This window comes from Streptomyces sp. MUM 2J (assembly GCF_022414535.1).
Lineage (GTDB): Bacteria > Actinomycetota > Actinomycetes > Streptomycetales > Streptomycetaceae > Streptomyces.
Window position 1 is genome coordinate 57,672 of record NZ_JADWYM010000019.1, and the last position, 56,821, is coordinate 114,492.

Here is a 56,821-nt window from a genome sequence, read left to right on the forward strand (position 1 = left end):
ACCGGCCTGGTCAACCTGCTGACCGCCACCCTGCTCGCGGGCGGACTGCCCGCACCCGACCTGGCCGGCCTGCCCTCGCTGCCGGGCCTTCCGGAGGCACCGTCCCTTCCGGAGGCACCGTCCCTTCCGGAGGCACCGCCTCTTCCGGAGGCACCGAGCCTGCCGGAGGCGCCGGCCCTTCCGGCGACGGTGCCCTCGCTGCCGACCGGTGAAGATCTTCCCGCCGCCTGATCCCGGCCGGGCGGGCGTTCAGGGCTCTCATACGAGAAGGGGAAACGCCGACGGGTCACACCCTTCGTTCGGGTGGGCTTTCCGTGCCCGTGCAGAAATTTCTGCGCACGGGGTTTCCGCACCCGGCGTGGATCGTTGGTCAGGGCGTCAGAATTTGCTGAGGCGACCTCGGTCGCCGAAGAAAGGAACCCGATGAAGTCCCTGAAGGCTGCCGCCGTCGTTGCCGGGTCCGTCGCGCTCGCGGGTGCCGCCGCGCCCGCGTTCGCGTACAACACCGCCGACCTGACGCCCACCAGCCTCAACGGCGCCGTGAACTCGCTCACCAAGGGCCCCATCGACGTCATGCCGCTGCAGCACCAGTCGGACGCGCTCGACACCGAGAACAAGGACTCCGTGCTGAACACCGTCAAGGGCGCCACCGGCGCCCTCAACCAGCACCAGCAGCTGCTGGGCGGGCTGCCGCTGCAGGGCTGAGCAGCAGATCGGCGGCAGGGCCGGTTCCGCGGACGGCGGGACCGGCCCTCGGCGTGCTGCCCGGGCGTACCCGGCGGTGTCGCCCGGGAGACCGGGGTGTCACGCCCGGGGAGCCCGCCGTCCCGTCGCCGTCACTGGCCTGTTCGAGACCCGTCCCTCGTTCGTGTGGACAGCCCCCCGTACGTCGTCCGGTCGGGTGAGCGCGTGCGGAGCGGTCCGCCGGTCCGCCGATAGGGTCGCGCGGTGACCTCAACCTCAAGCGAAACCCGCCCCTTCAACGTCGCCGACCTGGGCACCCTGGTCGTGATGCCGTGGAGCGGCGAGGCTCCCGACGGTGCCGACATGCCCTACCTGCTGGCCTACTCCCTCGGTGACGCCGAGGGGGGCGGGGCGGCCACGACCGCCGCCGTGGAGCGGCTGCTCGGCGACACCGGCCTGCCCGTGGGCGGCGATCTCGTCGACGGCTCCGCCAAGCCCAGCCTGCCGGTGACCCTGCTCGTCGAGGCCGGTTCGGCCGTCGTCACCATGCCCAACCTCAACGCCCAGTGCACGCCGCCGCCCGAGTGGCTCGCGGCCGTCGAGGAACGCGGATACGCCTACCTGGTGTTCACCTCCCGCCCGTGGCCCGACGCCGAGCCCGGCAAGCCGGTCACCCCGGAGGCGCTGAGCGCGTTCGCGGGCGCCGAGGAGACACTGACCGCCGCCGCGCACGTCGTCCTCCCCGCGCGCAGCCTGCGCGGCTGATGGCCGATCCCGCGGCAGGGCCCCCGCGGAAGGATCCGCGGACCGCGGGTGGCGGCCGGGCGTCGGCCCTGCTGCTGGTGCTCACCGGCGCGGCCGGGCTGGTGGCGTCCTGGGCCATCACCATCGACGAGTTCAAGCTGCTGGAGGAACCGGGGTTCACCCCGGGCTGCAGTCTGAACCCGGTGGTCTCCTGCGGCAGCGTGATGAAGAGCGACCAGGCCTCGGTGTTCGGGTTCCCCAACCCGATGCTGGGCCTGGTGGCCTACGGCATCGTCGTGTGCGTCGGCATGAGCCTGACGGCCGGTGCCGTCTTCCCCCGCTGGTACTGGCTGGCCTTCTGGGCCGGCTGCCTGTTCGGGGTGGGCTTCGTCTCCTGGCTCCAGTTCGAGTCGCTGTACCGGATCAACGCGCTGTGCCTGTGGTGCTGCCTGGCCTGGGCCGGCACCATCGTGCTCTTCTGGCACGTCACCTCCGTGAACGTACGGCACGGATTCCTGCCGGCGCCGGCCTGGGCGCGGACGTTCTTCGAAGAGTTCACCTGGCTGCCGTCCGTGCTGCACGTCGGTGTCGTCGGGATGCTCGTCCTGACCCGCTGGTGGGACTTCTGGACCGGCTGACGGGACGGTCCGACGTCCGGGTACCGCCTTCCGGATCCCCCTTGGCCCTCGCGCGCGACCGCGTACCGTCCGCCCCCTTGGACCGCCTCACTCCCGCGCGCGACCGCCGGCCGCCCGCCCTCGTGTGCCGCCGCACCCCGCGGACCGGCACATCGGATCGGCGCTGCCGCCGCGGACCGGTGCGGGCACGGTGACGACCAGGTCCGGCGGGCGTCAGGACTCCGGCGGGCGCCGGGACGTCCGCGCGTGTGCGCATGCCGGTCCTTTCACACGGGCGGGCATACGAGCCGACAAATGACTACTGGGGCACTCGGGGGAATTGTGCGCTGGGGCTGTTTTCCGGCTCGTTACTCGGTACGCACGCCAAGCTGCCGAACCTGCGAAAGGTCCCGTACCCGAGATGAAGTCGACCACCCGAGGAACCCTCGCCGCCGCGATCACGTGCGTGGCCGCGGCGGCCGGTGCCGCCGCCTGTGCGACGCCCGCCGTCGCGGCCGGCACGGTGCCCGTGCCCGTCCCGTTGGAAGGCGTCGAGCAGTCCCTCAACATGGAGCTGCCGAAGCTGGGAGGCGAGTTGCCCCTGCCGACGCCGGGCGCGCCCGAGGGGCCCCGCTACGTCGAGGGCCGCCTCGTACCCGAGCGGGCCCTGCCGCAGCTCCCGATCGGCGCCGGGCTGCCCGGCGCCGATCTGCGCGCGCCCCTGCCGCACGCCCTCGGGGACGACTTCGACCACGTCGCCCTCGACGCCCCCGCCTCCGGCCTGCGCACCCTCGGCCCGGGCCTCACCGCGGACCTCCCCCTCACCCCGCCCGACGCCGACGCCTTCGGTCTGCCCGGGGCGAAGCTGCCCCAGGCCGGCGTCGTCACGCCGGTGCTCCAGGCGGTGCCGGGCGCCGATCTGGGGCTGGGCCCCGGCCTGTAGCCGCGGCGAAACGGCGACCGGCGAAGGCCGCGGATCCCGGTGGGAACACCACCGCCGGGGTCCGCGGCCCCGTGCGTGGACGGCCGTCCGGGCGGGCTGTGGTGACCACCGGTGCCGCCGGGCGGTTACGGCTACGAGCAACCCGAGAACCGGACAGGAGCACAGCATGGTCTTTGGCGTCGGTGCAGTGGCGGTGGGGACGGAGCCGGCCACGGCGAAAGCGGCCAGACCCGGGTCGCGCGGCGGAACCCGGCGGGAGGTGCTGCGCGGTCTGCTCGCCCCGGCCTTCGCCCTCGCGCTCGCCCCCGTCGTCGCGGCCTCCCGCCCGCCGCGCGCCCCGGACGGCGGCGCGGACGGAGCCTTCGACGAGACCTACCACGGCCGCCGGATCCAGGGCGTCCCCGTCCCCGGCACACGCGCCGTCGACCCCGAACGCTGGCGGGTCACCGTCGACGGACGCCCGCTGCACCTGATGCGGCGGGCCGACGGCAGCTGGCTGAGCGTCGTCGACCACTACGGCTCGTACCCGACCCCGCTCGCGGCGGCCCGCGCCGCCGTCGACGCGCTCGGCCCCCACGAGCAACTGCGCGAGCACGGCATCGGGCACGGCACCGCACCGGCCGCCGGGCACGGCCGGCACCACCACACGGGGGGAGAGCATGACGTACACGCGTAAGGACGTCAGTACGCTGACCGCGACCGAGAAGCGGCGGTTCGTCACGGCGATGCTGGAGGTCAAACGGCGCGGCGAGTACGACGCGTTCGTACGGATGCACATCGACTACTACATCGCCGACGGCGAGGACGGACTGCGGGCGGGCCACATGACCCCGTCCTTCCTGCCCTGGCACCGCAGGTTCCTGCTGGAGCTGGAGGGGGCGCTGCGCCGGGTCGACGACTCGGTGACCCTCCCCTACTGGGACTGGACCCGCGACCGCAGGACCACCGGGGCGCCCTGGACGGACGACCTGCTCGGCGGCAACGGACGCCGCTCGGACCAGCAGGTGACGACCGGCCCGTTCGCCTACGCCGAGGGCAACTGGACGATCAAGGAGGGCGTGACCGACGGGAGGTTCCTCACCCGGGACCTGGGCCGCGCCCGCCATCCGATCGAGCTGCCGACGCCGCGCGAGCTCCAGTGGGCGCTGGACGACGGTGTCTACGACGCCGCGCCCTGGGACTCCACGGCCACCGAGGGATTCCGCAACAAGCTGGAGGGTTGGGGCACCGGGCGGGGCAGCGCCTCCTGGCACAACCACAACCGGGTGCACCGCTGGGTCGGTGGCGCGATGCTCGGCGGAGCCTCCGTCAACGACCCCGTCTTCTGGCTCCACCACGCCTTCGTCGACCTTCAGTGGACGCGCTGGCAGCGCCTCCACCGCGGAGCCCACTACCTGCCCGAGCAGCCGCCGGGCCTCGGCGACCTGCAGCGCGGTCGGATCGTGGCCCGGCACGAGAAGCTGCCGCCGTGGGACGTGACGCCGCAGTCGCTGGAGGACGTCGGCCGGATCTACCGCTACGCGTGACCCCGTCCGGCGGGTCCGGCCACGGGGGAGAGCCCCGGCGCTCGAGGTGCCGGGGCTCTCGCGTGGATGCTGTGCTACGACGTCAGTAGCCGTAGCCGCCGTGGCCGTGGCCGCTCTCGTTGACGCAGGTGTTGCCGAACGCCGGGTTCAGCAGGCCGACCACGTCGACGGTGTTGCCGCAGAGGTTGACCGGGATGTGAACCGGAACCTGCACGACGTTGCCCGACAGCACGCCGGGCGAGCCGATGGCCTCACCCTGGGCGCCCGCGTCCGCCAGGGCCATGCCGGCCCCGCTGAGCACCACGGCGCCCGTGCCGAGCGTGACGGCGGCTGCCTTCGCGATGCGAGACATCAGGTTCTCCTTATGACTAGGGGGAGCGCGGCGGCAGGTTGCGCCGCCGCACTTCCCGTTCAACGCCGGCACACGGGGCGGGTCACGGCGACGACGCCTGGATCACCCTTTCTGAACAGGGGAGCGAGCGGACGGGGCCCCGCGGGGAGCGGCGGAACGCCTTTGAGACACGAAGTGGGGCACGAAGCAGGGGGACCGGGCGCACCACGGCGGTTCCGGGGTTCCCCGGTTCGTCAGTTCGACGGCTGATGGCCTGCCGGCTTCCCGGTTCGTCAGTCGAGGTGCCCGAAGATCCCGGCCAGGAGCACACCTGCGGCGAGGAAGACGACGGTCAGCGTGGCCATGGCGGCCTTCTGCTCCCGGGTCACCTCACTCTCCGTCATGTCCATTCCACCGTCGGCCGGGGCTGCCGCGGCCGACTCCTCGTGCACTGCCTCGCCGCCCTGCCCCAGGACCCGCACCGTTCCCATCCCGTGCTTCAGGTGGTTGGCCACCAGCCAGACGTTCACGGGATAGGCGAAGGCGAGACCGGCCAGGACGGCGAGGGAGAACGTGGCCCAGAAGCGGACGTCGGAGGCGTCGCCGGCGCCCGGCACATGACTCCGGATGATCACGAGTACGGCCACCATGGCGCCCATCACGCAGTTCATCGACAGCCACTCCGCGAACACGGTGGAGCGCACCGCCCGGAGGTAGCTTCCACCGAGCATGTCCCGCATGAACAGGGCCTGGAAGACGAGCAGGCCGAAGCCGAACCCCACGACGTACTCGGTCAGGCTGTCGCCCCACGGCGGAAGACCGATGTCCGACACGATCACCGCTGCCGCCATGATGCCGGTGGCGTCACCGGCCACGCAGTGGATGGTGGATCCGAGGGCCTGCTTCCACAGCGGTGCCACGAACCGTTCGTGGGCCCCCGGCCTCGGTTCCTTGCACGACAGCACGTAGAGCGCGGCGCCGATCGGGCCGATGTACAGGGTCACCAGCACCCAGCCCCACTTCATCACGGTCAGCTCGGGGTTCTTGGTGAACGCGTCGTACGCGACGTAGACGGCGGACAGCACGACCAGGAGGAACCAGACGTACATCAGCGCCTCGGCCGTGGTCCCGCTGATACCGCTACTGGCCACATGCATGTGTTCCGCCCTTGACCGCCCGCTCGATGCCCGGGATGCGGCGCTCAGCGTTCCCTGTCACGCGTTCGGCGCCCGCGATCCGCGTCGTGTGCTCCGCGCCGCGTGCCCCGTGCGCTGCCTTGCGCCTTCAGCGCGCTGTGTCCCGTGTGCTGTGCTCCGCCTTCCGCACGCACCATGGTGCGCCTGAGACGGCCCGCGCGCCGGACCGACGCACCCGCCGCGGCTCCGGGGCGCCCACACTCACCCCGGTGGCCGCGTCGACACGCCGACCGGCGGAACCGGACCGCGGGGCCGCGGGGACGTGCGGGACGCGATCACCACGAGCGGCTGCCGGGCACGCGAGGACTGCGGACGGGCGCGCCCGCGGACCCGCGGACGGTGGGAACCGTGGCGTCCCCGCGGGCCGGCGGCGGCGTCCGGCCGTCTCAGCTGTCCCAGACAGGCGCGCGGACCTGCTGGTCCTCGGCGAGCGCGCAGCGGATGCCGTTGACGGCTTCGTGGCCGGAGAGGCCCCAGCCGACGACACCGGGACCGGTGCGGCTGAGTTCGATGACCCGCTCCCGCTCGGGCCCCGTACCGACGTCGACGTCGCAGAGCAGGACCGGGGCCCAGGAGCGCCCGTTGAGGCAGGAGCCCAGGGCGACGAGGGGGAGCGCGGCGGCGACGACCAGACTGAGGACGAGGGACACGGTGCCGGACGCCGTCCGCGGACCGTCGCCGCGGCGGAGTTCGGCGAGTTCTCTGCCCACCCGAAGGACGTAGGCGATCAGGGCCGTGGCGAGCCCCCAGGCCCACCCGTGCCAGGCTCCGACGATGACTCCGAAGGCCAGCGGGACGGCCAGGGCCAGGGCCAGGACCACCAGCCAGCCGGTCGCGGGACCACCGGCTGCCGGGGCCCTGCGGAACCGGAAGGGAACCAGCCGGCAGACGACGATCGCCAGCACCGAGGCGAGCAGCGCGTCGGTCAGGACCATCCCGCTCAAGGCGTCCGACCAGCTCCTGATACCGGCGGTCAGGAACACCTCGCTGGCTGCCGAGCTGCTGCCGAGCGTCCATGCCACCTTCAGCACGGGAAAGGCCAGCACGACCGCGCCGAGCACGGTGCGGTTCGCCTGCCGTTCTCGTTCGTCGTCGCGACTCTTCGTGCGGGCATGGTCGAACCAGGTCGTCATTGGCCTAATGTTCCTGCCGGCGGCCCGCCGAACCCGAAGGCCCGGACTCTTCCACCCGGACGCCGCAGTCCCGGCCGGTGCCCGGTGGCCCGGTGACCGCCGGCGGCGTCACGCCGCCGGTGCACACGCACCACGGCCTGCCGGCCGGCGACACCCCCCGGGGCTGGGCGACCGAGGAGTGTGCCGCTCCGGGGGTGCCCGGTCGCGCGGGGCGTCGCCTACTTGACGGCGCCGGTCCAGTGCGGGTCCTCGCCCACGTACGCGCTGTCGTCCTCCATGAAGGCGTCGAGTCGGCTCATGGTGAAGACGATCCGGTCGGCGTCCTTCCTGGCGATCGCGTACTCGGAGGTGAACCTGCCGCTGTGGGCCGGCGCGAGACGTCCCGTCATCTGCTTGGAGTCGACCTCGACGTAGAGGAACTCGGTCTCACCACCGCTCGTGGCGCCCTTGGCGTCGTAGCCCAGGTTGTCGAGGTCGTACGGCTTGTCGGTGCCGTTCGTGACGGTCCACGCCACGCGGAAGGCCGTCTTGTCGGCGGCCGGCTTCTCGTCGTACTCCCCGTACCTGGTGATCCGGCTGATCCCCGTGACCTGTACCTTCAGGCCGTCCTGATAGGCGAAGGCGTCTCCGACGGCCAGCTCGGTGTCCGGCTTCGCAGCGGTGGGGGAGGCGCTGCCGCTGCTGCACCGGCCGCCCGAGCCGGGCCCGCAATCGGCCGTCTGCGAAGGGGCCTTGCTCCCTGTGGTCGTCGTGCCCTCCGCCGAGCCCTGCCCGCTGCCGCCGCCGCACGCGGTGAGCAGCGCGGCGAGCGCGGTGACGGTGACGAGCGCTGTTCTGCCATGCATGATCCCCCCAAGAACGTTACTCGGACCGGCCATTGTGACCTCGGTCCGGCGAGGGGTGCATGCAACCTGCGGGCTTCGTGTCCCAGATGTGACCCGAACCGGCCCGGCCGCCTTGGAGCGGGCGCACGGTCGCGGCCGTCACCGAAACGAAGCCCCTATCTCCCGCCCCCGTTTGTCGGGTGCGGCCGCCAGTCGACGGATGCCGCCTGCTGCGGGCAGACGATTTCCGGCCCAGTGACGGGCACCCCCTCTCCACTCCGTTCGGCACCCGGGGACCGGCACCAGGGCCGTGCACCTGCCCGAGGGGCGCGGCGGACGCGACTGCTTCGCGGAATGATCACGGTGCCCGTCCCGGAGGTGGAGACGGCCGCGGCAGGATGGCCCAGCGGCGAGGTTCCCGCCACATGCGCCCGTGCGTGCGGGGGAGCGGCCCGTACGAGGCTGCGTCCGGGACCCTCCGACGGGACACTTCCGGCCGCAGTGGCGCGCGCTCAGGGGTTCGCCCGGTCCGCCGGAGCGCTCATGGACCACTGCTTGAATCCCGGGGGCGGCACGGGGTGACTTCCCGGTCCTGGTGTCGACACGGGGACGGTGGAGGCGTACCGCCCTCGGCGCTTGCCGGACGCGCACGGACCGGGCGGTCACGCGGCCCTCTCCGTGATCCACCCGACCCATACATGCAGGTCAGAGGCTCAGAGCTGATGGCGAACCGCGAAGTCGCCCGCTGACCGATGACCTTGCCGGGAGCCATCCGCTCCCGAGGCCAGTCTGCTTGATGCCCGTACGGGGTGCAGCAGTCCGGGAAGCTGTGCGCGGTTCCGTCGTGTGTGTGTTCTGCCTCACGGGTTCAGGTAGTGGAATCCGGGCCGTGGGTGCATGAGGAAGTCGTGGTGGGAGATGTTCCACGCGTAGGCCCCGGCGAGCGAGAACGCCATCCGGTCGCCCGCCCGCAGCCCCGCTGCCGGGACGCGTCGCGCCAGCACGTCCTTGGGGGTGCACAGCTGGCCGGTGACGGTGATGTGCTGCTGCCGGGCCGCGGGGCGGGGCCAGGGGTGCGACCAGGTGTCCACGGGCAGTACGGTGCACGGCTGGTCGTGGCCCTTGGTGGCCGGGGTGCGCAGGTGGTGGGTGCCGCCGCGGACGATGGCGAACTGCTCGCCGTGGCTGTGCTTGACGTCCAGTACCTCGGTTGCGTACCAGCCGCAGTACGCGGTCAGTGCCCGGCCCGGTTCGATCCGCAGCGTCAGGTCCGGATGCGCGTCGGCCAGGCGCTGCAGGCCCGTGCCGTAGGCGGCCCAGTCGAAGCGGTGCTCCGGCTTGGTGTAGTCCACCGTCATGCCGCCGCCGACGTTCACTTCGGCGAGCGTGACTCCGTGCCGGGCGGCGAGCTGAACGGACCAGGTCACGATGGACTCGGCGACCGCGATCTGCTCGGGGGCCTGCAGCCCGCTGGCCAGGTGGGCGTGGACGCCGTGCAGCTCCAGCTGCGGATGCGTGCCGTCGGTGAGCGGGCGGATGAGGTCGTCGGCCTGGGCCGGGTCGGTGCCGAAGGGTGTGGGGCGGCCGCCCATCGCCAGGGAGCTGCCCCGGAGGGAGCGTGCGGACAGCGGGAGGTTGAAGCGGAGCAGGACGCCGACCGGGCCCCGTGGTGCTGTGCTCCGCGCGAGCTCCGCCAGCATGTGCAGTTCGTGGGTGCTTTCGACGTGGAAACGCTGGACGCCCAGCTCCAGCGCGGTCGTGATCTCCGCCGGGGTCTTGCCGGGGCCGCCGAAGGCCAGCGTGCGGCCGGGCACCGCTGTGGCGACGTGGACGAGTTCGCCGCCCGAAGAGACCTCGTAGCCGTCCACGTACGGGCTGAGGGCGGCGAGGATCTCCGGCTCGGGGTTGGCCTTGGCGGCGTAGTACAGCTCGACGCGTCCGGGCAGGGCGGCCCGTACGGCGGCGGCGTGCTCGCGCAGTGCGGCCAGGTCGTAGAGGTAGGCGGGCAGTTCGTGGGACGGCAGGGACAGGGCGCGCTCGCGCACGGCGGCGGTGGGCGGGGTCATCGGAGGCGCCAGGGGGCGTCGGCGCGGACGGCGCCGGTCAGCACGTCCTCGGCGAGCGGTGAGGGCAGGCGGACGTAGCCGGCCTCGCGGTCGGCCTTGCGCTTCCAGCGGGTGAGCAGGTTGGCCTTGGCGGGCAGCGGCACCCCGGCGAGCAGGGCGGCCAGTCGGGGCGGGCAGCCGTGCCGGTCCGCGTGCGTCTGGAGCGTGTCGCGTACCCGGCCCCACAGGTCGGCCTCGGTGTGCGGGTGCAGGTCGGCGAGGGCGGCGAGCATCTCGGCGACGTGGTTGACCAGCAGGCAGTAGACGACGCGGTCCCAGCCCCGCTGGGCGTCGTACGTCATGGGGGCGGCGACCTCGGGCGGCAGCGCGGCGAGGGCGTCGGTGTGGTGTTCGGGGACCAGCTTGGTGCCTTCCAGGTCGCGGAGGAGGACCTGGGCGGGCATGCCGTCGGCGTCGACGCAGACGAGGACGTTCTGCAGATGGGGTTCGAGGACCAGCCCGTGGTCGAAGTAGGCGGCGAGGACTGGTGGGAGCAGCAGTTGCAGGTAGGCCGTCCACCAGTCGAGTGCCTGCTGCGGGCCCGCGCTGGCGAGCAGGCGGGAGATGTGCCCGGGGCCGGAGGGGTATTCGTCGGCGACGGCGGCTGTGAGCAGCGGGGTGGTGCCGGGTAGCAGCCGTTGGGACAGGCCCTCGCGGACGATCACGCCGAAGCCTTCCAGCAGGGCGTGGTCCGGGCGGCGGTCGGGGCCGGGGAGGGCGAGGCTGCGGTAGGCGGGCTCGCGCAGCATGGCGGTGCCCGGGAAGCGGGCGGCGAGGTCGGCCAGGACCGGTTCCAGGACGCGGGTGAGGGCGACGGCGCCGGACAGCTCGTAGCTGGCGTTCTTGCGAAGGCAGTTGGTGATGCGGACGTTCAGGCTGAACTTCAGGAACGTCTCTCCGTCGTAGAGGGTGCGGACGGAGGCGGTGGCGGCGAAGGGCGTGGCGCCGGGGCCGAGGTCGAGGATGTCGCCCCGGTCGAGGGCCTCTCGGAGTGCCGGATGGTCGCGCAGCAGCTCGTACTGCCAGGGGTGGGCGGGCAGCAGCCGGTAGCCGTCGGGCATCGCCGGGTGGAGCGCGTCCAAGGGGTCGGTGGCACCTGGTGCGGCGGTCTCCTCGATGATCAGGTGGTCGCGGACGGCGAGGTGACGCAGGGGGAAGCGGGCCGCGGTCTCGGGTGCGTACGCCGCCCAGGAGGCGGGGGCGCCGGTGCGGGCCTTGGGGGTGGGGTGGAAGCGGTGGCCGAGCATGAGGGACTGCTCGGAGGCCAGGTAGGTGGCGAGCGGGTCGCCGTCGGTCTCCTGGCGGGTCTCGCGGGCGGCGAGTGCTGCGGCCACGCCCTGGTGGCTGGAGGTGATCTGGCCCAGGAACTCCTCGTTGCGCACGCCCGTGCGCAGGCACAGTTCGGCGCGGGTGTACTCGGCCAGCGTCCGCCAGTCGACCTCCGCCCAGCCGTCGTTGCGCCGCTCCGTCACCCCTCCGGTGAAGCGGTGGGCGCCGAGCAGGGAGGTGCGGCGCAGGGCGACGCGCAGCAGTACACCGCGGCGGGGCAGGCGGAGCAGCAGGTGGCCGTCTGTGACGGCGGTCTGGTGCTCGGGGCCGGAGACCTCGCGCAGCAGGCAGTTGAGGAGGGTGTGGGCGACGGCCTCGTCGGCGGTGGGCGGTGCGGCCGGGGCAGTCGGAGCGGTGTGGGCCGGGGTGGTGGCGGTGGTCAGTGACATCAACGGCTCCAGCGGGTGCGGAGAGCGGGAGTGACGAGGGCGGGGGCGGTGATCGCGAGCACGGTGACCAGCGCGGCGGCGGTGCCGGTCAGCACGGGCGCGGTGGGCCCGGACCAGCTGTTGCCGGCCGCTGCGGCCGCGCCGGCGGCGGCCGCGCCGGCCTTGGAGAAGAACTCCAGCGAGCCGAACATTCCGCCGGGCGCGCGCCCCTTGGCGCAGTCGGCGGCGAGGATCGACAGGCAGACCAGGCCGAGCGTGAGGCCCGCGCCGAGAGCCAGGCGTACGGCGATCAGGGCCGGGAGCGAGCCGGCCACTCCGTGGCCGGCCAGGCCGAGTGCGATGCAGGTGAAGCCGAGCGTGATCCCGAGTCGGGGGCGGTTGCGGAAGGCGGCGTGCACCGCCATGGCCGTCACCAGGTAGCACAGGTGGGGCAGGGCGAACAGGACGCCGGAGGCGGCCGGGGAGATTCCCGGTATTCGGTCCTCGATGAGCGCGATCAGATACGGGAAGGAGATGACGGTGGAGAAGACGAAGACGAACTCCAGGGCGTAGAGCGTTGGCAACCGCACGTCAGGAGCACCGCCCCGCGCCGCGGCCTCCGACGCGGTTGGCCCGCCCGCAGCGATGGCCGTGCTCGCGCTGAGCTCGTGCCCGCTTGCGGCCTCCGCCAGGGGTGCCGGAGCGCCGGACGCCGCGCCGGGGCCCGGGCGGCGACCAGGGGCCGCAGACTCGCCGTCCTGGACGTGATCCACGCCGGATGCCTGCTCAAAGACGCGCTGCTCGGGTGTCCGGGGCGGCGCCGGGCGGGGTCGGCCGGGTTCCGGAAGGGCGCACAGCATCGCGGCGGCTGCCAGGGGCAGTACGGCGAGCAGCGCGTACTGGCGGTGCGGGGACAGCCAGGGTGCGAGGGAGCCGACGACGATCGGGGCGAAGACCAGGGCCGCACGGGCGCTGCCCTGCATCAGCGTCAGGGCCTTGGACAGGGCCGGGCCTTCCAGCGCGGCGCCGAGGTAGCCGTTCGAGGCGGCGAAGGTGCCGCCGAGCACGCCCTGCAGTGCCAGTGCGGCGGTGAACGCGGCCAGGGAGTCGGCCCATCCGGCGAGCAGGAAGGAGAGGGCCAGGCCGAGCTGGGCGCGCAGCAGCAGTCTCTTGCGTCCGAAGCGGTCGGCGAGGCGGCCCCACAAGGGTGCACCGAGGGCACTGAACACCGTGGGGACCACGTACAGCACACCGGCCCAGTGGGCGGTGCGGTCGCCCAGTTCCGGCAGGATCTCGGTCAGGTAGGGCGGCAGGCCCAGGGCGGCGAAGGACGCCACGAAGTAGCAGCCGGCCACGGCGTGCAGGTGGCGGCGACCGAATGCGGGTTGGGGGGTGTCCTGGGCGGGGCCCAGCAGGGCGTCGGCAGCGGCGGGCGCGCTCATCGGGGCCCTCCCGCGCGCAGCAGGTAGTTGGGGCCGGTGGTGTAGTGCTTGTTGATGTCGGCTGCGCCCGAACGCTCCTTGGTGAGCAGGGTGCCTGCGGTGACCATCGCCTTGATCGGCAGCTGCGGCGCGTCCAGGACCTGGCTGCGCAGGATCGCGCCGGGTTCGCCGGGCCCGGTGCCGAGCCGCTCGACGGCCTCGGCGAGCCGGTCGCGGACGAGCCCCAGCAGCGTCTCCAGCGGCGCGCGGCCGTGCCGGGCGAGCCCGAAGGCGTAGGCGCCCGCGCACAGGTGGACGGTGATGGTGGTGAACACGTCAGTCACCGGCCGGTCGCTCCGGTTGAAGATGCGGGCGTCGTCGAAGTCGGACGGGTCGGGGGCGTCGGCTCCCAGCCGCGTGCGCAGCCGGGCGAGGTTGATGCGCGGCCCGTCATTGTCCTTCAGCAGCAGCCTCAGGCGCGTACCGGCCGGGTGAGGGTCCAGTACGAGGGAGATGTTCTGCTGGTGGGACTCCAGGGCGATGCCGTAGCCGAAGAGGGTGGTCTGCAGGTCGAAGAGCGCCGTCAGGAAGGCGTCGAGCAGGGCGAGGGGGTCACCGCCGTAGAACCGGTCGGCGAGATGGTCGATCACGAGCCCGCCGCCGGGTGCCGGGCTCAACAGCGCGGCCAAGGGGGTGACGACACAGTTGTCCAGGCCGGCCGGGTAGCGGCGGCACAGCACGGCGAGGAGTTCGTGACCGGCGTGGGCGTAGACGGACTCGTCAGCGAGCAGGACATTCTGCCCCAGCCGCGGCTCGCGGGCGAGCACCGTCTGCAGTAGACGCTGGCCCGCGGCGCCGTCGACCAGCGTTCCGGGCTTGATGGTGCGCCGGTTGCGCCGGCCCAGGGTGGCGGTGGGGAGCGGCAGTTTGAGGTGCAGGCCCGGGTCGGCGACCAGCGCCACGGTCCGCATCGACAGCGTCGGTACGGCCTCCAGGCGGGCACGGTCGGCGAGGACCGCCTCGCCGTGCAAACCGGTGGCACCAAGCGCCTCACGCAGCGGGGAACCGAGGGACAGCGGGTGGACGGGAAGGACGAGGTGGCTGTCCTCAAGCCGCGGAAGGCCCAGGTCCCGGGGCGTGGGCCAGCACGGGGGAAGAGCCGTGGTGCCGCCGGGGACGGTGACCGCGTGGCGCGGCAGGGCGATCCAGCGCAGCATGAAGCGTGAGTGGAACTCGGGTGCGTACGCCCGTAGTTGGTCTTCACCGAGGCCGGAGCGGCCGCGTGCGGTGGGGTAGACGGGGTGGTCGTGGCGGGCGGCGAGGGTGTCCAGGGCCAGGCTGCCGGTCAGGCCGGTCCAGCCGGCCGGACCGGGACCGTGGCGGGCGGTGAGGAGTTCGGCTGTCTCCTCCTGCGACGTGGCGTGCAGCCGCATGGTGGCCAGCGTCTGGCGGCACTCCTCGCGGAAGACGGCGAAGCCGTCGCGGCCGGCGGGCTCGGCGAGTTCACTCAGCGCGGCGAGGACATCCTCGAGTGTGGTCAGCCCGGCCGGCTCGCCGCCGCCCGTTTCCCGCAGCAGCAGCGGCAGCCTGGCCGCGTACTCACATTGGAACCCGTCGGCGACAACCGGCAGCAACAACGCAGCGTCGGCGGAGCCCGGCCCTGTCCGGCCCGACGTGCTGCCATCCGCAGAGGAGGCACGGGCGGGCACCACCAGTCGCAACCACAGCCCGTCCGGCCGCTCCACGGGCGTACTGCGGGTGCGCAGTCCCACCACGTCCTCCCGTAGCAGCGCGCTGAGCACGCGCAGCAGCAATTCCTGCGCCGGGTCGCGGTCCGCGGCCAGTGCTTGCGGGGCCTGCTGGGACGGTCGGGGACCGGGGAGGTGGCGGGCCGTGATGTCGGTCGTCGTCACGGCGTGATCTCCCAGCGCTGTGTGGCGAGGAATCCGGCCACGGCCCGGTCCACGGCTTGTCGGTCGGTGCCGGTGGCCCGCAGCACGCCGAGGTAGTCGCGGTTGGTGTGGTACAGCTCGTGCCGTTCGCCGACGGAACGCAGTGGACGGTACGTCAGTTTCACGCCGTCGACGGTCAGCTCGGCCGGAGCCGGGGCGGCGGCCAGGGTTCCGGCGCGTTCGGCGCAGGGGTATTCAAGGCGGGCTGCGCCGTCGCGGCTGGCGCCCAGGTCTGCGGGCAGCGGCTCGCCCAGATGGACGCGCAGGATGTGCTCGAACAGCGGGATGTCGAGCAGCTGGGCCAGCAGCAGGTCGCACTGGTCGCCGATGGCCCGGTAGTTGACCTCGATGATCCGGGCCCGGCCCTCGTGGACGACGAACTCGGTGTGGCAGGCGCCGAAACCCACACCCAGCGCGTCGAGTTGGGTCAGGACCCCGGCGACGACGTCCTCGGGGTGGGCCGGGACGAAGGTGAGCCGCTCCTCGATGAAGTACGGGGGCGGGGACAGCTCGGTGTGGAAGCCGCCCAGCACGTGCCGCAGACGGCCGTCGCCGAGGGTCTCCAGGGTGTACAGCTCGCCGGACAGGTACTCCTCGACGACCAGCGCCGCCTGCGGGCGGCGGGCCCGGATCTCCTTGGCGTGCACCACGAGTTCCTCGGGCTCGGTGGCCAGGACCACGTCCTCGCTGGCCACGCCTTCCCGGGGTTTGATGACGCACGGGTATGGGACGTCCAGTGAGGCGAGCGTCGCCGGGTCCTGGCCCGGGGCGAGCTCGGTGGACCAGGCGGTGTCGGCGCCGGTGGCGGCCAGGTGGCGGCGCATCTCGGCCTTGTCCTTGGCGCGCAGCGTCGCCCGCCAGTCCTTGGCGGGCAGGCCGAAGTAGGCGGCGGCCAGCGCGGCCTGGGTCTGCAGGTGGTCGCTGTTGGTGAAGACGGCGTGGGGGGTGTGGTGGGTGGAGATCCGTGTGATGACGGCGCAGAAGTCGCGCACGTCGCACTCCAGCACCTCGATCTGTGGGTACGTGCGCCGGTGGGCCTCGGCCTGGTCGGTCAGGACGGTGACGGTGAGGCCGAGCCGGGCGGCGGCGGGCAGGAAGCCTTCGGTGACCGAGTCGGTGGGGTTGAGGGCAAGCAGGTACAGCCGCATCGTGTGTCACTGTCTCCGGTCGGGTGCGGGTACGGCGGTGGGGGTGCGGGTCCGGCGCAGGTACGGCCGTGGGTTCTGGGGGCGGACCGGCGTGCGGTCCACCCCCGGCACCCGGGTCAGGTCACTGCTGGGGCAGCTCGACGCCGGTGGCCCTGGCCACGTCGGCGAGCATGTGCTCGGCGGCCTGGACGCCGATGCCGGACATCCAGGTCTCGTCCGGGACCTCGAAGACCTTGCCGTCCTTGACGGCCTTCAGGTCCTTCCACACCGGGTTGGAGGTGACGTCCTTCTTCTGCGTCCTGTTCGGGTCGTCGGCGACGGTGACGAAGATCAGGTCGGCGTCGGCCTGGTCGATCTGCTCGGGGCTGACATCCTTCATCGTCACCGCCGGGTCGTTGGAGACCTGCGACGTCGGGCGCTCAAGGCCGATGTCGTTCAGCACCACGCCGCTGTAGGCGTTGGACTGGTACAGGCGGGTGGGGCCGGCCACGAAGCGGACGACGGACGCGGTGGGCATCTTCCCGTCGTACTTCTTCTTGATCACTTCACCGAGGGCCTTGGCCCGCGTCTCGTAGTTGTTCAGCGCAGCTGCGGCCTGCTTCTCCAGGCCGAGGGCCTTGGCGTGGAGCGCCAGGTTCTCCTTCCAGGGGCCGCCGGTGGTCTCGGTGAAGACGGTCGGGGCGATGGCGGACAGCTTGTCGTAGACCTTCTCGTGGCGGACCTTGGAGGACAGGATCAGGTCGGGCCTGAGAGAGGCGATCTTCTCGAGGTTCGGCTCCAGCAGCGGACCGACGTCGGTCACTCCTTCGACCTTGTCCTTCAGGTAGTTGGGGAAGCCGCCCTCGGTCTTCATGTGCGGGGAGACCGCGCCGACCGGCTTGATGCCGAGCATCGTGACGTCGTCCAGCTCGCCGGTGTCGAGCACGACCACACGCTTCGGCTCGGCAGGGATCTTGACATCGCCCATCGCGGTCTTGAGGGTGCGGGGGAAGGCTCCGGCTGCGGCGCCCGCCTTCGCGGTGTCGTCCTTGGCGGACGTGTTCTCGCTGTTCCCGCTGCCGCAGGCGGCGAGGGCGGCGGTGCCCAGGACGACGGCGAGCGGCGCGGCGATGAGCCGGCCGATTCCGCGCAGGGGTGTTCTGATGGCCATGAGGGTTCGTCTTCCTTGCCGTGTACGGGGGGTGAGCGGATCGGGGTCAGTGATCCGGTCGCCTGACGGCGACACCCTGCGTGCGTGAAAGTCGGTGTGTGGTCGTCCGGCGGATGTCGTGTCGTCCTGGCGCGCTCCGAGCCCGTGGGTCAGGCGGACACGGCGGAGTGCCGTATTGCGCTGCCCTTGGGGATGACCAGCGGGGTGCCGGTCTCCGGGTCGGGGATCACCCGGCAGTCCACGTCGAACACGGACTTGACCAGCTCCGCGTCGAGCACCGCGGCCGGGGCTCCGGCCGCGGCCAGTCGTCCGTCCTTGAGGACCACGAGGTGGTCCGCGTAGCGGGCGGCCTGTCCGAGGTCGTGCAGCACCATCACCACGGTGCGGTCGGCCTCGGCGTGCAGGGCGGCGACCAGGTCGAGCACGTCGAGCTGGTGCCGCAGATCCAGGAAAGTCGTGGGCTCGTCCAGCAGGAGCAGGTCGGTGTCCTGCGCCAACGCCAGGGCGATCCAGGCGCGTTGGCGCTGGCCGCCGGAGAGCCGGTCGACGGGCGTCTCGCGCAGGGCCGCGGTGCCGGTGCGCTCCAGGGCCTCCTCCACCGCCTTCTGGTCGGCGGCGGACCAGGGGGCGAGCAGCCGCTGATGGGGGTAGCGGCCAAGCCGTACGAGGGCCTCGACGGTGATCGCCTCGGGGGTGACCGGCTGCTGCGGCAGCAGGCCCATGCGGCGGGCCAGCACACGGGCCGACATGCGGTGGATGTCGGCGCCGTCCAGGGTGATGGTGCCGCGGGCCGGGGCGAGCAGCCGGGTCAGTCCTCTGAGCAGCGTGGACTTGCCGCAGGCGTTGGGGCCGACGATGGCGGTGACCGCGCCGCCGGGGAGCACCAGGTCGAGCCCGCTGACCACGTCCCTCTCGCCGTAGCGCAGGTCGAGGCCGGTGGCGGCCAGTTCGTTCGGCTGCTGGGAGGTCATGCGGAACTCCTGTTGACGGGTGCGGACTGACGGAACATCAGCACCAGGAGCCAGGGGGCGCCGACGGTGGCGGTGACCACGCCGACCGGCAGACCCTCCACGGGGAGCAGGTGCTGCACCACCAGGTCGGAGGCGAGCAGCAGCACCGAGCCGGTCAGGCCGGTCAGCGCCAGCGTTCCGGGGCTGGGCGGGCCGGCCAGGAACTGCACCACGTGCGGCACGGCGAGCGCCACGAAGGCGACCGGGCCGGTGAGCGCGGCGGCCAGGGAGGCCAGCGCGATGGTGGTGAGGAGGAGGTGGAGACGGGCGGCCGCGACCCGCACTCCGAGCGGGCCCGCCGTGTCGTCGCCCAGGTCCAGGACGGCCAGTCGGCGGTACTGGAGGAACACGGCGGCCAGCGCCACCACGGTCGCGGCGGCGGCGCCCCACACCTCGGTCCAGGTTCGGCCGTAGAGGGAGCCGGTGGTCCACTGCAGCGCCGCCCCGGCCAGCTCGGCGGGGAAGCGTACGACCATGAGGTTCACGGCGGCGGCCAGCCCCGCCTGAACCGCCAGGCCCACTAGGACCAGGCGGGTGACGGCCAGGCCGGAACGCCAGGCGAACACCCCCAGCAGCACGGCGGCGAGCAGGCCGCCGCCCAGCGCGCCCACCGGGATGAGCGACTGCGAGGCTCCCACGGCCAGCAGGGACACCGAACCGAAGGACGCACCGCCGGTGATACCCACGACATCGGGGGAAGCCAGCGGGTTGCGGAACAGCCGCTGCAGCACGGCGCCGGACACGGCCAGACCGGCCCCGGCGACGATCGCCGCCGCCAGCCTCGGCGCCCGGAACTGCTGCACGACGAGGACGTCACCCGCATCGCCCAGCCCGACCAGGGCGCGCAGCGCGACCGACGGGGACATCGACATCTCACCCGTGGTCAGGGAGACCGCGGCGAGGAAGCAGAGCAGGGCGACACAGCAGCAGGCGATCAGCGCGGTACGACGCTGCCGTACCGATGCGCCCGTGTGCGGGACGGAGGCGGCCTGCAGGGTCCTGGTCATCGCGCCACCTTCCGGGTCAGCAGCGCCAGCAGCGGGGCGCCGAGGAAGGCGGTGACGATGCCCACCTCCAGTTCGGACGGGCGCACGACAAGCCGTCCGAGGACGTCGGCGGCGAGCAGCAGCAGCGGCCCAGCGATCAGGCATCCGGGCACCAGCAGCCGGTGGTCGCCGCCGAGCAGCGGGCGGACCAGGTGCGGCGCGGCCAGACCGATGAAGGCCAAGGGGCCGGCCACTGCGACCGCCGAACCGGCCAGCAGCACCACCGCGACCGTCCCGGCCAGCCGGATCCGGGTCACCGGCACCCCGAGCGCCTGCGCTGCGTCGTCGCCGAGCGCGAGGGCGTTGAGCGCGGGAGAGACGGCCAGCGCCAGGACCGCACCGATCACCAGCGTCGGCAGCATCGGATACAGCACGCCCAGCGGGCGTTCCGCCAGCGAGCCGGCCAGCCAGAAGCGGGCCTCGTCCAGCGTGCGCCGGCTGGCCAGCATCACCGCCGACGTCCAGGACATGAGGACCAGTTGCAGCACCGTGCCGCCGAGCGCCAGCCGTACCGGGTCCAGCTCGCCCGCCCGGCGGGCCAGGGCCTGCGCGAACAGCGCGGCGCCGGCCGCCCCGGCGAAGGCGAACCACACGTACTCGACGGGACGGGTGAGGTGTAGCGCGTAGACGGCGGTGACCACGGCGAAGCCAGCACCGGCGTTGATGCCCAGCGTCGTCGGCGAGGCGAGCGGATTACGTGTGATCCCCTGGACCACCGCACCCGCCACACCGAGCGCGGCGCCGACGGCGAGCCCGACCACGGTACGCGGCAGCCGCAGCCCCGTCACGACAATGGCGTCACGCCCGTGGGCGTCGCCGAACAGGGCGTCGGCCACCGTGGACAGCGGCACCGAGCGCGCGCCCAGGGCCAGGCTCACAGCGGCACACAGCACCAGGGCGGCGATCCCCGACACAAAAGGGGCGACCCGGCGGGCTGACGAAGGGGGCACGCCGGTGGATGCGGCCCGTTCAGAGATGGACACGGGGCGTTAGTTTAGGTAAGGCATACCTAAGTTTGTCAAGGCGGGCCGTCCTGTGACACGCGCCTCCCCCGATCGTCGACGGTCCACCTCGTAGGTAAGGTGAGGCTTACCTTTTCTCAGCGCCCTGTCTCATGCGTGAGGAGTGCCCATGACCATCGCCCCGGAGGTGCTGCCTGCCGACCCCGCGGCCACCGCCCCCGGTCTGCTCGCCGACGCCTACCGGCACCTCGCCGCATGCTGCGAGGCGCTCGACGTGCACGTCGCCGAGGCCGGACCGGCGACCGGTCACTCCCTGCGACCGGCTGGGCCCTGGGTCGACGCGGCAGAGCTGGCGCGGAACCCCGATGCCCTCGGCGCATTCGTCGATGCCGAGGCCACTCGCCTCCAGCGCCGCTTCCGCCGCGCCCCGCGCAGGGACACAGCCGCCTCCCGCGCGCTGCACGACTACGCGTGGTCCGTCAGCTTGCTGATGAGCGGCCCCTGGTACCTGCACCGGCGCGTGGCGCGGATCCACCCGCACGACATCCGGGTGAACCCGGCGACCGGCGCATTCGAGATCACCCCCGGACCCGGCTTCCTCTGCCTCCCCGGCGACCCGGCGGCAGCCCGCCTTCCCGGCGTCCGGACGCTCCCCCACGAACAGGCCCTGCACGCCGAACTCCGCGCCGCAGTCGCCGACCACATGCGGCCCCTCCTCGCCGCCATCGGCCCCCACATCCGGCGCGGCCAGCGCGCCCTGTGGGGCATGGTCGCCGACGACCTGCTCTCTGGCATCTGGCACCTCGGCCGCCTACTCGGCCAGGAGGAACAGGCCGTACAGGCCGCCACCGATCTCCTCCCCCGCGCCATCCCGCCCTTCCCTGGAGGAGCCGACTTCCGGCACCTTCCCGGCAGCAACGGCCGCTCCCACACCACCCGCACCCGCCTCGGCTGCTGCCTGTACTACACCATCCGCCCCGGCGAGGCGTGCCTGACCTGTCCCCGCACCTGCGACGCAGAACGCGTCCAGCGACTGGAGTCCTGAGCCAGCGAACCGCACACGCCAGGCACCGCCGTGCGACCGAACCTTCGCAGGCACTCCGCCGGGCGGGGTGGAGGCACATGGCGAACGCGGCCAAGCAGGCGTGTGCCGTGTTCATCGCCGTCGAGCGCCAAGGCTTCAGTGGTGCCTTCCAGCGCATCGTCCAGCGGCGTCGTCCCTTGCCGGTCGGGTCCAGGCTCATCATCGCCATGCAGACGCACTTCAACGCGGCGGCTTCCGAGGGGAAGCGACCGCGGGCCCGAACGGCCTTGCGGATGCCGCCGACGCCTGTGGAGGGGTAGGGCGTGCCTATGGCCGGAGTGTGGGTCCAGCGGCTCTGACCTGGGCTTTGGTGTCCCAGGCGGCGGCATGGTGGTGGCGCCCCCGGCAGGACTCGAACCTGCGGCCAAGCGCTTAGAAGGCGCCTGCTCTATCCACTGAGCTACGGGGGCCTGGTGTGGTGGCCTCTGTCAAGGTGCCCGGGTGCGGGCCGGTCCGTGACGTCGCCGGGGACAAGGATAGGGCTCCCGGATCCTTGCCCCTGCCGCTTCGCCTCCGTGGCTCGATGAGGTTCGGTGAAGCGGTCCTGATAATCGCAGGCAGGTACGAATCGTGCATCGCTTTTGACGGCGAGCGCCACCGGTGTTGTGCACTCGTTATGCCTGGGCTGTACCCATGTCCCAGTCGTCCCTTCCGTCCCTTGTGTTCAGTCGGCGCGCAGGCATGCCCATATGCTTCAGAATTCCCCTGAAATTGGGCATTCTTCGCATGTGGTGACCTTGGACGTACGGCCTCAGCTGCTCGACGCACTCTCCGCGCTGCGCGACCGTGTCGCGGCCGCACGCTTCCCGCTGCCCCTGGCAGGGGCCCCACGCGCGCGTGCCAACCGCGATGAACTGCTCGCCCAGCTCGACGACTACTTGGTGCCCCGTCTGCGCCAGCCCGAAGCACCCCTGCTGGCGGTGGTGGGCGGCTCGACCGGCGCCGGTAAGTCGACGCTCGTCAACTCGCTGGTGGGGCGGCGGGTCAGCGAGGCGGGTGTGCTGCGCCCGACGACCCGCACCCCGGTCCTGGTCTGCCACCCCGAGGACCAGCACTGGTTCAGCGGGATGCGCGTACTGCCCGACCTCACACGCGTGTGGACGCCTCATCAGGACGTGGGCGACGACCTGCTGCTGCCCGACGAGCACCCCGTGCGCGTCCTGCGCATCGAGACCGCCGACACCCTGCCGCCGGGTCTCGCCCTCCTCGACGCGCCCGACGTCGACTCCCTCCTCGCCGAGAACCGTGTCCTGGCCGCCGAACTCATCTGCGCCGCCGACATCTGGGTGATGGTCACCACGGCCGCCCGCTACGCCGACGCGGTGCCCTGGCATCTGCTGCGCACCGCCAAGGAGTACGACGCCACGCTCGTGACCGTCCTGGACCGCGTGCCCCACCAGGTCGTCGCCGAGGTGTCCCGGCAGTACGGGGCGCTGCTCACCAAGGCAGGACTGGGCGACGTACCCCGGTTCACGGTGCCCGAACTGCCGGAATCCGCCTGGGGCGGCGGACTGCTTCCGGCCACCGCCGTCGCCCCGCTGCGAGCCTGGCTCGTCCACCACACGCAGGACCCCGGAGCGCGCCAGCACGCCATGGGGCGCACCGTGTACGGAATCCTCGACTCCCTCAAGTCGCGCATGCCCGAGCTCGCCGGCGCCACGGCGCAGCAGTACGCGGCGGCGCTCCGGCTCACCGCCGCCGTCGACGGGGCGTACGACAGCGAGCACGCGCGCGTCAGAGGGCGGTTGCAGGCGGGTGCCGCCCTTGCCGGTGACGCGCTCAAGCGCTGGCGGGCCTACCCCCTCGACTGCACTGCGGGCGAACTCCTCGACGCCCTGGTGGAGAGCCTCTCCTCACTGCTGCTGTGCGCCGTCACCGCCGCCGACGAGCGGATCGACGACGCCTGGCGTCGCGAACCGGCGGCGGACGCCGACGGCCTGGCCGACCCCGACGCCACCCCGGAGAACACCGAGCACCGGATCGGGCTCGCCGTACGACGGTGGCGGCGCGAGCTGGAGGAGTACGCCGAGGAGGAGGTACGCGGGCTGGAGCGCGGCGCCGTACCCGACCCCGAGCTGATCGCGGCGCTCGTCGCCACCGCCCTGCTGGGCGGGCGCCGCGCGCGCTCCGCGGGCGAGGGCCTCGCGGAGCGGCTCGGGGCGCACGGCGCACTGCGACTGCGCGACCGGGGCGGGCGCCTGCTCGCCGAGCACGTGGACGGGGTCCTGCACGCCGAGCGGGAGCGGCGTCTGGCGCCGCTCGACGGGCTCGACGTCCACGCCGAGCCCCAGGCCGAACTGATCGCCGCGCTGTCCCTGCTGCAGAAGGAGAGATGACCGGTGACCGCCGTCACTGATCAGGACCACACGGAGCACGCCGATCACCCCGGGGAGGGGACCGTGCAGGACGACCGCAGCGTTTCGCAGGACCGCCGGCGCCCCGGCGACCGCGGCCTCCCCGAGGGCGGCGACGCGGGCGGCGCCCCCGGAGCCGCCGACGCGGAGGAGGGCCCGGCCGCGGCCCCCGGCCATGGCGGGCGCGCACAGGAACAGGAGTCCGGCTCGGAGCGAGCGGAGGCAGGAGGGTCCACGCAGCCGGAGCCGGGCGGGGCGCCCGGCGGGCGCCCCGGGAAGCCCGAGGAACGGGGCGAGGGCGCGCCGCGGGCTGCGGAGCGCGCTGTGGAGCGCAGGGCTCGGGAGGCGCGGGGCGCGGAGCCCGGGACGGCGTCCGGGACTGACGTACGCGCGCGTGCCGGCGACGACGGACGCGCGCGGGGCCGTGAGGACCTGCCTGCACGCGGAGGGAACGACGTACGTGCACATGGAGGGAACGACGTGCGTGCACGTGGCGGGGAGGCCGCTCCGGCCGGGGACGACGGCCCGCACGCCCGCGACGGCTCCTCGCCCGCCTGGGACGACGGGCTGATCGCGCGGCGGGTGAACGAGACCGGGGGTGCGGCGGAGCCCTCCGCCGTCCTCGAACCCCGGACCGGCGGCAGCGGCGGGCCCCGTGGGGCGGCTCCGCTGGCGTACGACGGACATCTGCGGTCGCGGCTGGACGCCCTTCGGGAGTTGGTGGGGCTCTCCCGCGCACGCCTGGACAGCCGGACTCTCGCCGAGGCGGGACGCGTGCTGGACGAGGCGGCGGCGCGGCGCAAGCTCTCCGGGCAGCACACCGTCGTCGCCATCGCGGGCGCGTCCGGCAGCGGCAAGTCGCAGCTGTTCAACACGCTCGCCGGGGTGGCCATCTCGGAGACCGGGGTGCGGCGACCGACCACCGCCGCCCCCATCGCCTGCAGCTGGAGCGACGGCGGGGCGAGCCTGATCGAGCGCCTCGGCATCCCGCCCCGGTTGCGGCGGCGGCCGGTGCAGAGCCCGGAGCCGGAGGAACAACTGCGCGGGCTGGTCCTGGTGGACCTGCCCGACCACGACTCCGCCGCCCTGCAGCACCGCGAGCAGGTGGACCGCGTCCTGCGCCTCGTCGACGCCGTCATCTGGGTCGTCGACCCGGAGAAGTACGCCGACGCCGTTCTCCACGAGCGCTACCTGCGGCCCATGGCGGGCCATGCCGAGGTGATGTTCGTCGTCCTCAACCAGACCGACCGGCTGCCCGGCGAGGCGGCCGACCTGGTCCTCGACGACCTGCGGCGGCTGCTGGACGAGGACGGCATCGCGCTGGGCGAGCACGGCGAACCCGGTGCCACCGTGCTCGCCCTGTCCGCGCTCACCGGGGACGGTGTGGGGGAGCTGCGCGAGGCGCTCGGCCAGTTCGTCGGGGAGCGCGGGGCCGCGGCCCGCCGGATCTCGGCGGACGTGGACGCCGCCGCGGGCGGACTGCGGCCCGTCTACGCCGCCGGGCGGTGTACGGGGCTCAGCGAGGAGGCGCGTGAGGAGTTCTCCGCGCGGCTGGCCGACGCCGTCGGCGCCACCGCGGCGGGCGAGGCGGCCGAACGGGCCTGGCTCCGCAACGCCAACCGGGCCTGCGGGACGCCCTGGTTGCGGCTGTGGCGCTGGTTCCAGGACCGGGGCGAGCCCCCCACGGGACGTCTGCCGCTGCGCGCACAGGCCGACGCCGAGGCCACCGCGCGGCAACGGGTGGAGCAGGCGGTGCGCACGGTGGCCGAGCAGGCGTCGGCCGGACTCCCCGCGGCGTGGGCCCAGGCCGTGCGCGAGGCCGCGGTACGCGGCGCGCAGGGGCTGCCCGAAGCGCTGGACGAGCTGGCGGCACGTGCCGGGACGCTGTCTCCGAGCCGGCCACCGCGGCCGGGCTGGTGGCCCGCGGCGGTGCTGGTGCAGGCGTCCATGACGCTGCTTCAGGTCGTCGGGGGGCTGTGGCTGGTGGGGCAGATCATCGGGGTGATGGCGCCGAACCTGGGCGTGCCGGTGCTGCTGATGGTGGCGGGCATCGTGGGGGGCCCGCTCGTGGAGTGGAGCTGCCGGATGGCCGCCCGCGGCCCCGCCCGGCGGTACGGTCAGGAAGCCGAACGCAGACTCAGGGAGTCCGCTGCCGGATGCGGCCGGGCGCGGGTGCTGGACCCGGTCGCGGCGGAGCTGCTGCGGTACCGGGAGGTGCGCGAGCAGTACGCGCGGGTCACGGGTGTGGGCGCGGTGGCGCGCTGAGCGGGTGCCGGTGGTGAGCACGGGCACGGGCGAGCGGTGCATCGGCGATCGGCTGGTGCACCGGGCTCGGGCGGGGGCGGGCCGCCGGCGGAGCACCGGGGGTGGACTACCAGTGTGAGGCGGGCATGGGCCGTGTGCCCCGAGTGGGCCCGCCCGCGCGGGCCGTACACCGGCGGGTGGTCCCGGTCCGGGGGCGCGCCGTCCGGGTGGGCTCCGCCCTGGTGGTGCCCGTCGGAACGGACTTCGGCCAGGTGGGGTGACGGACAGGTCCGAAGGGCACCGCTGACTCGTCCGGGTGGCGGCGATGTCCACAGCCCGTGGGTGGTCCACAGCGCTCGGCGGGCCCGGCCCGGTAGGGGCAGTCTGGCTTGCACAGCGGTCGCGACGGACGCGATCGCCGCGGAAGCGGTGCGGCGCGTCGAACGCCCGCCACCGCGCCGGACGCAGCCGCGCGGGACGGGCCCGGCGGCGTGTCCGCCCGGCCGGCACGCCGGGCGGAAGGGGGTGTTCACGATGAACGAGACGGTCATCTGCGCGGTGGGCAACGTGGCGACGTCGCCGGTCTACCGGGAGGCGGCCGCGGGGCCGTCGGCCCGGTTCCGACTCGCGGTGACGTCCCGCTACTGGGACCGGGAGAAGAGCGCCTGGACCGACGGGCACACCAACTTCTTCACCGTCTGGGCCAACCGGCAGCTCGCCGTGAACGCCGCGGCATCGCTGTCGGTCGGCGAACCGGTCATGGTGCAGGGGCGGTTGAAGGTGCGCACGGACGTGCACGACGGACAGAGCCGGACCTCCGCCGACATCGACGCGGTCGCGATCGGACACGATCTCTCCCGCGGCACCTCGGTCTTCCGCCGGACGGGGCGCCCCGAGGCGACCGTCCCGCCGAACCGTCCGGAACCCAACTGGGAAACACCAGCGGTCACTTCGGAGCCTGCGGCCCAGCGGGGAGAAACGACTTCCGCGGTGACGTAATGCCGGCTCTCGCACCGATCCGGACCGAGATGCGGCTTGTCGTCGACTATGCCCCCGAACAAGCTGGTGGATTTGTCGATAAGGCCTGCTCACAGCCGGTATCGGTGATAACGATTCCGAGTCGGATCAGTTGTGTGACGAGATGACAGGGGGGAGGGGGCCGTTGCCTCCCTAGGATGCCGGGCAGAGCCGTCGAGGCTCCTGATTCTGCTGGTGGGACCGCGTACCCCCACGTCAACGGGTCCTGCTCGGAGGGGAATTCCGTGTTTTCTGCGTTCGGCCGCGTCGCCGCCACGGCGCTGGTGTCCGGGCTCGTCACCGCAGGGCTGCTGACCGCGGCCGGACCGGCAGCCGCCGGTGGGGCGGCGCAGCCCCGGGGCGGGGCGAGTGCCACCATCGGAGGCCTGAAGACCTACGGCGCCGCCGTGATCCACGACGCCGGCGGTGACCAGCAGGTCCCGGCGGGCCTGTTCGAGATGTCCGTCGACGGCGGCGGCACCCTGCAGACGTACTGCGTTGACCTGCATACGCCGACGCAGCGTGACGCCAAGTACCACGAGACACCCTGGAGCGGGACCTCGCTGGCCGCCAACAAGGACGCCGGGCGGATCCGCTGGATCCTCCAGCACTCCTACCCGCAGGTGAACGACCTCGCGGCCCTCGCCGAGCGGGCAGGCATCGGCAGCGGCCTCACCGAGCAGGACGCCGCGGCCGGCACCCAGGTCGCCATCTGGCGCTACTCCGACGGCGCCGACGGCGCCGACGTCGACGCCGTCGATCCGCAGGCCGAGAAACTCGCCGACTACCTGCAGAAGAGCGCGCGGAACCTTCCGGAACCGAAGGCGTCGCTCACCCTCGACCCGCCCGCGGTGTCCGGACACCCCGGCGACCTGCTCGGCCCGGTCACGGTGCACACCGACGCGGCGATCGCGACGGTGGTGCCGCCCTCGGACGCCGCCATGAGCGGTGTGCGGATCGTCGGTCAGGACGGCAAGCCGATCACCATGGCGAAGGAGGGAAGCCACCTCTTCTTCCAGGTCCCCGAGGACGCCGACGACGGCTCCGCGGAGCTGACGGTGCAGGCCTCGACCACTGTCCCCGTCGGCCGCGCCTTCACCGCCGAGGGCCGCAGCCAGACGCAGATCCTGGCCGGCTCCAGCGAGTCGACCGTCGCCGCGACGGCGACCGCCGGCTGGGCGCGACAGGGCGCGATACCGGCCCTGTCCGCAGCCCGGAACTGCACCGGGGGCGGGGTGGACATCACCGCGGCCAACGCCGGTGACGAGCCCTTCACCTTCGAACTGATGGGCGTGGAGCACACGACCCCCGCGGGAGCATCGCGCACGGTGACGATCCCGCTGCTGGAGGACCAGGCCTACGACTTCACCATCAGCGGACCCGGCGGTCTCGCGAAGCGGTTCACCGGCGTACTGGACTGCAAGACCCAGGGCGGCGGCTCCGACATCACCACCCAGACCCTGAGCGAGCCCAGTCCGGCCGTCGTGGGCGGCGGCGCACCCCACACCGACCTCGCCGCGACCGGCGGCTCCGGTGCGACCCCGCTCATCGTCGGCACCGCCCTCGCCATGGTCGTCCTCGGCGGCGGATCCCTGCTGCTGACCCGCCGGAAGACCCCTCCGACGCACGGGGAGTGAAGCACGCCCTCCGCCGCGGTCCGCGCCACTCGACGCGGGACGACGGGGTCGTAGCCCGACGTCGGCCGGTGCGGCGGAGGCGGCACGGCTGATTCCCCGGGTCGTCCCCGGCGGGCGCCTCCGGGCTGCCCGATGCCCCCCCCGGGGCCGCGGCGGCGACCGGCAGTGACGGCTGGGTCGCTGCCGGCAGTGGCGAATCCCCTGGTCAGAGAGCCCCGGCGAGACGCGTTTCCGCCCAGGGGTGGCGGTACGGCAAGATGGGGTGTATCTGCCCACTGCCAGATTTCAAGCTGCCGGACGGTTTCTCTTGGCTGAGTTCATTTACACCATGCGCAAGGCGCGCAAGGCGCACGGCGACAAGGTGATCCTCGACGACGTCACCCTGAGCTTCTATCCGGGTGCCAAGATCGGCGTCGTCGGCCCGAACGGTGCCGGTAAGTCGACCGTGCTGAAGATCATGGCGGGGCTGGAGCAGCCGTCGAACGGCGACGCGTTCCTGTCGCCCGGGTACAGCGTCGGCATCCTGCTGCAGGAACCCCCGCTGAACGAGGAGAAGACGGTCCTGGAGAACGTCCAGGACGGCGTCGCCGAGATCAAGGGCAAGCTCGACCGCTTCAACGAGATCGCCGAGCTGATGGCGACCGACTACTCCGACGCGCTGCTGGAGGAGATGGGCAAGCTCCAGGAGGAGCTGGACCACGCCAACGCGTGGGACCTCGACGCCCAGCTGGAGCAGGCCATGGACGCGCTGGGCTGCCCGCCCGGCGACTGGGCGGTCACCAACCTCTCCGGTGGTGAGAAGCGCCGCGTCGCGCTGTGCAAGCTGCTGCTGGAGCAGCCCGACCTGCTGCTGCTGGACGAGCCCACCAACCACCTCGACGCCGAGTCGGTGAACTGGCTGGAGCAGCACCTGGCCAAGTACCCGGGCACCGTCGTGGCCATCACCCACGACCGGTACTTCCTCGACAACGTCGCCGAGTGGATCCTGGAGCTGGACCGCGGGCGTGCCTACCCCTACCAGGGCAACTACTCCACCTACCTGGAGACCAAGCAGGCCCGTCTGAAGGTCGAGGGCCAGAAGGACGCCAAGCGCCAGAAGCGTCTCAAGGAGGAGCTGGACTGGGTCCGCTCCAACGCCAAGGGCCGGCAGGCCAAGTCCAAGGCGCGTCTGGCCCGCTACGAGGAGATGGCGGCCGAGGCCGAGAAGATGCGGAAGCTGGACTTCGAGGAGATCCAGATCCCGCCGGGCCCCCGCCTGGGCAACGTGGTCGTCGAGGTCGACCAGCTCAACAAGGCCTTCGGCGAGAAGGTCCTCGTCGAGAACCTCAGCTTCACGCTGCCGCGCAACGGCATCGTCGGCGTCATCGGCCCGAACGGCGCCGGCAAGACCACCCTGTTCAAGATGATCCAGGGCTTCGAGACCCCGGACTCCGGCGACATCAAGGTCGGCGAGACCGTCAAGATCTCGTACGTCGACCAGGGCCGCGCCAACATCGACCCGAAGAAGACGTTGTGGGAGGTCGTCTCCGACGGCCTGGACTACATCAACGTCGGCCAGGTCGAGATGCCGTCCCGCGCCTACGTCTCCGCCTTCGGCTTCAAGGGCCCGGACCAGCAGAAGCCCGCGGGGATCCTCTCCGGCGGCGAGCGCAACCGTCTGAACCTGGCGCTGACCCTCAAGCAGGGCGGCAACCTGCTGCTGCTCGACGAGCCGACCAACGACCTCGATGTCGAGACCCTCTCCAGCCTGGAGAACGCCCTGCTGGAGTTCCCGGGCTGCGCCGTGGTCGTCTCCCACGACCGGTGGTTCCTGGACCGCGTGGCCACGCACATCCTCGCCTACGAGGGCGACTCGAAGTGGTTCTGGTTCGAGGGGAACTTCGAGTCGTACGAGAAGAACAAGATCGAGCGCCTCGGTCCGGACGCCGCGCGTCCGCACCGGGCCACCTACAAGAAGCTGACCCGGGGCTGATCGATCTTGCGGCACATCTACCGCTGCCCGCTGCGCTGGGCGGACATGGACGCGTACGGTCACGTCAACAACGTGGTCTTCCTCCGCTACCTGGAAGAGGCCCGTATCGACTTCCTGTTCCGTCCGGACAAGGACTTCCAGCAGGGTTCGGTGGTGGCGCGCCACGAGATCGACTACAAGCGGCAGCTCGTCCACCGGCACGCTCCGGTGGACATCGAGCTGTGGGTCACCGAGATCAGGGCGGCGTCCTTCACCCTCACCTACGAGGTGAAGGACGGCGACGAGGTCTACGTGCGGGCCTCGACGGTCATCGTGCCGTTCGACTTCGCCGCACAGCGACCCCGCCGGATCACCGCCGAGGAGCGCGCGTTCCTCCAGGAGTACACGGACGGCGCGGACGACGGCAGCGGCGAGTCCCGTGAGGGCGAGGCCGTCGCCGCATGACGGTGCTCCATCTCGCCGACGAGACGGAGGCGGCGGACCTCGCCGCCTTCCTCTCCCGGCTGCTCCACTACGACCGTGGAGCGGCGGTACGCCTGCAGGCCGCCGGGACGGCGCTCGCCGTGTTCGGCCGGCCGCCCTCCTTCGAGGTGCTGGCGATCCGCACGGTACGGCTGGCGAAGCCGTACGAGAAGGGTCTCGACGTCACTCTGGACGTCACCGTGTCCGCGGGCGAGCTGCTGGACTCCGTCGACGAGACGGCGGCCACGGCGGCCGTCCCCGGCGCGGTCACCGGACCGCCGTGGACGGGAGTGCTCCCTCCGCGTGGCGGCTGGCGGCCCGAACCAGGCCTCCCCGGTCCCGCGGCGTTGCACGCCCTGGTCGGGGCGTCCGTCGCCGAGTTCCGCGCCCGCACCCGGGATCTGGCGTCCGAGCGGCGGACGCGGACCGCGCTGGACGGCATCGGGCGGGACATCTGGTCCCGCCCGGTCGGGGAGACCCGGCTGCCGGTGCGGGCCGTCCACGCCGCGCAGTCGCTGGGTTTCCTGCGGCCCGCGCGGGAGCCCGGTGCCGGTGAGCCGGGGCTGTTCTCGTCGGGGCCGTGGCTGCGGCTGCGGACACCGTACGGGTCGATCGCCGTGCGGACGGGCGGACCCGGACTGGGGGCGCTCGGCATCAGCGTGCGCTGACGTCCCGGCTGTCGGCCGCGCGACCTCGGTTCCCCGGCGGGCCGGTGCTCACGCGACGGTCACGGGGCGGTCATCCGGGGGCGTTCACCATCGAGGCCGCCGCGTACGTCAGGTAGCGCCACAGCGTCTGCTCGTGCTCCTCGGACAGACCCAGCTCGTCCACGGCGACCCGCATGTGCCTCAGCCACGCGTCGTGCGCGGCCCGGTCGACGGTGAAGGGGGCGTGGCGCATGCGCAGCCGGGGGTGGCCGCGGTTCTCGCTGTAGGTGGTGGGGCCGCCCCAGTACTGGATGAGGAACAGGGTCAGCCGCTCCTCGGCCGGGCCCAGGTCCTCCTCCGGGTACATCGGCCGCAGGACCGGGTCCTCGGCGACGCCCTCGTAGAAACGGTGGACGAGCCGGCGGAAGGTCTCCTCCCCGCCGACCTGCTCGTAGAAGGTCTGCTCCTGAAGCGTGCCGCGCCGAATCTCATTCACGCCCCCCATGCTCTCAGACGCGTGGACCGAGGACCTGAGACCTAGGGCCCGCAGGCCGCCGGGAGCCCGTCCGGCCGGGCCACTCGCCGCACGGCCCGGCGCGCAGCACAGTGGAGAGATGGGCGCGGACGCTCCCGGTACGGAGCCGGACGACATCGCCGCCGCCGCGCGGGCGGCGCTGGTGCACGAGATCGAGGCGAGCGGGGCCCTCGCCGCCGATGCGGTGTGGAAGGAGGCGTTCGCCGCGGTCCCGCGGCACCTGTTCGTGCCGTACTACTACGTCGGCGTCCCCGGCGGATACGAACGCCGCTGGGGCGGGCATCCCGACCCGGCCGCCCGGGAGCGCTGGATCCGCGGCGCCTACGACGACGCCCCGCTGGCCACCCGGCTGCGCGACGGCGAACTGCTGTCCTCCAGCAGCCAGCCGTCCCTGATGGCGGCGATGCTGGCCGAGCTGCGGGTCGAGGAGGGCGACCGGGTCCTGGAGATCGGCACCGGCACCGGCTACAACGCCGCGCTGCTGGCACACCGCCTCGGCGATGCCGCCGTCACCACCGTCGACATCGACCCGGAGATCACCGAGTCGGCCCGCCGGCACCTGGACGCCGCGGGCTTCCGCCCGTCGGTCGTCACCGGTGACGGGGCGCGGGGGGTGCCCGAGCGCGCCCCCTACGACCGCATCATCGCCACCTGTGCCCTGGCGTCGATCCCGGGCGCATGGCTCGCCCAGTGCCGGCCCGGGGGCCGGATCCTGATGCCGTTCGCGACCGGGGTGGTCGTGCTGACCGTGCGGCACGCCGGGGGAGCCGGCGGCCGGTTCCTGGCCACACCCGCCTTCTTCGTGCCGCTGCGCGGCGAGGGCGTGCCCCGGCGGGAGCCGCCACGTCTGGCGGGACTGCCGAGCAGGGCGCGGGAGAGCGACCTGTTCCGTTTCCTGCTGGCACTGACCCGGGGCAGCGTCGACCCGGACGAGGCGCACGCCCTGTGGGAGCGCGAGGGCATGCCCCCACGCGACCGGTACGGCCTGACCGTCGCCGGCGGGCGCGCGTGGGCGTGGCTGGACGACCCGGAGGGACCGTACGTGTGGCCTCTGCCGGGTGTGCCGGTTCAGCCGGGGCTCAGCCGCGGCGGACGGTGATCGTCGTCCAGGCGCCGACGTGTACCTGGTCGCCGTCCTGGAGCGGTACCGGAACGAAGGGCTGAATGGGCTCCTCGCCGCCGTTGACCGTCGTGCCGTTCGTGGAGTTCTGGTCGACGACCGCCCAGTTGCCGTCCGGCTGCTGTACCAGCACCGCGTGCTGGTGCGAGACCCCCGGGTCCTCCGGCGGCACCGACAGGTCGATGTCGGGCGTCTCGCCGGTGGAGTGCCGCCGGCGGCCGATGGTGACCTGGTTGCCGGTGAGGGCGCGCTGCTGCTCCGGTGAGTACGCGGGCAGGTTCAACCCCGCGGCCTCGGGGCCGGAACGCTGCATCATCGCCATGAAGTACTCGCGGTCCGGGCCGACGGTCGCCGTCCACGTCGCCGGTTGCGGCGGCTGTCCCTGCTGCGGGAACGCCGGACCGGGCGCGGGCGGAGCCTGGGTGGCCCCGGGCTGCGGATAGCCGTAACCGCCGGGTCCGCCGGAGGTGTGCGACGGCGGGCTGATCACCCAGTCGTCCTCACCGCCGCCGAAGGCCGGTCCGGACGGGCCCGGGCGCCCGGACTCCCGGGGGAAGCCGGACGGGGACGGGGGAGCGGACGGTCCGTTCATGCCGCCGGGACCGGAGGGTCCCGGCGGCATGAACGCCTGAGGCGCGCCCGAGGTCGCCTGCGGACCGGCGGGCGGCGTCGGCCCCGGGGGCGGTGGAACCGGCCGCGAGGGGTCGGCACCGAAGGACGGGGGCCCGGAGGGGCCGCCCTGCCCGCCGGGACCCGGGTGACCGCCCTGGCCTGCGTGGCCGCCCTGGCCCGGGTGACTGCCCTGACCCGGGTGGCCACCCGGGCTGCCGAAGCCGCCGGGGCCCGCAGCGGCGCCCTGGGTGCCCTGGGCGCCCGGACGGCCGGACCCACCGAAGGCGGGCGGGCCGGAGGGGCCGTTCGGGCCGCCGGGACCGCCCGCACCCGGGAACGCACCGGGACCGCCTGGGCCGCCGGGGCCACCCGCAGTCGCCTGGCCGCCCCCGCCGCCGGGACCCGCCTGGCCGCCCGGGCCCGGCGTGCCGGCCCGTCCCGACGGCTCGGCGCCGAACGGGCTGGGCGGGATCGGCTCGGCAGGGCGGTTGACCTGTGAGGGACGGGAGCTCTGGTAGTCGAAGGCGTCACCGGCGCCGTAGGACGGGCCGTGCCCCTGCGGACCGGCCCCCTGCGGGAACCGCGGATCGGGCGCGGGCGCCGACGGGCGCGGGGCGGCCGGGGTGTAGGAGGTCGCCGTGTTGGTCAGGAAGTTCCACCGGCACTCCTCGCAGAAGGGCGCACCGCCCTCGCGGGGCGTGCGGCACTGCGGGCAGAGCTCGGGCTCGTGCTGCGAAGCGGCGGACGGCCGGCCACCGGCACCGGGGGCCGGCGGCGGGAAGCCGTAGCCACCGCCGGCCGTGGGCGGCGGCGGGGGCGGCGGAGGCACGGCACCGGCCATGCGGTGACCGCAGACCTCGCACCAGTCGTCGGAACCCGACTGGTGTCCGTTCGGGCAGGTCGGCATGTCGGCGCGTCCTTCCTCGTTCCTTCTCAGATCACTTCTTTACACGAACTGTCTTTGTGGACCGGGTCTCAAGGGTCATCTCGTCGGCCTCGGCGACCTTCGTCTTCAGTCGCACAGTACCTGTCGCTGCGTCGACCACGTCCACCACCTTCGCAAGCAGTTTCGCAGTATCGGCGTTCCCCGAGGCACCCGCGAGCTGGACCGCCCGGCCCAGTTTGGCCGTCGCCCCGTCGATATCGCCCGCTTTGCGAAGGTCGAGGCCCTGCTGGATGGCCCGGGCCAGCTCGGCCTGGCCGGTGTAGTGGGCGACCTGGGGGTTGATCGACGTCGATGCGGCCACGTCGTCGGTCCACACGGCCCGCACCAGGCCCTGGGCTCCCAAGTTCTGTACGGTGCCGTCGGGTTGGGGGACGACCAGCGAGACCCTGGCGGCGAGCATCTCCTGGCCGAGATCGGCCGGGGGGACCTGGACGCAGACGTGGTAGTCGCGGGATTCATCCCCCCAGGAGCCGGTGGGGTAGTCCCCGGCGCGCGGCCCCGCCTCGGTGCGCCGCTCGGTCAAGTCCTCGACGGAGGGCGCGACTTGCTTGACGAAGCGCACCACCGCGCCGACCGGCGTCCACAGCCGCAGGGCGACGTCCGCGACCTCCTTGCCCATCGCCGTCTCCATCATCTGCGTGAAATCCGCGGTGAGAGCGGCCGGGTCGGCGACGATGTCGGCGGTGCCGAGGAGCGCGGAGGCGATCCCTGTGACTTCTTTCACTTCCCAGTCCGTGCCCACGCCCCGCGCATCGCAGGTGAAGCGCCCGGCGCAGGCGTCGAGGGCGGCCTTCAGGTCCTGCGGCGACTCGTGCTCGTTGCGGCCGTCGGTGAGCAGGATGCCGTGCCGGATGGCGACGTCCGCCGACGACAGCAGGCGGTCGGCGAGCCGCAGCCAGGTCCCGATCGCCGTGCCGCCCCCCGCGCCGAGCCGGCGCAGTGCCTGTTTGGCCTGTCCGCGGGTGGTTGCGTCGGCGACGGCGAGGTGTCCGTCCCCGGGATAGACCTCCCTGGCCACGTGCGTGCCGCCGATCACCGCGAAGTGCACGCCGTCGCGCAGCGTGCCGATCGCTGCGGCCGTGGCGTCACGGGCGTTGCGCATCTTGTCCGGCGGGTAGTCCATCGACCCGGAGCAGTCGACCATGATCGCCACCGCCGCGGACGGGCCCTGCCCGGTGGAGTAGAGGTGGGGTGCCGTGACCGCGCTGCCGATCGTGCCGCCGCCGGTCGCCGTCACGGTGACGACGGCGTCGACCTGGTGGCCGCCCTCCGGCAGGTACTCGTTCTGGTACACGTCGACCGAGAACTGTGGCACGTCGGGCTTCGAGAAGTTGGCCATGCCTGATCGATCCCCCTTGAGCGCCCCACCCCCGTGAGGCGACGACTTGTTGCGGACCGGTCCCCTCCGGTCCGCGTGAGGCTGTCCCGTGACGGAGGTGTCCTCGCGGTGAGAGGCCTCCCCGTCGCCGGGCCTCAGGCCGATCCTGCCCCCTGCGTGGGCGCGGGGAACGGCACGACGGCCACTGTTACGTTGTCGTGGCCCCCGCCGTCCAGGGCGTGCCCGACCAGGACCTGCGCGCTGTGCAGGGGGCGCACGCCCGCGTCGGGGGGGAGCACGGCGGCCATCTGGTCGGCCGTCTCCGCGTAGTTCCACAGCCCGTCCGTGCACACCAGCACCACCCCGGGCCGGTCCGGCTTGAACGAGGCGGTGTGCGGCTCCAGTTCGTAGGCGTCCGCGCCGAGCCAGCCGGTGATCGCGTGGGCGCGCTCGTCGGCGTACGCCTGGGCTTCGCTCATCAGGCCCGCGGCGACCATCTGCGCCGCCCAGGAGTCGTCCTCGGTGAGCCGGGCTGCGAGGGCGCCGGGGTCGGCGGGCACCCAGTAGGCGCGGCTGTCGCCGACCCAGCCCACGACGAGCAGCCCGGAGGCCACCACCGCGCCGACGATCGTGCAGGCGGGCGCGTTCAGGTGCGGAGCGTGCTCACGGGCCGTGGCGGGCTCCTCCGCCAGGGAGTCGACGGCGCGGGAGGCGGCGACGATCGCGTCGTGCATCGCCTGCTGGGGGTGGGTGCCCTGCTCCAGCCCGGCCAGCAGCGACTCGCTCGCGGTCCGGGCCGCCGCCAGTGAGGCGTCGTCGGGGCGGGTCGCGGAGGACACACCGTCGCAGACGATCGCCAGGGACACCGGGGTGCCGTCGGGCAGCGCGGTGTGGCCGACGGCGAAGGCGTCCTCGTTGCGGTGGTGGCGCAGGCCGCGGTCGCTGACGGCGGCGACCGGGCCCGACTCCTGCTCCATGTGGTCGCGTTCGCGCGGCTGGGCGTGCCCGCAGTTCTCGCAGTACCCGTCGGTGTCCACCCGGCCGGCCCGGCAGGCCACGCACACCTTCGGCTCCGCCACGGACCCGCCGTCGGCCGCCTCCGCGGCCATCCGCGGATCGGGCGCCTGGAGCGGGTACTCCTCCGGCTCCGGCGACCGGTCGAAGCGCACGCCGGGGCCCGACGCGCCGGGCCGGCCCGCCCCGGCCACCGGGACCGCCGGCGGCTGCGCCGGCAGGTCGCCCCCGCCCGAGTCGGTGCCCCGCAGGTCCGTCGGCAGGTGGACGGCCGGCGGAGTGTCGGCGCTGCCCGGCTGGGCGGCGTGCGGCCAGGCGGCCGAACCGGCGGGCTGCTGCTGCGCCGAGCCGTTCATGGCGATCGTCGGATGGTCGGGCGGCGGCGCGGACACGGCGGACAGGTCGTATCCGCACGCACCGCAGAAACGGTCACCCGATTCGAGCGGTTCCGCACAGCTCGGGCACTGCGGCACGGTGGCCTGCTGGGGCATCTGCGACATCAACTACACCCATGTCCGGGGGCGGTAACGGTTGGCACGTTCCACCAGGTCGATCCTCTCCTCGCCGCCGGGCGCCAGCCTGGCCAGCATGCGGTACGAGCGCTCCAAACCGAAGCGCAGGCCCCGTTCGTCCAGCTCGCTGCCGAGCAGCAGGCGCCGGGCGGCGGGCGGGCCGGCCCAGCCACCGGAGAGTATCCAGTCCAGCGCGCTGCCGAGGACCTCGGTGGCCAACTGCTCGCGCCGCGTGGGATCCAGACCGTACGTGTCCAGCGCCTCGACCTGTGCCGCGGCGGCTCCCACGTCCTCCAGGAACGGCATGTCGGCGGCGGGCGCCGCGCGGTGCCGCAGCCGGGCCCGGACGGCCGCCACCCGCGCCGCCGTGTAGTGGATGGACGACCCCGGCACCGACTCCAGCGTCCGTACGGCACCTCGCCGGTCCCCGGTCGCGAGCTGGACCCGGGCCAGGCCGAACGCGGCGCCCACACAGCTCGGATCGGTCGACCACACCAGCCGGTAGTACTCGGCGGCGTTGTCCTGCTGGCCCAGGACCTCCGCGCACAGCGCGAGTGCCAGCTTGGGCGCGGTCTCCCCGGGAAAGGCGTCGTAGACCGCGTCGAAGGCGAGCGCGGCGCCCTCGTGGTCGCCGGTGACCAGCGCGGTCACACCCCGGTACCAGACCACCCGCCAGTCGTCGGGATGGTCGCTCTCCAGTGCCTCCAGCACCTGCACCGCGCCGGCCGTCTCCCCCGTCTCCAGGGACGCCCTCAGCTCGCGCAGCCGCAGCTCCGGTGAGCGGGTGGGCGCCGCGTGCAGCGCGGCGATCAGTTCCGCGGACGCGGAGGCCATCAGCCCCGCCAGGAACCCGGCGTTGGGGTCGGAGGGATCCACCCGGGGCACCGGCAGGGCGAGCGCGGCGGCGGCGACGGCGACGGGCCTGACGCTGCCGCCGCCGGCATCGGCGGCGTACGGCTGCGGGGCCGGGTGCCCGGTGAGGGCTGCGGTGCCGTGCGGGGGCGTGCCGATCAGCGGTGAGGGGGCTGCCCCGGCCGGCGGCGCGGCCGCCCCGCGCCGCCCGCGCCTTGTCACACGCGCCCCGAGCTGCGAGACCTCGCCGTCCAGCGGGGGGAACAGCTGCGTGTCCGTGACCCGGATCTCCGGTCCGAACAGCGTGGACAGCGCGGGCCGGGCCCGCCCCGTCTGCAGGGAGACCACCTCGCGCAGGACACCGGTGAGCTGCTCGGCCATCTCCTGAGCGGAGGCGAACCGGCGGGCCGGGTCGGGGTCCGTGGCCCGGACCAGGAGCCGGTAGAACGACTCGTACTGCCGGAGGACGCCGATGTCGTCCGGGTCGGGCAGGGAGTCGACGTGGACGGTGGTGTAGCCCTGGAAGTCGAAGGTGAGGACCGCCAGGGTGCGGCCCACCGTGTACAGGTCGGACGCCACCGACGGGCCGATCTCCGCCACCTCGGGCGCCTGATAGCCCACCGTGCCGTAGATCGCCGACTCGTCGTCGTCCATGCGGCGCACCGCGCCCATGTCGATCAGTTTGAGCTGGTCCTCGGTCTGGATGGCGTTGTCGACCTTGAAGTCGCAGTACAGGAGGTTGCGGCTGTGCAGGTGGCCGAGCGCCTCCAGCGCCTCGATGCCGTAGGCGCAGGCCTGCTCCACCGGCAGGGGATCGCGCCGTCCGTCGGTCGTGCGGCGCGCGTTGGCGATCTCCTTCAGCGACTTGCCGCCCACGTACTCCATGACGATGTAGCCGTCGAGGGAGCCGGTGCGCTGGTCGAGGTGCTCGACGAAGTTGTAGATCCGGACGATGTTGGCGTGCTCGATCTCCGCGAGGAAGCGCCGCTCGGAGATCGCCGCCGCCATGGCGTCCTGGTCACCGGTGTCCAGCAGGCCCTTGAGGACCACCCAGCGGTCGGAGACCGCCCGGTCCACGGCCAGGTAGATCCAGCCGAGGCCGCCGTGCGCCAGGCAGCCCACGACCTCGTACTGGCCGTGCACGACGTCCCCGCCGGTCAGCTTCGGCACGAAGGAGTACGGGTGGCCGCACTTGGTGCAGAAGCCCTCCGTGCGGCCGGGCCGGCCGCCGCGTGCCCGCCCCACCGGCGCCCCGCAGTCGGAGCGCGAGCAGAACCGCTTCCGCTCGGGCACCTCGGGGTGCTCCAGCACCATCGAGCGCGGGTCGGGCCGCGGCACCTGCGGCACCTCGACCAGACCGGCGCCGAGCCGGCTGCGGCCCGAGGAGGCGGTGGAGGAACCGGAGCTGCGCACCGACACCGAACGGCCCGACGTACCGCCGGACAGCGAGCGCGACAAGCGCCCGGACACCGAGCGGCGGGACCTCGACGACTGCGAGGACGTCCCCGAGCCGCGGCCGCTGCGCCCGCTCCCGCTGCCCGCCGAGCTCCGGCCCTCGGGTGCACCGGCGGGGGCCGCCGGGCCGGGCATGGCGGAGGCCGACACCACGGGGGCGAGCCCGCAGGTGTCGCAGTACAGCTCACCTCCGCCGACGTCCTCGTACGTTCCGCCGCAACCCGGCCGCTGGCAGGTCTGCCCCGTCCGACTCGTCGCCCCGCTCATGACGGCGACTCCCCCCTCCGGTCGTGAGGTCCGCTCCGCCCCGGCCCGTGCGGCGCGCCGAGCGCCTCGGCGGCGGCCCGCTGGTAGAGCAGCACGGCCTGCTCGGCGACGCGCAGGTCGCAGGGTGCGCTCCACAGCATGCGGCGCGCCTTCTCGTACCGCTCGATCAGCACCGGGTCCTCCGCCAGACCGTGCCGGGCGACCTTCGCCCGGTACGCGTCCAGACGGCCGCGCAGCTCGGCACGGACCGCGAGCGGGGCGGTGACCGCCGTCAGCGACTCGCGGGCGCGCAGCAGTTCGTCCTCCGCGCGCTGCTCCAGCTGCTCCAACAGCGGGGAGAGGCGATGCCACCGGGCCTGCCTGCGGTATTCCGACGCCGCCGCCAGCTGCTCCTGCAGCGCGGTCGGCGGTCCGCTGACGACCGGCACCTCCGTGGCCGCGATCTTCGCCAGCACCTCGCCGCGCGCGGTGCGGGCCTCGGAGAGCGTGCGGTCCGCCCGGGAGAGCAGGTCCCGCAGCCGCACCAACCGCTGCTCGGCGTCCTGGCGCACGGTCAGGACGGCGTCTATTTCCCGGCGCACGTCCTCCAGGGCGCGCGCCTCACGGTCGTAGACCGTGGTGTCGGGCCGGCCGCCGCCCGGCGCCGAACTGCCCTGCGCCGGCACCCAGTGGGCCAAGGGGTCGGAGATCACCTCCTCGCGCAGCCTGGCCAGCGTGCGCGTGATGCGCTCCAGGTCGTCCCCCGCGGGATGCTCGCCGGGGCGCACCCCGACCGAGTGCGCGAGCTGCCGGGTGCGCTGGAGTTCCGCGGCGAGCAGGTCGATCCGGGCGGGCAGCGCGGACCACACCGCGTCGGCGGCGACGACCACGTCGAGGGAGGCCGCGTACAGCTCGTTCATCCGGTCCACCAACGCGGCGAGCGAGAACCGCTCGCTGAGCCGGCCCGGACCGCCGTGCGGTGAGGGAGCGTTGACGAGGGCCGCCGCGGAACCGGCGACCGTCACCGCCTCGCCGCGCAGCAGTTCCGTCAGCTCCACCAGGTCTTCGCGGCTCGACCAGCGGCGGCGGGCGCGGATCGCGCGGGCGGTGCGCAGGGCGCCGGAGTAGGCGTCGAAGTACACCCACAGCAGGGTGATCGACGCCTCCGTGGCCGCCCAGCGCTCCCGGGTGAGCCCGGTCAGCTCGGCGCCTTCAAGCAGCCTGCGGCCCGCGTGGTCCTGGAGGGCGAGCAGGGAGGTCTCGATCGCCTCGTGCTCGGCGCCGAGCCGCGCCAGCGCACGGTCCACCTCGTCCCGGTCCATCACCGGCCCGGTGGGGTCCGTGACGCCCATCGATCACCTCTCGCTGCTGTGTCGGATGCTGCCCGTCTGCCTGACTCGTCGTTGCTGCCGCCCCGTCAGCTCGTGCGCAGGTACTGCGGCGCGGGCGGCTTCGACGCCGTGGAGTCCCTGCCCAGTGTCGCCGACAGCCAAGTGTCGTACGACGCCTGCCAGCCGCTCCGTCCGTAGTCGACCAGGACCTGGTTGACCCGGCGTACCAGATCGTCGGCGTCCCTCTTCATCGCCACGCCGTAGTACTCCGTGGTGAACGCCGCGCCCTTCAGCTCGACCGTCGGGTCCTGGGCGGCCTGGCTCGCGGCGAGCGCACCGTCGGTCACCACCGCGTCGGCCTCGCCCAACTGCAGCCTGACCAGGCAGTCCAGCTGGTTGGGCACGGTGGTGGAGATGTCCGCGGTGGCCGCCAGACGGCCCGCCGCGCGGTCCTTCGCCAGCCGGGTGTGTGCCGTGGAGCCGGCGGCGGTGCAGATCGTCTGCCCGGCCAGGGACCTGTCGTAGCCGGTGACGGGCGACGACTTGGCCGCCAGCACCTGCTGCCCCGTCTTGAAGTACGGAGCGGAGAAGGCGACCTCGCCGAGGCGGTCACAGGTGATCGTCATCGTGCGCACCACCATGTCCACCCGGCCGCTCTGGACCGCCGGGATGCGCTGGTCGGTGGGTATCGCCTTGAACTGGACCGCGTCCGGGTCGCCGAGGATGTCCGCGGCGATCCGGTGCACCAGGTCGATGTCGAAGCCCTCCAGCTGCGCGCCCTGGTTGTTGGGGTCGCGGTAGCCCCAGCGGTAGCTGTTCTGGTCGATGCCGACGACCAGCTTGCGCCGGGCCCCGGCGCGGTTCTTGATCGCCTCGATCGTGGGGCCGTCCGCGCGGGACGGTGCCAGCGTCTGCTTCTCCGGTGCCCGGCACTCGACGGCGCGCGTCCGGACGCCTTCGGCGGCCCCGGGGCCGCCGGTGCCCGCGCCGCCCCGGCCCGGCGACTGCGTCAGCGGCAGCAGCAGCACGAAGCCCAGCGCCAGGGCGCAGACGGCGGCCATCGCGCCCACTCCGCCCCAGCCCTTCAGCCCGGCCCGCACACGTCGTATCGCCATCGTCACGCCCCCTTCCACCGATCCGCCCCCTTTCACCGGTACTCCGACAGCCTGCGCCCGATGCCGAGCACCGCGCCCGCCCCGCCCAGCAGGGCGAGGACGGCGGCGCCGACCGGCAGGCCGGTCATCGCGTCCAGGCCGTCGCCGGCGGCCTGCTGGAACTCGCCCTGTTCGTGGGTCAGCGACTTCGCCAGGTTGGCGTCGACGCTGTCGAAGCACTCGCCGGTGGCACCCTTGGGGCCGATCACCTTGTCGAGGGCCTGCTCGTAGAAGCCGTCCTCGTCGGCGGTGCGGGCGGTGGTGTGCCGCTTCTTCCACTCCGTCATGTTGCCGACGGCCGCGGTGACCGGTTGCCGGCCCGCCCGGTCGTCCGCCAGCCGCTGCGCCTCGGCGAGGCCCCGGCCGAGGGCTTCCATGTCCTTGCCGAAGTCGTAGTCGTAGGCGTCGTAGGTCCTGCCGTCCGCCTTCACCGTCTGGGCGCCGCGCGAGACCAGGGTGAGGTTCTCGTTGCCGCGCGCCTTGAGGGAGGCGATGCGGGCGTCCTGCAGCACGCTCAGCGACCGGACGCCGTGGTCGTAGGAGTCGTCGAGGGCGGCGCGGGCGAGGCCGTGGCCGACGACCAGCCACAGCAGCGCCACCGTCGCCGTGGCGGTGGCGGCGACCAGACCCTGGTTGAGGATGCGGTGGGTGCGCCGGTAGTGGCGGTGCTGGGCCCAGGCGAGCGCCGCCAGGGTGAGCACACCGAGCGCGATCGCCGCCCACGGATAGGGGCGGGCGCTCGCGTAGTCGGCGTTCAGTCGCTGGTTCTCCCGCTGGTAGAGGTCCTCCGCCGCCGGGAGCATCTCCTTCTGCATCTTCTCGTTGGCGTACCTGAGGTACGCGCCGCCCACCGGGAAGCCCTGCCGGTTGTAGGTGCGGGCCCGCTCGACCAGGCCCTTGTACTCCGGCAGCAGCCGGTTGAGGCGGGCGATGGTCCGCGCGGCGGGGGAGCCCGCGTCGGAGTTGCCGGCTGCCGTCACCAGGCCGGTGGCGGCGGTGCGGATGTCCTGCTCGTACCGGTCGCGGGTCTCCTTCGTCTCCCCGCCGCCGGCCAGGAAGCCGCTGGAGGCGGCCGTGTTGGCGTCGGCCAGCGAGCGGTAGACGTCCGCGGCGGCGGAGCTGAGCGGCTGGCTCTTGTGCAGCACGTCGTCGGCGGCGGTCGCCCGGTCCGTCATCTGCCAGGCGGTCACCGCGCCGAAGGCGATGACGAGGAGGGCGAGGACGGCGCCGATGGTGCGCAGCCGGCCCGGCTCGGTGGTCGCGGCGGCGCGCAGCCGGTCGACGCCCTCCGCGAACGCCGTACGTCGGGGCGGGCAGGGAGGGCCGGCCGGACGGTCCGGCGGCGCGACGGACCGTCCGGGGTCCCCGCCCGGCTGGGGTGGGATCACCGGCGCCGTGGGCGCGCCGGAACCCGGCGGCGGTACCGCGCTGCTCGTCGGCGGGTGTGTCACTCTGACCTCCCCCAGGGTCATCCGTCGCCCGCAAGTATCGCCGCCGGTACCGCGCTTGCGCACCGGCCTTCACCGCATCTTGATCGGATCGCAGTGTGCCCCCGCCGCTCGCGGCCGGCGCCGCACGGCGGTACCCCCCGTGATTCCCGTGATTCCCTGCTCATGAGAACGCGGGGGAGATCGGTTCGGTTCCCCCGAGGGGCGGCGGGTGCCAGGGGCCGCCCGCCGCCCGCCGCCTGTCGCGGGGTCCGCGGCGGCCGGGGGAGGACGGCGCCGCTCGCGCCCTACCGTTGCCGGCCCGAGAAATGCGCCCGGACCCGGCGCTGCACCTCCGTGCCCGCGCCCGTCCGGTCCAGACCCAGCAGCGCCGCGCCCAGCACCGGCCGCTCCCGCACCACGACCGGTGCCGCCCCCGGTGCCCGATCCGCCAACAGCCCCCTTACGGAAGCGTCGAGTTGCCGGTGCCCCGCGGTCAGCACGCCGCCGCCCAGCAGCACCGGGGCCGCCTCGTCCAGCAGGTCGAGCCGGGTCAGGGCGACCACCGCCATGGTGACGATCTCCTCGGCGAGCCGGTCGACGACGGACCGCGCGACGGGGTCCCCGCCGGCGGCCGTGGCGAACAGCACGGGTGTCAGTTCGTGGCGCCGGGCGGGCGGCAGGTCCTTCAGGTGCAGCGCCTCGACGAGGGCGTACACCGAGGGCAACCCGAAGTGCGCGGGCAGGGCCCGGGCCAGCTCGGTCGGCGCACCCCGCCCGTCCTCGGCGCGGGCCGCGTGCCACAGGGCCTCCTCGGACAGTCCCCAGCCGCCGCCCCAGTCGCCGGAGATACGGCCGAGCGCGGGGAAGCGCGCGGTGCGCCCGTCGGGCCGCATGCCGACGCAGTTGATGCCGGCACCGCACACCACGGCCACCCCGCGCGGTTCGGCGACACCGGCCCGCAGAATCGCGAAGGTGTCGTTGCGCACCTGGACCGACGGGCCCCAGGCGCGCGCGTGCAGCGCGGCGGCCAGCCGCTCCTCCTCCACCGGGAGGTCGGCGTTGGCGAGGCACGCCGAGACATGGGCGACGGAGGTGGTGCCGGCTGCCGCGAGGGCTCGGCCGGCCGTCTCCGCAAGGGCGTCCACCGCCGCCGCCACCCCCACCGCGGGTGGCCGGAACCCGCCGCCGCGGGCCGTGGCGAGGACGGCTCCGTCGGCCGCCACGACCGCGACGTCGGTCTTGCTGTTGCCGGCGTCGATGGCGAGGACGCTCCCGGTCAGGTCCACGGAAGGTGCTCCCGGTTGTGTGCGATCAGTCGGTCGGTGAGGGTGTCGGCGGCGTCGTACTGGCCGATCAGCGGGTGGGCGAGCAGGGCGCGGAACACCCGGTCGCGGCCACCCTCCAGAGCCGCCCGCAGCGCCAGGTCCTCGTAGGCGGTGACGTGTGCCATCAGCCCCGCGTACAGCGGGTCGACCGGCGCGACGGACAGGGGCACGGGGCCGGAGCGGCCCACCGCAGCCTGTACCTCGATCACCGCGTCGTCCGGCAGGAACGGCAGCGTGCCGCGGTTGTGGGTGTTGACCACCTGGTACGGCGAGCCGGAGCCGCCGAGCAGCGCCGCCGCCAGGTCCACCGCCGCCTCGGAGTAGTAGGCCCCGCCCCGCCGGGCGAGCAGCTCCGGCTTCTCGTCCAGGGCCGGGTCGCCGTACATCCGCAGCAGTTCCCGTTCCATCGCCGCGACCTCCGCGGCCCTGGACGGTCTGGTGCGCAGCTCCCGCACGACCTCGTCGTGGGCGTAGTAGTAGCGCAGGTAGTACGAGGGGACCGTGCCGAGCCGGTCCAGCAGGGGGTGCGGCAGGTGCAGGTCCGAGGCGATCGTCCCACCGTGCTCCGCGAGCAGCCGGGGCAGGACGTCCTCGCCCTCGGGGCCGCCGAGCCGCACCCCTGTCTCCCAGGTGAGGTGGTTGAGGCCCACGTGGTCCAGATGGACCTCCGCCGGTGCGACGCCGAGCAGCCGTGCGAACCTGCGCTGGAAGCCGATCGCCACGTTGCACAGCCCGACCGCCCTGTGCCCGGCCCGGAGCAGGGCGCGGGTCACGATGCCGACGGGGTTGGTGAAGTCGATGATCCAGGCCTGGGGATTGGCACGCCGGACCCGTTCGGCGATGTCGAGGACGACGGGCACCGTGCGCAGGGCCTTGGCGAGCCCGCCCGCGCCGGTGGTCTCCTGGCCGACGCAGCCGCACTCCAGGGGCCAGGTCTCGTCCTGCTCGCGGGCCGCCTGACCGCCGACGCGCAACTGGAGCAGGACGGCGTCCGCGCCGTCCACCCCCGCGTCCAGGTCGGAGGTGGTCACGACCCTGCTGTCGTGGCCCTGCCGGGCGAGGATGCGGCGGGCGAGGCCGCCCACCCGTTCCAGCCGGTCCTCTGCCGGGTCGACGAGCACCAGTTCCTTCAGGGGCAGGGTGTCGCGCAGCCGTGCGAAGCCGTCGACGAGTTCGGGGGTGTAGGTCGAGCCTCCGCCGACCACGGTGAGCTTCATGTCGCCGACGGTGTCGACGTGTGCGGGCGTGCCTTCTCGGAGCCGGCGACCGGCGACTTCACGGCCGCGACCTCGCCCGGCGCGCTCCAGGCGTGCCGGAAGGCGATGGTCGTGTCCTTCGAGGGGGCGCCGGAGGTGGTGAACGTGAGGGCCGCTCTACGGGGGACTCCGGGTAGGGAACGGGAGTTTTCGGGCATGGCGAGACCTCTCGGGGTGGGTGGTGGTGAGGGGGATCGGTCGGGGGAGGACGTGAGGGGCGGCGGGGCCGGGACGGCGGAACGTCCGAGACGGTGACGGTGACGGCGAGGGCGACGGGACGGCAGGGAGGCGGGACGTCGGGAGCGCAGGGCGCCCGGGGCCGGGGCGGGGAGCCGGGGTCCGGGGGATGTGCGGGAGTCAGCGGGAGGTGTCGAAGACCTCGTCGCGGGTGGTCGCCAGCGCGTTCTCCAGTGCGCCGCGCAGAACGGGTTGCCCGGTCACGTCTCCGAGCACCAGCCGGGGCCGGGAGGCGGCCAGCTCCGCCAGCTCGTCCTGGACGAGGCGCCGCAGGACCTCACCGCCCGCGGTGAGCGAGGAGCCGGACAGGACGACGAGTTCGGGGTCGAGGACGGAGACGAGGGAGGCGAGGCCGGTCGCGAGCCGGGTGGCGTACGCCGCCAGAAGTCGCCGGCCCGCCGCGGTGTCCTCCGCGGCGGCCCGCCGGACGAGTTCCGCGGCGGCTTCCGTGTGCGGCCCCGACGGGATCTCCGTCATGCCGAGTTCACGGGCGAGCCGGGGGACGGCCCGCGAACCCGCCAACTCCTGGTAGCCGCCGCTGTTGGCCCTGGTCACCTTGCGGACCAGGGGCGTGCCGGGAACCGGCAGGAAGCCCACCTCGCCCGCGCCGCCGGTCCAGCCGCGGTGCAGCCGGCCGCCGAGGACCAGGGCAGCGCCCAGGCCCTCCTGGTTCCACAGCAGGACGAAGTCCTCGTGCCCGCGGGCCGCCCCGAGCCGCTGCTCGGCGATCGCTACGAGGTTGACGTCGTTCTCGTACTCCACCGGCATCGGCAGTGCGGCGGCGAGGGCGTCGAGCACGTCGGGGGAATGCCATCCGGGCAGGTGGGAGGCGTAGCGCAGGCGGCCCGTGGTCGGGTCGAAGGCGCCCGGGGTGGCTATGACGACCCGGTGGACGTCGTCCCGGGTCAGGCCCGCCGCCTTGACGGCGCCGTCAAGGGCGTCGGTGACCTGCTGGGCGACGGACCGGGTGCGGTGCCGCCCCGGGGTGGGCAGCTCGTAGGCGCCGACCGCGCGGCCGGTGAGGTCGGCGACGGCGGCGCGGATCCGGTCGGGGGAGACGTCGAGGCCGGCGGCGTGCGCGGCGACCGCGTTGACCTCGTAGAGCCGGGCGCTGGGGCCCGGTCGCCCCTCGCTGGTGCCGCCCGCGAGCACCAGTCCCGCCGCCTCCAGCCGGGCGAGCAACTGCGAGGCCGTCGGTTTCGACAGCCCGGTCAGTTTGCCGATCCGGGTGCGTGAGAGGGGGCCGTGCTCCAGCAGCAGGTCCAGCGCGGCACGGTCGTTCATGGCGCGCAGCACACGTGGGGTACCCGGCGTACCGGCGGTTCCTGCCATCGCTTCGAACCCCTGCCCTTCCGGCGGCTCGGCTTCCCGGCGACCCGGGAGGACCGTCCACCGCCGAGTCACTGTTAGGAAAGTTTCCTGTCGGCTTGGGTGGAACGTATGCCCCGGGGAAGGGGGCGTCAAGAGACGGCACCCCCGCGGCAACGGAGTCGTTACCGGCGGGGGCGCGGGGGCCGGCTGAGGATCCGGGGCCGCCCGGGGGACGTGAGGGGGCGGGGCCTAGGGGGCGCCCGTGCGCCCCCTGGGCTACCTGCTGGGAGGTGCCGGCCGCTGCGGGGTGATCGGCGCCGCCGCCTCTGCCTGCGGGGAGTCCTCGTCGGAGAACGCCGACGGGGCCGCCACCGCGGCAGCCGGGTCCTGCGTCCCGTCCTCCGGCGCGGCAGCCGTCGCGCCGCCGGCGACGGGGATGTCGGCGGCGTCGAAGGCGCGCTTGATACGCCAGCGCAGCTCCCGCTCGACCGCCGTGTCCTTGCCCGGCATGGTCTTGGCGGAGACGCGGACCACCATCGAGTCCGGCAGCACGCTGTCCAGCCCGAGCACCTCGATCGGGCTCCACAGCAACTCGTTCCAGGGCTCTTCCTTGCCCATCCGCTCGGCCACCCCGTCGAGCGTGGCCCTGACCCGGTCCAGGTTCTCGTCGCCGTTAAGGGTGACGTCCACGTTGGCCGTCGCCCAGCCCTGGGAGAGGTTGCCGATGCGCTTGACCTCGCCGTTGCGGACGTACCAGATCGCACCGTTCGGGCCGCGCAGCTTGGTCACCCGCAGGCCGACCTCGACGACCTCCCCCGTGGCGGGCCCCGCGTCGATCGTGTCGCCGACGCCGTACTGGTCCTCGAGGATCATGAACACGCCGGAGAGGAAGTCCGTGACCAGGTTGCGTGCGCCGAAGCCGATCGCGACGCCCGCGACACCGGCGGAGGCCAGCAGCGGGGCCAGGTTGATCTGGAACGCGGACATCACCATCAGCGCGGCCGTCCCCAGGATGAGGAAGGACGTCACCGACCTCAGCACCGAGCCGATCGCCTGCGAGCGCTGCCTGCGGCGCTCGGCGTTGACCAGCAGGCCGCCCAGCGAGGTGGCGTCGACGGCCTGGCCGGTGCGGCTCATCCGGTCGATCAGCTTGGTGATCGCCCGCAGCACGATCTTCCGCAGCACCACGGCGATCACCAGGATCAGCAGCACCTTCAGCCCGATCGCCAGCCACGTCGACCAGTTCTGCTCGATCCAGCTGGCCGCGTTCGTCGCGCTCTCCTGGGCGTCCTCCAGCGAGGGCACCGCCGGCGCCGTCGTCGTGGACGGGGAGGGGGACGGTGACGAGTCGGCGGCCGGCAGAACGGCGGGCAGGGACACGGCGGGTACCTCCAGATGCGCTCCACCCCATCCGGCGCTGCGGTCAGAGAAGGTCACGAAAAGGTCACCGGGCGGGCAGGGTGACCACACTAACGGGGCATTGCGGGTGCGCCGGGCCGAACCGGGAAGCGGCTACGACGCCCGTCGGGGCCGGGATCCGCCGCATGAACTGGTGGGATGGACCGGCTGGGATCCGGGGGATGCATGAGGTGTGGTCGAAAACACTCCCAGCCCGTTACCGGGACATGGTGGCGCGTCCACCAGCCATGAGGGGAGACTGACTACGGATCGTCCCGGCGCGAGCCACGCGCCGCCGGCGTACAAGGAGGCATCCGTGCCGCATGTCCTGGTCCTCAACGCGTCGTACGAGCCGCTCGGCGTCGTACCGCTCCGCCGCGCGCTCGTCCTCGTCCTCGAGAACAAGGCAGTCTGCCTCGAGGAGTCCGGCGCCCATCTGCACAGCGCAACCGTCACAGTCCCCGCACCCAGCGTGGTCCGGCTCAAGCGATTCGTCCGGGTTCCCTACCGGGGGCCCGTTCCTCTGACCCGCCGGGCGCTCTTCGCCCGCGACGGGGGCCGGTGCATGTACTGCGGTGGCGTCGCAACCAGCGTCGACCACGTCATCCCGCGCTCGCGCGGGGGCAAGCACGTCTGGGACAACGTGGTGGCCTCCTGCCGCCGCTGCAACCACGTCAAGGCCGACCGTCACCTGGTGGAACTGGGCTGGCGGCTGCGGCACAAACCAGCCCCGCCCACCGGTCTGGCCTGGCGCATCATCGGGACCGGACACCGGGACCCGCGCTGGCTGCCCTATTTGCAGCCGTACGGCGCGGACGACGCCCTGGCCCGGATCGACGGCATCTCCGCCTGACGATCCGGGCCTCCGCGTCCCCCCGTCCCGAGCGCGGTGTCCCGACGCCGGCACCGCGCTCGTCGGCGTCCCCCGGCCCCGAGGGCTCCCGTGCCCCGGGGGCCGGCGTCGTGCTTCGTCGCCCGCGCGGCGCCTCAGAGCCGGACGGCCGTGATCCACGGCGTCGACGGCACCGCACTCCCGTGCGTGCCTCCCGGGTCGGGGGACCTGCGTCGCTCCGCCCGCGCGCGGGCAGCGAAAGGCCCGGCCGCGCGCTCGGCGGGCCGGGCTCGGGAATCGGGCGCGGAAGGCTCAGAACGCCGTTCGGGGCGTCAGGCCCGGGCCTTCGGCTTCGTCACGCGGATCTTGGAGCGGTCCAGGACCATCACCAGGCCCGTGATGACCGCGAAGATCACCAACGGGAGGAAGACGTACAGACCCAGCGTCTCGCCGACGCCGAGGCCCGTGCCGGGGTCGTCGCCGTCGTCGCGGGTCAGCGCGAGCGCGGGGGACGACATGAGCAGCATCATCAGCGTCGTACCGGCCGCCAGGGCGCCGGCGCGCAGGGTCTTCTTCTTGTCCACGGTGCAAACGTAGCGAACGGCGGAACGAGACGCGCGCCCGGGGTGCCGTATGAGGGCCCCACCGGCCGCCGCCGGGTCAGGTGCCGCCCCGCAGCACCTCCATCAGCGCCCACAGCCGCGGTGAGGCCGCCAGCTCCTCCAGGGACACCGGGCGGCCCTGCGCGTCGGCGATCGGCAGCCGCCAGTTCGGGTACTGGTCCCAGGTGCCGGGCAGATTCTGCGGGCGGCGGTCGCCCACCCCGTCCGGCAGCCAGACGCCGACCAGCCGTGCCGGGGTGCGCAGCAGGAAGCGGTGCACGGCCTGGATCCCGGCCTCCTCCGAGACCTGGTCCGCGCCCCCGCCGGCGCCCTCCAGCAGCCCCAGCCGCGCCAGCAGGTCCAGCCACTCTCCCGTGTCGGCGGCGGCCTCCGCCCGCTCCACCTCCAGCGGGCGCGTCAGCAGGCCCAACCGGTCGCGCAGCTCCACGTGCTCGCCGCTGAGCCGCGCCGCGGTCGACGGCAGATCGTGGGTGGTCGCCGTCGCCAGGCAGTCCGCGCGCCACCGGCCCGGCGGCAGCGGCTGTCCGCCGCCCTCCCAGTCCCGCTCGAACCACAGCACCGACGTGCCCAGCACCCCGCGCTCGCGCAGCGCCTCGCGCACCCCCGGCTCCACGGTGCCCAGATCCTCGCCGATCACCACCGCCCCGGCCCGCGAGGCCTCCAGTACCAGCAGGGCGAGCATCGCCTCGGCGTCGTAGCGCACGTACGCGCCCTCGGTCGGCGGCTCACCCTGCGGCACCCACCACAGCCGGAACAGGCCCATCACATGGTCGATGCGCAGGGCCCCGGCATACCGGAACAGCGCCCGCAGCAGGCGGCGGTACGGCGCGTAGCCCGACGCGGCCAGCCGGTCCGGGCGCCAGGGCGGCAGACCCCAGTCCTGGCCGCGCGCGTTGAAGGCGTCCGGGGGCGCGCCGATCGACATCCCCGCCGCGAAGTGGTCCTGCTGGGCCCACGCGTCCGCGCCCTGGGGATGCACTCCGACCGCCAGGTCGTGCACCACGCCGACCGGCATCCCGGCATCCCGCGCCACCCGCTGGGCGGCCGTCAGCTGCGCATCGGTGAGCCACACCAGCCAGCTGTGGAAGTCGACGCGGTCCATCAGCTCGACGCGGGCCCGCTCCGTCTCCGCCGACCGCGCGTCACGCAGCCCTCGTGGCCAGCGGCTCCAGTCCGGGCCGTGCACCTCCGCCAGCGCGCACCACGTCGCGTGGTCCTCCAGGGCCCGGCCCTGCCCGGCGAGGAAGTCGGCGTACGCGGTCCTCCGGCCCGGCCCGAGCGGCACCTTCCGCACCAGCTCCAGGGCCTGCCGCTTCAGCTCCCACACCGCGTCCCGGTCGATCAGCGCGCCCTCCTCCAGCACCGCCGCCCGCAGCCGGGCCGCCCGCTCCAGCAGCGCCGCCGCCTTCTCGCGGTCCTCCACGTAGGCGAACTCCGGCACGTCCTCGACCCGCAGATGCACCGGGTCGGGGAAGCGGCGCGAGGAGGGTCGGTAGGGGGAGGGGTCGGTCGGGGCTCCCGGAACGGCCGCGTGCAGCGGGTTGACCTGCACGAACCCCGCGCCCAGAGCCCGTCCGGCCCAGCCTGCGAGCTCGCCGAGGTCTCCGAGGTCGCCCATACCCCACGAGCGCTGCGACAGCAGCGAGTACAGCTGGACCAGCAGTCCGTACGACCGCCCCGCCGGTGTCGGCAGCCGTGGCGGGGCCACCACCAGGTGGGTCTCGGCGGTGCGTCCGTCGGGCGCGGTCGCCGTCAGCCGGTGCACGCCGGGCGGGAGGTGGTCGACGGTGGCGTGCGACTCGCCCTGCTCGGTGTCGACGCGCAGCCTGGCGCCCTCCGGCAGCGCGGCCAGGGCCCGAGGGGCGCTGCCGCTCCAGCAGACCACCGTCGGCGGCAGCAGCCGCTCGCGGACGTCCCGTTCCCGCGCCGCGCGTGCGGCCCGCGTCGACTCGGGGGTGCCGGCGTCCACCCCGAGGGCGGCGAGCACCCGGATGAGCGCGGTGGCCGAGGCCGTGACCGTGCGGCCGGGGGAGGGCTGGAAGGACGGGGCGACGCCGTGCAGTTCGGCGAGCCGGGTCAGGTCCGCACTGGGCGGCGGGGCGGGAGCTGCCATCTACGGCCTCGGGAAGGCGGGGTCCGCCTCCGCGTCGGACTCGCTGGTCAACGGCGCGGCGTCGGCGAGCGGCGGCTCGCTGGTGAGGGGCTCGGCATCGGGCAGCGGCGGCTCGCTGGTCAGCGGGATCTCGGCGCGGGTCCCCTCGGAGCTGAAGATGTACGGCCGGGAGCTCTCGGGCTCGAAGGGCATCGCGGGCCGGGGCACGGTGGGCCGTGCGGCCGGCGCGGAACCGGGTTCGGACCCGGAGTCGGGTTTGGACAGGGCCGAGAGCAGGAGATGTGCCGAAGCGGCCACCGGGGGCCTCCTTGTCGCGTGTGCCGGGGTGCGGCGTGAACGGGTCACGGCAGCCCTACCCAGTGGACGCGATGGCAGACGTCCGAGAGGTGAACAGTGCGCATCTCGTCACAATCCATGCACCCATGATCCACCCGGAGTGGAGCAAAGCGCGTGATCGGTCCGGTTGCGGGGCGCGCGCCGCGACGGCGCGCGGGCGGAGCCGGGCCCGGTCCGGCGGTGGGCGGGAGCCTGGCGGGGCGGCGGTCGGGCGAGGTGGGGTTCGTCGTGGCGGTGGCGGTGGCGGTGGCGGCCCGGCGAAGGCGGCCGGACGGGCGGGTGCGGCCCTTTCGGGGACCGGCCGGACGGGGGCGCCGGATCGTGTCGGTCGGCCCGCGCGACGGCGGATCCGTACCGCGGCCGGCCCGCGCCGGAGCCGGGCCGCGCCGGACGCGCCCGGTGCGGCCCGGCCGACTCAGGGGTGCGGTGCGACCATGTAGCGCTGCACCGTGGGGCCCAGCCAGGCCGCGATCTCGTCGCGGGTCAGGGCCGCGACCGGGGGCAGGTGCAGGACGTAGCGGGTGAGGGCGAGGCCCAGCAGCTGCGTCGAGACGAGCGCGGCGCGGGCGGGTGCCTGCTCGGGGTCGGGACAGGCGGCGCGGGCGGCCGGCAGCAACTGGTCGCGGAAGACGCCCTGCATGCGCTGGGCCCCGGCCCTGCTGGTCGCCCCCACCCGGAGCAGGGCTGTGAGCTGCTCGTTCTCCTCCCACTGGGTGAGGAAGTGGGTGACCAGCACGCGTCCGAGCTCGTCGCGGGGTACCGCGCCGAGGTCGGGCATCCTCAGGTCGACGGAGACGGCCGCGGCGAAGAGACCCTCCTTGTTGCCGTAGTAGCGCATCACCATCGACGGATCGATGCCCGCGTCCCTGGCGATGGCGCGGATGGTGGTTCGCTCGTAGCCGTCGGTGGCGAAGCGTTCGCGGGCGGCGTCGAGGATGGCGGCGCGGGTGGCGTCGGAACGGCGGGCCGCCGTCGGCGCCGGGGGCCCGGAAGAGCCGGGGGCGCGGGGTGTCTCGCTGCGGTGCATATCGGCCAGCGTAGGCCAACACGTGTTGGCCAACAAGAGTTGACATCGGTGGGGTGCTGCGCTTCCATGTAAGCCAACGGTTGTTGGCCAACGACCGTTGGCACAGGAGTGCCGGCATCCAGGAGGGGGCATCATGAGCGGTACCGCCGACATCACGCCCAGCGCCACACCCACCCCCGAGAGCGGCGTGATCGTCGTCGGCTCCGGTCCCACCGGACTGCTCCTGGCCGGCGATCTCGCCGCCGCCGGCATCCCCGTCACCCTCGTCGAGAAGCGCCCCCGGAGGATCGGCAACCTCTCCCGTGCCTTCGTCCTGCACGTCCGCACCCTGGAACAACTCGACGCCCGCGGCCTCGCCGACACCGTCGAGGCCGCCGGTCACCGTCTCGGCCGGCTCCGTCTGTTCGGCGGCCTGACCATCGCCCTCGACACCCTTCCCTCCCGCTTCGACCACGTCCTCGTCATCCCGCAGTACGAGGTGGAGAAGGTGCTGGAGCGGCGGGCCGTCGAGGTCGGTGTCCGGTTCCGCCACGAGACGGAGATGACCGGGCTCACCCAGGACCTGGACGGTGTCACGGCGCAGGTGCGTGCTGCGGACGGCGGGCGGCGGGAGCTCCGCGCCGCCTACCTCGTCGGCGCCGACGGCATGCGCAGCGCCGTGCGGGACGCGGTCGGGCTGCCCTTCCCGGGCCGCTCGGTCATCCGCTCCGTCGTGCTGGCCGACGTGCGGCTGGCGGAGGAGCCGGACAACCTGCTCGCCGTGAACGCCGCCGGTGGCGCCTTCGCCTTCGTCGCGCCGTTCGGTGACGGCTACCACCGGGTCGTCGGCTGGCGCCGGGGCCGCGACGTCCCCGGCGACGAGCCCCTCGGCCTGGAGGAGGTCGAGGAGATCGCGCGCCTCGCGCTGGGCCGCGACTACGGCATGCACGACGCCCGTTGGATGTCCCGCTTCCACAGCGACGAGCGCCAGGTGCCCTCCTACCGCGTCGGCCGCGTCTTCCTGGCCGGCGACGCCGCGCACGTGCACACCCCGGCCGGCGGGCAGGGCATGAACACCGGCCTCCAGGACGCGGCCAACCTGAGCTGGAAGCTCGCGCAGGTGCTCCAGGGGCATGCGGCCCCGCGCCTCCTCGACAGCTACCAGACCGAGCGCCACCCGGTCGGCCGGTCCGTCCTGCGCAGCAGCGGTGGCATCGTCCGCCTGGCGATGGCCGAGCGCCCCTGGACCCTGGCCCTGCGCTCCGCGCTGACCGAGTTCCTCGACCACGCCGCGCCCGCCCGCCGCCGGGCCCTCGGGCAGATCACCGGCCTCGGTTACCGCTACCCGGCCCCGCGCGGCGCCCACCGCCTGACCGGCACCCGCGTCCCGGACGTCGCCCTGGCCGACGGCACCCGCCTCTACGAGGCCCTGCGCGACGGCCGTTTCGTCCTGATCGCCCCGGGGCCGTGCACCGCCGTGCCGGCTGCAGCCCGTGAGGGCCGTCTGGTCGTCGCTCGCTGGTCGAGTGACCGCCGTACCGCCCTCCTGGTCCGCCCCGACGGCTATGCGGCCTGGGCGTCGGACGCGGCGGACGCCTCCGCGATCGGGGCTGCGCTCACGGCACACGTCGGCTGAACGGCGTTGCCCGCGGCAGCCGCCGAAGGGGGCTCGCCGCCCGGGCGCCGTGCGGCGGCGGCGCGGGACTCTCGAAACACCCCCTAGCGGTCCGCCCGTGCCGTCCCCGCCAGCAGTTCCCGCAGCAGGCCGGCCAGTTGGCCGGCCTGTTCGCCGGTCAGGGAGGCGTGCAGCGCCTCCGTCTGGACGTCCAGCCCGGCGCCTACCGCCTCGTCGATCAGGCGGAAGCCCTCGTCGGTCAGCGTCACCTGGAGGCCGCGCCGGTCGTGCGGGTCGGGGGAGCGGCGCAGCAGGCCGGCGCGCTCCAGTTTGTCGAG

At 73.6% G+C, this 56,821-nt stretch carries 49 protein-coding genes, 1 tRNA gene and 1 pseudogene (2 of these 51 only partly in view); 19 read left to right on the forward strand and 32 right to left on the reverse strand.

Features of this window, described 5'->3' with window-relative positions; all coding sequences use genetic code 11:
- The 7 genes from I3F54_RS17320 to I3F54_RS17350 all read left to right on the forward strand — a co-directional run.
- On the forward strand, positions 1–231 hold the 3' portion of the coding sequence (locus I3F54_RS17320) for a hypothetical protein (protein ID WP_240119699.1). 555 nt of this gene lie to the left of the window's left edge; only the last 231 of its 786 coding nucleotides appear in the window; the start codon falls outside the window, past its left edge; it ends in the stop codon at positions 229–231.
- A gap of 192 nt (positions 232–423) precedes the next feature.
- The gene (locus tag I3F54_RS17325) at positions 424–705 is read left to right on the forward strand and encodes a hypothetical protein (protein WP_240119700.1); all 282 of its coding nucleotides are present in this window, start codon (positions 424–426) and stop codon (positions 703–705) included.
- A 243-nt stretch (positions 706–948) separates the two neighbouring features.
- Positions 949–1,449: a DUF5949 family protein gene (locus I3F54_RS17330; protein ID WP_240119701.1), complete on the forward strand. Its 501-nt coding sequence runs from the start codon at positions 949–951 to the stop codon at positions 1,447–1,449.
- A complete protein-coding gene (locus I3F54_RS17335) occupies positions 1,449–2,066 on the forward strand; it encodes a vitamin K epoxide reductase family protein (protein WP_240119702.1) in 618 nt (205 codons plus the stop codon). The genes I3F54_RS17330 and I3F54_RS17335 overlap by 1 nt, the downstream gene beginning before the upstream one ends.
- A 400-nt stretch (positions 2,067–2,466) precedes the next feature.
- Complete coding sequence (locus I3F54_RS17340; RefSeq protein ID WP_240119703.1) at positions 2,467–2,988, forward strand: hypothetical protein; 522 nt, start codon at positions 2,467–2,469, stop codon at positions 2,986–2,988.
- Between the two features lie 166 nt (positions 2,989–3,154).
- The gene (locus I3F54_RS17345; RefSeq protein ID WP_240119704.1) at positions 3,155–3,664 is read left to right on the forward strand and encodes a tyrosinase cofactor; all 510 of its coding nucleotides are present in this window, start codon (positions 3,155–3,157) and stop codon (positions 3,662–3,664) included.
- Positions 3,648–4,514: a tyrosinase family protein gene (locus I3F54_RS17350; protein WP_240119705.1), complete on the forward strand. Its 867-nt coding sequence runs from the start codon at positions 3,648–3,650 to the stop codon at positions 4,512–4,514. Before I3F54_RS17345 ends, I3F54_RS17350 begins: the two co-directional genes overlap by 17 nt.
- A gap of 82 nt (positions 4,515–4,596) precedes the next feature.
- Here the strand turns inward: I3F54_RS17350 and I3F54_RS17355 are convergent, their stop codons facing one another.
- From I3F54_RS17355 to I3F54_RS17370, 4 genes are all read right to left on the reverse strand, one after another.
- Positions 4,597–4,866 carry a chaplin gene (locus tag I3F54_RS17355; RefSeq protein WP_240119706.1) on the reverse strand — a complete coding sequence of 90 codons (270 nt, stop codon included), beginning with the start codon at positions 4,864–4,866 and terminating at the stop codon, positions 4,597–4,599.
- 272 nt (positions 4,867–5,138) lie between these two features.
- The gene (locus I3F54_RS17360) at positions 5,139–6,002 is read right to left on the reverse strand and encodes a DUF4396 domain-containing protein (RefSeq protein WP_240119707.1); all 864 of its coding nucleotides are present in this window, start codon (positions 6,000–6,002) and stop codon (positions 5,139–5,141) included.
- A 425-nt stretch (positions 6,003–6,427) separates the two neighbouring features.
- Positions 6,428–7,174, reverse strand: a complete 747-nt coding sequence (locus I3F54_RS17365) for a hypothetical protein (protein ID WP_240119708.1) — start codon at positions 7,172–7,174, stop codon at positions 6,428–6,430.
- 218 nt (positions 7,175–7,392) lie between these two features.
- Positions 7,393–8,019, reverse strand: coding sequence for a hypothetical protein (locus I3F54_RS17370; protein WP_240119709.1), 627 nt, complete (start codon positions 8,017–8,019; stop codon positions 7,393–7,395).
- On the opposite strand from I3F54_RS17370, the gene I3F54_RS32120 reads away from it, so the two are divergent.
- Positions 8,014–8,580 (forward strand): DUF6415 family natural product biosynthesis protein, encoded by a 567-nt coding sequence (locus I3F54_RS32120; protein WP_275676336.1) that lies wholly within the window; start codon positions 8,014–8,016, stop codon positions 8,578–8,580. The genes I3F54_RS17370 and I3F54_RS32120 overlap by 6 nt on opposite strands.
- A 278-nt stretch (positions 8,581–8,858) precedes the next feature.
- Here I3F54_RS32120 and I3F54_RS17380 read toward each other — a convergent pair whose 3' ends face one another.
- The 9 genes from I3F54_RS17380 to I3F54_RS17420 form a co-directional block, all read right to left on the reverse strand.
- The gene (locus tag I3F54_RS17380) at positions 8,859–10,064 is read right to left on the reverse strand and encodes a type III PLP-dependent enzyme (RefSeq protein ID WP_240119711.1); all 1,206 of its coding nucleotides are present in this window, start codon (positions 10,062–10,064) and stop codon (positions 8,859–8,861) included.
- Positions 10,061–11,821, reverse strand: a complete 1,761-nt coding sequence (locus I3F54_RS17385; protein WP_240119712.1) for an IucA/IucC family siderophore biosynthesis protein — start codon at positions 11,819–11,821, stop codon at positions 10,061–10,063. The genes I3F54_RS17380 and I3F54_RS17385 overlap by 4 nt, the downstream gene beginning before the upstream one ends.
- A complete protein-coding gene (locus tag I3F54_RS17390; protein ID WP_240119713.1) occupies positions 11,821–13,242 on the reverse strand; it encodes an MFS transporter in 1,422 nt (473 codons plus the stop codon). The genes I3F54_RS17385 and I3F54_RS17390 overlap by 1 nt, the downstream gene beginning before the upstream one ends.
- Positions 13,239–15,134 carry an IucA/IucC family protein gene (locus I3F54_RS17395; RefSeq protein WP_374205933.1) on the reverse strand — a complete coding sequence of 632 codons (1,896 nt, stop codon included), beginning with the start codon at positions 15,132–15,134 and terminating at the stop codon, positions 13,239–13,241. The genes I3F54_RS17390 and I3F54_RS17395 overlap by 4 nt, the downstream gene beginning before the upstream one ends.
- Entirely contained in the window at positions 15,131–16,321 is a 1,191-nt protein-coding gene (locus I3F54_RS17400) for an acetyl-CoA carboxylase biotin carboxylase subunit family protein (RefSeq protein WP_240119714.1), read from the reverse strand. The genes I3F54_RS17395 and I3F54_RS17400 overlap by 4 nt, the downstream gene beginning before the upstream one ends.
- Before the next feature lie 121 nt (positions 16,322–16,442).
- Positions 16,443–17,471, reverse strand: a complete 1,029-nt coding sequence (locus tag I3F54_RS17405) for an ABC transporter substrate-binding protein (protein WP_240119715.1) — start codon at positions 17,469–17,471, stop codon at positions 16,443–16,445.
- A gap of 149 nt (positions 17,472–17,620) precedes the next feature.
- Positions 17,621–18,442 carry an ABC transporter ATP-binding protein gene (locus tag I3F54_RS17410; protein WP_240119716.1) on the reverse strand — a complete coding sequence of 274 codons (822 nt, stop codon included), beginning with the start codon at positions 18,440–18,442 and terminating at the stop codon, positions 17,621–17,623.
- Positions 18,439–19,488 carry an iron chelate uptake ABC transporter family permease subunit gene (locus tag I3F54_RS17415; protein WP_240119717.1) on the reverse strand — a complete coding sequence of 350 codons (1,050 nt, stop codon included), beginning with the start codon at positions 19,486–19,488 and terminating at the stop codon, positions 18,439–18,441. Before I3F54_RS17415 ends, I3F54_RS17410 begins: the two co-directional genes overlap by 4 nt.
- Positions 19,485–20,477: an iron ABC transporter permease gene (locus I3F54_RS17420; RefSeq protein ID WP_240119752.1), complete on the reverse strand. Its 993-nt coding sequence runs from the start codon at positions 20,475–20,477 to the stop codon at positions 19,485–19,487. The genes I3F54_RS17415 and I3F54_RS17420 overlap by 4 nt, the downstream gene beginning before the upstream one ends.
- Positions 20,478–20,658: 181 nt before the next feature.
- Here I3F54_RS17420 and I3F54_RS17425 point away from each other — a divergent pair, with 181 nt between their 5' ends.
- Positions 20,659–21,534 carry a (2Fe-2S)-binding protein gene (locus I3F54_RS17425; protein ID WP_240119718.1) on the forward strand — a complete coding sequence of 292 codons (876 nt, stop codon included), beginning with the start codon at positions 20,659–20,661 and terminating at the stop codon, positions 21,532–21,534.
- A 124-nt stretch (positions 21,535–21,658) separates the two neighbouring features.
- Here the strand turns inward: I3F54_RS17425 and I3F54_RS17430 are convergent.
- Both I3F54_RS17430 and I3F54_RS17435 read right to left on the reverse strand, forming a co-directional pair.
- A pseudogene (locus tag I3F54_RS17430) lies at positions 21,659–21,808 on the reverse strand (IS256 family transposase); the annotation flags it as partial.
- 99 nt (positions 21,809–21,907) lie between these two features.
- Positions 21,908–21,983 (reverse strand) — tRNA-Arg (locus I3F54_RS17435).
- 318 nt (positions 21,984–22,301) lie between these two features.
- Between I3F54_RS17435 and I3F54_RS17440 the strand changes: the two genes are divergently transcribed.
- From I3F54_RS17440 to I3F54_RS17470, 7 genes are all read left to right on the forward strand, one after another.
- On the forward strand, positions 22,302–23,909 hold the full coding sequence (locus I3F54_RS17440) for a dynamin family protein (protein WP_240119719.1): 1,608 nt from the start codon (positions 22,302–22,304) through the stop codon (positions 23,907–23,909).
- Positions 23,910–24,407: 498 nt separating this feature from the next.
- A complete protein-coding gene (locus I3F54_RS17445) occupies positions 24,408–26,192 on the forward strand; it encodes a GTPase (protein ID WP_374205934.1) in 1,785 nt (594 codons plus the stop codon).
- A gap of 513 nt (positions 26,193–26,705) precedes the next feature.
- A complete protein-coding gene (locus I3F54_RS17450) occupies positions 26,706–27,170 on the forward strand; it encodes a single-stranded DNA-binding protein (protein ID WP_240119721.1) in 465 nt (154 codons plus the stop codon).
- Between the two features lie 263 nt (positions 27,171–27,433).
- On the forward strand, positions 27,434–28,825 hold the full coding sequence (locus tag I3F54_RS17455; protein WP_240119722.1) for a Cys-Gln thioester bond-forming surface protein: 1,392 nt from the start codon (positions 27,434–27,436) through the stop codon (positions 28,823–28,825).
- Between the two features lie 307 nt (positions 28,826–29,132).
- Positions 29,133–30,797, forward strand: coding sequence for an energy-dependent translational throttle protein EttA (gene ettA / locus I3F54_RS17460; protein WP_240119723.1), 1,665 nt, complete (start codon positions 29,133–29,135; stop codon positions 30,795–30,797).
- A 6-nt stretch (positions 30,798–30,803) separates the two neighbouring features.
- On the forward strand, positions 30,804–31,241 hold the full coding sequence (locus tag I3F54_RS17465) for a thioesterase family protein (RefSeq protein WP_240119724.1): 438 nt from the start codon (positions 30,804–30,806) through the stop codon (positions 31,239–31,241).
- Positions 31,238–31,927, forward strand: a complete 690-nt coding sequence (locus tag I3F54_RS17470) for a hypothetical protein (RefSeq protein ID WP_240119725.1) — start codon at positions 31,238–31,240, stop codon at positions 31,925–31,927. The genes I3F54_RS17465 and I3F54_RS17470 overlap by 4 nt, the downstream gene beginning before the upstream one ends.
- A gap of 70 nt (positions 31,928–31,997) precedes the next feature.
- Here I3F54_RS17470 and I3F54_RS17475 read toward each other — a convergent pair whose 3' ends face one another.
- Positions 31,998–32,411, reverse strand: coding sequence for a globin (locus I3F54_RS17475; RefSeq protein WP_240119726.1), 414 nt, complete (start codon positions 32,409–32,411; stop codon positions 31,998–32,000).
- Positions 32,412–32,520: 109 nt separating this feature from the next.
- Here I3F54_RS17475 and I3F54_RS17480 point away from each other — a divergent pair, with 109 nt between their 5' ends.
- Positions 32,521–33,540 carry a methyltransferase domain-containing protein gene (locus I3F54_RS17480; protein ID WP_240119727.1) on the forward strand — a complete coding sequence of 340 codons (1,020 nt, stop codon included), beginning with the start codon at positions 32,521–32,523 and terminating at the stop codon, positions 33,538–33,540.
- On the opposite strand, the gene I3F54_RS17485 is transcribed toward I3F54_RS17480, so the two are convergent.
- From I3F54_RS17485 to I3F54_RS17540, 11 genes are all read right to left on the reverse strand, one after another.
- Positions 33,521–35,080 carry an FHA domain-containing protein gene (locus tag I3F54_RS17485; protein WP_240119728.1) on the reverse strand — a complete coding sequence of 520 codons (1,560 nt, stop codon included), beginning with the start codon at positions 35,078–35,080 and terminating at the stop codon, positions 33,521–33,523. The genes I3F54_RS17480 and I3F54_RS17485 overlap by 20 nt on opposite strands.
- Positions 35,081–35,111: 31 nt before the next feature.
- Positions 35,112–36,458 carry a VWA domain-containing protein gene (locus tag I3F54_RS17490; RefSeq protein WP_240119729.1) on the reverse strand — a complete coding sequence of 449 codons (1,347 nt, stop codon included), beginning with the start codon at positions 36,456–36,458 and terminating at the stop codon, positions 35,112–35,114.
- Between the two features lie 134 nt (positions 36,459–36,592).
- Entirely contained in the window at positions 36,593–37,951 is a 1,359-nt protein-coding gene (locus I3F54_RS17495; protein ID WP_240119730.1) for a PP2C family serine/threonine-protein phosphatase, read from the reverse strand.
- Between the two features lie 3 nt (positions 37,952–37,954).
- Positions 37,955–40,537 carry a serine/threonine-protein kinase gene (locus I3F54_RS17500; RefSeq protein ID WP_240119731.1) on the reverse strand — a complete coding sequence of 861 codons (2,583 nt, stop codon included), beginning with the start codon at positions 40,535–40,537 and terminating at the stop codon, positions 37,955–37,957.
- A complete protein-coding gene (locus I3F54_RS17505; protein ID WP_240119732.1) occupies positions 40,534–41,868 on the reverse strand; it encodes a hypothetical protein in 1,335 nt (444 codons plus the stop codon). The genes I3F54_RS17500 and I3F54_RS17505 overlap by 4 nt, the downstream gene beginning before the upstream one ends.
- 65 nt (positions 41,869–41,933) lie before the next feature.
- Positions 41,934–42,962, reverse strand: coding sequence for a glutamate ABC transporter substrate-binding protein (locus I3F54_RS17510; protein WP_240119733.1), 1,029 nt, complete (start codon positions 42,960–42,962; stop codon positions 41,934–41,936).
- Positions 42,963–42,994: 32 nt separating this feature from the next.
- Positions 42,995–44,452 carry a hypothetical protein gene (locus I3F54_RS17515; RefSeq protein ID WP_240119734.1) on the reverse strand — a complete coding sequence of 486 codons (1,458 nt, stop codon included), beginning with the start codon at positions 44,450–44,452 and terminating at the stop codon, positions 42,995–42,997.
- Positions 44,453–44,736: 284 nt separating this feature from the next.
- Complete coding sequence (locus I3F54_RS17520; RefSeq protein WP_240119735.1) at positions 44,737–45,717, reverse strand: BadF/BadG/BcrA/BcrD ATPase family protein; 981 nt, start codon at positions 45,715–45,717, stop codon at positions 44,737–44,739.
- Positions 45,708–46,973 carry a 6-phospho-beta-glucosidase gene (locus I3F54_RS17525; protein WP_240119753.1) on the reverse strand — a complete coding sequence of 422 codons (1,266 nt, stop codon included), beginning with the start codon at positions 46,971–46,973 and terminating at the stop codon, positions 45,708–45,710. Before I3F54_RS17525 ends, I3F54_RS17520 begins: the two co-directional genes overlap by 10 nt.
- A gap of 396 nt (positions 46,974–47,369) precedes the next feature.
- The gene (locus I3F54_RS17535; RefSeq protein WP_240119736.1) at positions 47,370–48,581 is read right to left on the reverse strand and encodes an ROK family transcriptional regulator; all 1,212 of its coding nucleotides are present in this window, start codon (positions 48,579–48,581) and stop codon (positions 47,370–47,372) included.
- 255 nt (positions 48,582–48,836) lie between these two features.
- On the reverse strand, positions 48,837–49,940 hold the full coding sequence (locus tag I3F54_RS17540; protein ID WP_240119754.1) for a mechanosensitive ion channel family protein: 1,104 nt from the start codon (positions 49,938–49,940) through the stop codon (positions 48,837–48,839).
- Between the two features lie 334 nt (positions 49,941–50,274).
- Between I3F54_RS17540 and I3F54_RS17545 the strand changes: the two genes are divergently transcribed.
- Positions 50,275–50,811 carry an HNH endonuclease gene (locus I3F54_RS17545; protein WP_240119737.1) on the forward strand — a complete coding sequence of 179 codons (537 nt, stop codon included), beginning with the start codon at positions 50,275–50,277 and terminating at the stop codon, positions 50,809–50,811.
- 311 nt (positions 50,812–51,122) lie between these two features.
- Here the strand turns inward: I3F54_RS17545 and I3F54_RS17550 are convergent, their stop codons facing one another.
- The 4 genes from I3F54_RS17550 to I3F54_RS17565 all read right to left on the reverse strand — a co-directional run bounded on the left by I3F54_RS17550 (position 51,123) and on the right by I3F54_RS17565 (position 54,889).
- Positions 51,123–51,374, reverse strand: coding sequence for a hypothetical protein (locus I3F54_RS17550; protein ID WP_240119738.1), 252 nt, complete (start codon positions 51,372–51,374; stop codon positions 51,123–51,125).
- A gap of 76 nt (positions 51,375–51,450) precedes the next feature.
- Entirely contained in the window at positions 51,451–53,526 is a 2,076-nt protein-coding gene (gene malQ / locus I3F54_RS17555; RefSeq protein ID WP_240119739.1) for a 4-alpha-glucanotransferase, read from the reverse strand.
- Positions 53,527–53,823 (reverse strand): hypothetical protein, encoded by a 297-nt coding sequence (locus I3F54_RS17560; RefSeq protein WP_240119740.1) that lies wholly within the window; start codon positions 53,821–53,823, stop codon positions 53,527–53,529.
- 454 nt (positions 53,824–54,277) lie between these two features.
- On the reverse strand, positions 54,278–54,889 hold the full coding sequence (locus I3F54_RS17565) for a TetR family transcriptional regulator (RefSeq protein ID WP_240119741.1): 612 nt from the start codon (positions 54,887–54,889) through the stop codon (positions 54,278–54,280).
- Between the two features lie 133 nt (positions 54,890–55,022).
- Between I3F54_RS17565 and I3F54_RS17570 the strand changes: the two genes are divergently transcribed.
- Complete coding sequence (locus I3F54_RS17570) at positions 55,023–56,504, forward strand: FAD-dependent monooxygenase (protein WP_240119742.1); 1,482 nt, start codon at positions 55,023–55,025, stop codon at positions 56,502–56,504.
- Between the two features lie 83 nt (positions 56,505–56,587).
- Here the strand turns inward: I3F54_RS17570 and I3F54_RS17575 are convergent, their stop codons facing one another.
- Positions 56,588–56,821 carry the 3' end of a MarR family winged helix-turn-helix transcriptional regulator gene (locus tag I3F54_RS17575; RefSeq protein ID WP_240119743.1) on the reverse strand. It continues 318 nt past the right edge of the window, so only the last 234 of its 552 coding nucleotides appear in the window; its start codon lies beyond the right edge, outside the window; it ends in the stop codon at positions 56,588–56,590.

Bases quoted from the DNA above. Each gene is read 5' to 3' on its own strand.
- I3F54_RS17405 (WP_240119715.1), bottom strand. From the start codon at position 17,471: ATGGCCATCAGAACACCCCTGCGCGGAATCGGCCGGCTCATCGCCGCG.
- I3F54_RS17335 (WP_240119702.1), top strand. From the start codon at position 1,449: ATGGCCGATCCCGCGGCAGGGCCCCCGCGGAAGGATCCGCGGACCGCG.
- I3F54_RS17565 (WP_240119741.1), bottom strand. From the start codon at position 54,889: ATGCACCGCAGCGAGACACCCCGCGCCCCCGGCTCTTCCGGGCCCCCG.
- I3F54_RS17485 (WP_240119728.1), bottom strand. From the start codon at position 35,080: ATGCCGACCTGCCCGAACGGACACCAGTCGGGTTCCGACGACTGGTGC.
- I3F54_RS17510 (WP_240119733.1), bottom strand. From the start codon at position 42,962: ATGGCGATACGACGTGTGCGGGCCGGGCTGAAGGGCTGGGGCGGAGTG.
- I3F54_RS17505 (WP_240119732.1), bottom strand. From the start codon at position 41,868: ATGGGCGTCACGGACCCCACCGGGCCGGTGATGGACCGGGACGAGGTG.
- I3F54_RS17385 (WP_240119712.1), bottom strand. From the start codon at position 11,821: ATGTCACTGACCACCGCCACCACCCCGGCCCACACCGCTCCGACTGCC.
- I3F54_RS17350 (WP_240119705.1), top strand. From the start codon at position 3,648: ATGACGTACACGCGTAAGGACGTCAGTACGCTGACCGCGACCGAGAAG.
- I3F54_RS17340 (WP_240119703.1), top strand. From the start codon at position 2,467: ATGAAGTCGACCACCCGAGGAACCCTCGCCGCCGCGATCACGTGCGTG.
- I3F54_RS17345 (WP_240119704.1), top strand. From the start codon at position 3,155: ATGGTCTTTGGCGTCGGTGCAGTGGCGGTGGGGACGGAGCCGGCCACG.
- I3F54_RS17525 (WP_240119753.1), bottom strand. From the start codon at position 46,973: ATGAAGCTCACCGTGGTCGGCGGAGGCTCGACCTACACCCCCGAACTC.
- I3F54_RS17495 (WP_240119730.1), bottom strand. From the start codon at position 37,951: ATGTCGCAGATGCCCCAGCAGGCCACCGTGCCGCAGTGCCCGAGCTGT.
- I3F54_RS17355 (WP_240119706.1), bottom strand. From the start codon at position 4,866: ATGTCTCGCATCGCGAAGGCAGCCGCCGTCACGCTCGGCACGGGCGCC.
- I3F54_RS17470 (WP_240119725.1), top strand. From the start codon at position 31,238: ATGACGGTGCTCCATCTCGCCGACGAGACGGAGGCGGCGGACCTCGCC.
- I3F54_RS17390 (WP_240119713.1), bottom strand. From the start codon at position 13,242: ATGAGCGCGCCCGCCGCTGCCGACGCCCTGCTGGGCCCCGCCCAGGAC.
- I3F54_RS17325 (WP_240119700.1), top strand. From the start codon at position 424: ATGAAGTCCCTGAAGGCTGCCGCCGTCGTTGCCGGGTCCGTCGCGCTC.
- I3F54_RS17450 (WP_240119721.1), top strand. From the start codon at position 26,706: ATGAACGAGACGGTCATCTGCGCGGTGGGCAACGTGGCGACGTCGCCG.
- I3F54_RS17380 (WP_240119711.1), bottom strand. From the start codon at position 10,064: ATGACCCCGCCCACCGCCGCCGTGCGCGAGCGCGCCCTGTCCCTGCCG.
- malQ (WP_240119739.1), bottom strand. From the start codon at position 53,526: ATGGCAGCTCCCGCCCCGCCGCCCAGTGCGGACCTGACCCGGCTCGCC.
- I3F54_RS17425 (WP_240119718.1), top strand. From the start codon at position 20,659: ATGACCATCGCCCCGGAGGTGCTGCCTGCCGACCCCGCGGCCACCGCC.
- I3F54_RS17415 (WP_240119717.1), bottom strand. From the start codon at position 19,488: ATGACCAGGACCCTGCAGGCCGCCTCCGTCCCGCACACGGGCGCATCG.
- I3F54_RS17480 (WP_240119727.1), top strand. From the start codon at position 32,521: ATGGGCGCGGACGCTCCCGGTACGGAGCCGGACGACATCGCCGCCGCC.
- I3F54_RS17410 (WP_240119716.1), bottom strand. From the start codon at position 18,442: ATGACCTCCCAGCAGCCGAACGAACTGGCCGCCACCGGCCTCGACCTG.
- I3F54_RS17475 (WP_240119726.1), bottom strand. From the start codon at position 32,411: ATGGGGGGCGTGAATGAGATTCGGCGCGGCACGCTTCAGGAGCAGACC.
- I3F54_RS17500 (WP_240119731.1), bottom strand. From the start codon at position 40,537: ATGAGCGGGGCGACGAGTCGGACGGGGCAGACCTGCCAGCGGCCGGGT.
- I3F54_RS17535 (WP_240119736.1), bottom strand. From the start codon at position 48,581: ATGGCAGGAACCGCCGGTACGCCGGGTACCCCACGTGTGCTGCGCGCC.
- I3F54_RS17570 (WP_240119742.1), top strand. From the start codon at position 55,023: ATGAGCGGTACCGCCGACATCACGCCCAGCGCCACACCCACCCCCGAG.
- I3F54_RS32120 (WP_275676336.1), top strand. From the start codon at position 8,014: ATGCATGATCCCCCCAAGAACGTTACTCGGACCGGCCATTGTGACCTC.
- I3F54_RS17370 (WP_240119709.1), bottom strand. From the start codon at position 8,019: ATGCATGGCAGAACAGCGCTCGTCACCGTCACCGCGCTCGCCGCGCTG.
- I3F54_RS17360 (WP_240119707.1), bottom strand. From the start codon at position 6,002: ATGCATGTGGCCAGTAGCGGTATCAGCGGGACCACGGCCGAGGCGCTG.
- I3F54_RS17400 (WP_240119714.1), bottom strand. From the start codon at position 16,321: ATGCGGCTGTACCTGCTTGCCCTCAACCCCACCGACTCGGTCACCGAA.
- I3F54_RS17365 (WP_240119708.1), bottom strand. From the start codon at position 7,174: ATGACGACCTGGTTCGACCATGCCCGCACGAAGAGTCGCGACGACGAA.
- I3F54_RS17490 (WP_240119729.1), bottom strand. From the start codon at position 36,458: ATGGCCAACTTCTCGAAGCCCGACGTGCCACAGTTCTCGGTCGACGTG.